49 protein-coding genes, 1 tRNA gene and 1 pseudogene (2 of these 51 cut by a window edge) are annotated in these 57,671 nt (G+C 56.4%); 16 read left to right on the forward strand and 35 right to left on the reverse strand.

All coding sequences use genetic code 11. The annotated features are described in order from the left end of the window. From G6R15_RS01975 to G6R15_RS02015, 9 genes are all read right to left on the reverse strand, one after another. Nucleotides 1–123: the 5' portion of an ABC transporter transmembrane domain-containing protein gene (locus tag G6R15_RS01975; RefSeq protein ID WP_164658110.1), read on the reverse strand. Its footprint begins 1,695 nt before the window's first position; only the first 123 of its 1,818 coding nucleotides appear in the window; its start codon is at nucleotides 121–123; its stop codon lies beyond the left edge, outside the window. Between the two features lie 350 nt (nucleotides 124–473). Further along, nucleotides 474–547 (reverse strand) — tRNA-Gly (locus G6R15_RS01980). A 446-nt stretch (nucleotides 548–993) separates the two neighbouring features. Beyond that, entirely contained in the window at nucleotides 994–2,037 is a 1,044-nt protein-coding gene (locus G6R15_RS01985; RefSeq protein WP_164658111.1) for a YheT family hydrolase, read from the reverse strand. Nucleotides 2,038–2,085: 48 nt separating this feature from the next. Next, nucleotides 2,086–2,757, reverse strand: coding sequence for a crotonase/enoyl-CoA hydratase family protein (locus G6R15_RS01990; RefSeq protein ID WP_164658112.1), 672 nt, complete (start codon nucleotides 2,755–2,757; stop codon nucleotides 2,086–2,088). 93 nt (nucleotides 2,758–2,850) lie between these two features. Then, entirely contained in the window at nucleotides 2,851–3,141 is a 291-nt protein-coding gene (locus tag G6R15_RS01995; RefSeq protein ID WP_121999159.1) for an SCP2 sterol-binding domain-containing protein, read from the reverse strand. A gap of 18 nt (nucleotides 3,142–3,159) precedes the next feature. After that, nucleotides 3,160–5,088, reverse strand: coding sequence for an acyl-CoA synthetase (locus tag G6R15_RS02000; RefSeq protein ID WP_164658113.1), 1,929 nt, complete (start codon nucleotides 5,086–5,088; stop codon nucleotides 3,160–3,162). A 126-nt stretch (nucleotides 5,089–5,214) separates the two neighbouring features. Continuing rightward, nucleotides 5,215–7,422 (reverse strand): 3-hydroxyacyl-CoA dehydrogenase NAD-binding domain-containing protein, encoded by a 2,208-nt coding sequence (locus G6R15_RS02005; protein ID WP_164658114.1) that lies wholly within the window; start codon nucleotides 7,420–7,422, stop codon nucleotides 5,215–5,217. Nucleotides 7,423–7,434: 12 nt separating this feature from the next. After that, complete coding sequence (locus G6R15_RS02010) at nucleotides 7,435–8,649, reverse strand: acetyl-CoA C-acetyltransferase (RefSeq protein WP_164658115.1); 1,215 nt, start codon at nucleotides 8,647–8,649, stop codon at nucleotides 7,435–7,437. Between the two features lie 34 nt (nucleotides 8,650–8,683). After that, nucleotides 8,684–10,462 (reverse strand): acyl-CoA dehydrogenase C-terminal domain-containing protein, encoded by a 1,779-nt coding sequence (locus G6R15_RS02015; protein WP_164658116.1) that lies wholly within the window; start codon nucleotides 10,460–10,462, stop codon nucleotides 8,684–8,686. Nucleotides 10,463–10,606: 144 nt separating this feature from the next. Between G6R15_RS02015 and G6R15_RS02020 the strand changes: the two genes are divergently transcribed. From G6R15_RS02020 to G6R15_RS02055, 8 genes are all read left to right on the forward strand, one after another. After that, nucleotides 10,607–11,605, forward strand: coding sequence for a phosphotransferase family protein (locus G6R15_RS02020; RefSeq protein WP_164658117.1), 999 nt, complete (start codon nucleotides 10,607–10,609; stop codon nucleotides 11,603–11,605). A 3-nt stretch (nucleotides 11,606–11,608) separates the two neighbouring features. Next, nucleotides 11,609–12,850 (forward strand): acyl-CoA dehydrogenase family protein, encoded by a 1,242-nt coding sequence (locus G6R15_RS02025; protein ID WP_164658118.1) that lies wholly within the window; start codon nucleotides 11,609–11,611, stop codon nucleotides 12,848–12,850. Then, on the forward strand, nucleotides 12,847–13,587 hold the full coding sequence (locus tag G6R15_RS02030; protein ID WP_108792595.1) for an SDR family NAD(P)-dependent oxidoreductase: 741 nt from the start codon (nucleotides 12,847–12,849) through the stop codon (nucleotides 13,585–13,587). Before G6R15_RS02025 ends, G6R15_RS02030 begins: the two co-directional genes overlap by 4 nt. Before the next feature lie 4 nt (nucleotides 13,588–13,591). Further along, nucleotides 13,592–15,346: an arylsulfatase gene (locus tag G6R15_RS02035; protein ID WP_164658119.1), complete on the forward strand. Its 1,755-nt coding sequence runs from the start codon at nucleotides 13,592–13,594 to the stop codon at nucleotides 15,344–15,346. Nucleotides 15,347–15,403: 57 nt separating this feature from the next. Continuing rightward, nucleotides 15,404–16,225: a type 1 glutamine amidotransferase domain-containing protein gene (locus G6R15_RS02040; RefSeq protein WP_164658120.1), complete on the forward strand. Its 822-nt coding sequence runs from the start codon at nucleotides 15,404–15,406 to the stop codon at nucleotides 16,223–16,225. Nucleotides 16,226–16,283: 58 nt separating this feature from the next. Beyond that, on the forward strand, nucleotides 16,284–17,330 hold the full coding sequence (locus tag G6R15_RS02045; RefSeq protein WP_164658121.1) for a hypothetical protein: 1,047 nt from the start codon (nucleotides 16,284–16,286) through the stop codon (nucleotides 17,328–17,330). 70 nt (nucleotides 17,331–17,400) lie between these two features. Further along, a complete protein-coding gene (locus G6R15_RS02050) occupies nucleotides 17,401–18,096 on the forward strand; it encodes a hypothetical protein (RefSeq protein ID WP_164658122.1) in 696 nt (231 codons plus the stop codon). Between the two features lie 61 nt (nucleotides 18,097–18,157). Then, a complete protein-coding gene (locus tag G6R15_RS02055; RefSeq protein ID WP_164658123.1) occupies nucleotides 18,158–19,243 on the forward strand; it encodes a DUF2855 family protein in 1,086 nt (361 codons plus the stop codon). A 51-nt stretch (nucleotides 19,244–19,294) separates the two neighbouring features. On the opposite strand, the gene G6R15_RS02060 is transcribed toward G6R15_RS02055, so the two are convergent. Together G6R15_RS02060 and G6R15_RS02065 are read right to left on the reverse strand one after the other, a co-directional pair. Next, nucleotides 19,295–20,455, reverse strand: a complete 1,161-nt coding sequence (locus tag G6R15_RS02060) for a glutathione S-transferase N-terminal domain-containing protein (protein WP_164658124.1) — start codon at nucleotides 20,453–20,455, stop codon at nucleotides 19,295–19,297. Between the two features lie 21 nt (nucleotides 20,456–20,476). Continuing rightward, entirely contained in the window at nucleotides 20,477–22,120 is a 1,644-nt protein-coding gene (locus G6R15_RS02065; RefSeq protein WP_164658125.1) for a sulfatase-like hydrolase/transferase, read from the reverse strand. A gap of 221 nt (nucleotides 22,121–22,341) precedes the next feature. On the opposite strand from G6R15_RS02065, the gene G6R15_RS02070 reads away from it, so the two are divergent. After that, nucleotides 22,342–23,139 carry a glutathione S-transferase C-terminal domain-containing protein gene (locus tag G6R15_RS02070; protein WP_164658126.1) on the forward strand — a complete coding sequence of 266 codons (798 nt, stop codon included), beginning with the start codon at nucleotides 22,342–22,344 and terminating at the stop codon, nucleotides 23,137–23,139. Here the strand turns inward: G6R15_RS02070 and G6R15_RS02075 are convergent. Further along, entirely contained in the window at nucleotides 23,136–24,023 is an 888-nt protein-coding gene (locus G6R15_RS02075; protein WP_164658127.1) for an SUMF1/EgtB/PvdO family nonheme iron enzyme, read from the reverse strand. The two genes, G6R15_RS02070 and G6R15_RS02075, sit on opposite strands and share 4 nt — an antisense overlap. Before the next feature lie 4 nt (nucleotides 24,024–24,027). Further along, on the reverse strand, nucleotides 24,028–24,633 hold the full coding sequence (locus tag G6R15_RS02080) for a TetR/AcrR family transcriptional regulator (RefSeq protein WP_108792605.1): 606 nt from the start codon (nucleotides 24,631–24,633) through the stop codon (nucleotides 24,028–24,030). Between the two features lie 230 nt (nucleotides 24,634–24,863). Between G6R15_RS02080 and G6R15_RS02085 the strand changes: the two genes are divergently transcribed. Genes G6R15_RS02085 through G6R15_RS02095 form a run of 3 tightly spaced genes read left to right on the forward strand, consistent with a single transcriptional unit; the run spans nucleotide 24,864 to nucleotide 27,269 of the window. After that, nucleotides 24,864–25,145 (forward strand): hypothetical protein, encoded by a 282-nt coding sequence (locus G6R15_RS02085; protein ID WP_164658128.1) that lies wholly within the window; start codon nucleotides 24,864–24,866, stop codon nucleotides 25,143–25,145. Nucleotides 25,146–25,191: 46 nt separating this feature from the next. Next, nucleotides 25,192–26,442, forward strand: coding sequence for a DsbA family protein (locus G6R15_RS02090; RefSeq protein ID WP_164658129.1), 1,251 nt, complete (start codon nucleotides 25,192–25,194; stop codon nucleotides 26,440–26,442). Between the two features lie 53 nt (nucleotides 26,443–26,495). Then, nucleotides 26,496–27,269 (forward strand): enoyl-CoA hydratase/isomerase family protein, encoded by a 774-nt coding sequence (locus G6R15_RS02095; RefSeq protein ID WP_255456149.1) that lies wholly within the window; start codon nucleotides 26,496–26,498, stop codon nucleotides 27,267–27,269. A 617-nt stretch (nucleotides 27,270–27,886) separates the two neighbouring features. On the opposite strand, the gene G6R15_RS02100 is transcribed toward G6R15_RS02095, so the two are convergent. From G6R15_RS02100 to G6R15_RS02205, 22 genes and pseudogenes are all read right to left on the reverse strand, one after another. Continuing rightward, nucleotides 27,887–28,252 (reverse strand): hypothetical protein, encoded by a 366-nt coding sequence (locus G6R15_RS02100; RefSeq protein ID WP_164658131.1) that lies wholly within the window; start codon nucleotides 28,250–28,252, stop codon nucleotides 27,887–27,889. Nucleotides 28,253–28,496: 244 nt separating this feature from the next. Continuing rightward, a complete protein-coding gene (locus G6R15_RS02105; RefSeq protein ID WP_164658132.1) occupies nucleotides 28,497–29,000 on the reverse strand; it encodes a DUF3124 domain-containing protein in 504 nt (167 codons plus the stop codon). A 78-nt stretch (nucleotides 29,001–29,078) separates the two neighbouring features. Further along, the gene (locus G6R15_RS02110) at nucleotides 29,079–30,503 is read right to left on the reverse strand and encodes a mechanosensitive ion channel family protein (RefSeq protein ID WP_164658133.1); all 1,425 of its coding nucleotides are present in this window, start codon (nucleotides 30,501–30,503) and stop codon (nucleotides 29,079–29,081) included. A 367-nt stretch (nucleotides 30,504–30,870) separates the two neighbouring features. Beyond that, nucleotides 30,871–31,992: a calcium:proton antiporter gene (locus G6R15_RS02115; protein ID WP_058271396.1), complete on the reverse strand. Its 1,122-nt coding sequence runs from the start codon at nucleotides 31,990–31,992 to the stop codon at nucleotides 30,871–30,873. Between the two features lie 9 nt (nucleotides 31,993–32,001). Then, nucleotides 32,002–33,285: an MFS transporter gene (locus G6R15_RS02120; RefSeq protein ID WP_205520455.1), complete on the reverse strand. Its 1,284-nt coding sequence runs from the start codon at nucleotides 33,283–33,285 to the stop codon at nucleotides 32,002–32,004. A 122-nt stretch (nucleotides 33,286–33,407) separates the two neighbouring features. Beyond that, nucleotides 33,408–35,216, reverse strand: a complete 1,809-nt coding sequence (locus tag G6R15_RS02125) for an alkyl sulfatase dimerization domain-containing protein (protein WP_164658135.1) — start codon at nucleotides 35,214–35,216, stop codon at nucleotides 33,408–33,410. A gap of 175 nt (nucleotides 35,217–35,391) precedes the next feature. Continuing rightward, the gene (locus tag G6R15_RS02130; protein WP_164658136.1) at nucleotides 35,392–36,936 is read right to left on the reverse strand and encodes a tannase/feruloyl esterase family alpha/beta hydrolase; all 1,545 of its coding nucleotides are present in this window, start codon (nucleotides 36,934–36,936) and stop codon (nucleotides 35,392–35,394) included. Nucleotides 36,937–37,483: 547 nt separating this feature from the next. Further along, nucleotides 37,484–38,455 (reverse strand): ornithine cyclodeaminase family protein, encoded by a 972-nt coding sequence (locus G6R15_RS02135; protein WP_164658137.1) that lies wholly within the window; start codon nucleotides 38,453–38,455, stop codon nucleotides 37,484–37,486. 231 nt (nucleotides 38,456–38,686) lie between these two features. Then, nucleotides 38,687–39,337 carry a hypothetical protein gene (locus G6R15_RS02140; RefSeq protein ID WP_164658138.1) on the reverse strand — a complete coding sequence of 217 codons (651 nt, stop codon included), beginning with the start codon at nucleotides 39,335–39,337 and terminating at the stop codon, nucleotides 38,687–38,689. Nucleotides 39,338–39,523: 186 nt separating this feature from the next. Beyond that, on the reverse strand, nucleotides 39,524–40,819 hold the full coding sequence (locus G6R15_RS02145) for a hypothetical protein (RefSeq protein ID WP_164658139.1): 1,296 nt from the start codon (nucleotides 40,817–40,819) through the stop codon (nucleotides 39,524–39,526). 930 nt (nucleotides 40,820–41,749) lie between these two features. Next, nucleotides 41,750–43,615: a hypothetical protein gene (locus tag G6R15_RS02150; protein WP_164658140.1), complete on the reverse strand. Its 1,866-nt coding sequence runs from the start codon at nucleotides 43,613–43,615 to the stop codon at nucleotides 41,750–41,752. Beyond that, nucleotides 43,615–43,830, reverse strand: a complete 216-nt coding sequence (locus G6R15_RS02155; RefSeq protein WP_164658141.1) for an AlpA family transcriptional regulator — start codon at nucleotides 43,828–43,830, stop codon at nucleotides 43,615–43,617. Before G6R15_RS02155 ends, G6R15_RS02150 begins: the two co-directional genes overlap by 1 nt. A 54-nt stretch (nucleotides 43,831–43,884) precedes the next feature. Further along, on the reverse strand, nucleotides 43,885–44,700 hold the full coding sequence (locus tag G6R15_RS02160; RefSeq protein WP_164658142.1) for a hypothetical protein: 816 nt from the start codon (nucleotides 44,698–44,700) through the stop codon (nucleotides 43,885–43,887). 190 nt (nucleotides 44,701–44,890) lie between these two features. Further along, the gene (locus G6R15_RS02165) at nucleotides 44,891–45,907 is read right to left on the reverse strand and encodes an LLM class flavin-dependent oxidoreductase (RefSeq protein WP_164658143.1); all 1,017 of its coding nucleotides are present in this window, start codon (nucleotides 45,905–45,907) and stop codon (nucleotides 44,891–44,893) included. Between the two features lie 63 nt (nucleotides 45,908–45,970). Then, nucleotides 45,971–46,402: a DUF3010 family protein gene (locus G6R15_RS02170; protein WP_164658144.1), complete on the reverse strand. Its 432-nt coding sequence runs from the start codon at nucleotides 46,400–46,402 to the stop codon at nucleotides 45,971–45,973. Between the two features lie 67 nt (nucleotides 46,403–46,469). Next, nucleotides 46,470–46,839: pseudogene (locus G6R15_RS02175) on the reverse strand (IS5/IS1182 family transposase); the annotation flags it as partial. A 447-nt stretch (nucleotides 46,840–47,286) separates the two neighbouring features. Beyond that, nucleotides 47,287–48,453, reverse strand: coding sequence for a M20 aminoacylase family protein (locus G6R15_RS02180; protein WP_164658145.1), 1,167 nt, complete (start codon nucleotides 48,451–48,453; stop codon nucleotides 47,287–47,289). Between the two features lie 91 nt (nucleotides 48,454–48,544). After that, complete coding sequence (locus G6R15_RS02185; RefSeq protein WP_164658146.1) at nucleotides 48,545–49,624, reverse strand: integrase family protein; 1,080 nt, start codon at nucleotides 49,622–49,624, stop codon at nucleotides 48,545–48,547. Between the two features lie 301 nt (nucleotides 49,625–49,925). Further along, nucleotides 49,926–50,774 carry a fumarylacetoacetate hydrolase family protein gene (locus G6R15_RS02190; RefSeq protein ID WP_164658147.1) on the reverse strand — a complete coding sequence of 283 codons (849 nt, stop codon included), beginning with the start codon at nucleotides 50,772–50,774 and terminating at the stop codon, nucleotides 49,926–49,928. 142 nt (nucleotides 50,775–50,916) lie between these two features. Further along, complete coding sequence (locus tag G6R15_RS02195; RefSeq protein ID WP_164658148.1) at nucleotides 50,917–51,765, reverse strand: MBL fold metallo-hydrolase; 849 nt, start codon at nucleotides 51,763–51,765, stop codon at nucleotides 50,917–50,919. After that, complete coding sequence (locus G6R15_RS02200) at nucleotides 51,765–53,204, reverse strand: sulfatase-like hydrolase/transferase (RefSeq protein WP_164658149.1); 1,440 nt, start codon at nucleotides 53,202–53,204, stop codon at nucleotides 51,765–51,767. The genes G6R15_RS02195 and G6R15_RS02200 overlap by 1 nt, the downstream gene beginning before the upstream one ends. Next, nucleotides 53,201–53,683 (reverse strand): MarR family winged helix-turn-helix transcriptional regulator, encoded by a 483-nt coding sequence (locus G6R15_RS02205; RefSeq protein ID WP_164658150.1) that lies wholly within the window; start codon nucleotides 53,681–53,683, stop codon nucleotides 53,201–53,203. The genes G6R15_RS02200 and G6R15_RS02205 overlap by 4 nt, the downstream gene beginning before the upstream one ends. 122 nt (nucleotides 53,684–53,805) lie before the next feature. On the opposite strand from G6R15_RS02205, the gene G6R15_RS02210 reads away from it, so the two are divergent. The 4 genes from G6R15_RS02210 to G6R15_RS02225 all read left to right on the forward strand — a co-directional run. Then, the gene (locus G6R15_RS02210; protein WP_164658151.1) at nucleotides 53,806–54,756 is read left to right on the forward strand and encodes a tripartite tricarboxylate transporter substrate binding protein; all 951 of its coding nucleotides are present in this window, start codon (nucleotides 53,806–53,808) and stop codon (nucleotides 54,754–54,756) included. 67 nt (nucleotides 54,757–54,823) lie between these two features. After that, on the forward strand, nucleotides 54,824–55,387 hold the full coding sequence (locus G6R15_RS02215; RefSeq protein ID WP_164658152.1) for a hypothetical protein: 564 nt from the start codon (nucleotides 54,824–54,826) through the stop codon (nucleotides 55,385–55,387). Then, on the forward strand, nucleotides 55,388–56,977 hold the full coding sequence (locus G6R15_RS02220) for a tripartite tricarboxylate transporter permease (RefSeq protein WP_164658153.1): 1,590 nt from the start codon (nucleotides 55,388–55,390) through the stop codon (nucleotides 56,975–56,977). Then, nucleotides 56,974–57,671, forward strand: the 5' portion of a protein-coding gene (locus tag G6R15_RS02225) for a phosphosulfolactate synthase (protein WP_164658154.1). The gene runs 115 nt beyond the window's last position; the window shows 698 of its 813 coding nt (coding positions 1–698); the start codon lies at nucleotides 56,974–56,976; its stop codon lies off the right edge, out of view. Before G6R15_RS02220 ends, G6R15_RS02225 begins: the two co-directional genes overlap by 4 nt.

Here is a 57,671-nt window from a genome sequence, read left to right on the forward strand (position 1 = left end):
GCCTTTATAGGGCAGCACAAAGGGCCACAGGGCCCGCAAAACGCCGACCTTCTTGGAACGTTCACGCTCTTCGCTTCCACCGGGTACGGCGGTGCTTGACGGTTGCGCTGGTTGTCTTGCCATGGTGGGCCTTTGGTTCTGAGTGATCCGCTGACTTGGCCCTAAAGCCAAGCATCGTTCCGTTTCATGGCGGGCAGCGGCGCGGGGGTCAAGCGATCAACGCCCCCAACACGCCCCACAGGACCCTTTGCCGCGTTGGTCTTACCTAGCAAACATAGGCGCCCTGTTCCCGCGTTTCATCGGGTAACGAGCACAAGGGATGAGCTGGGACATTCTTGGAGCGGGTAGCGGGAATCGAACCCGCACCTTAAGCTTGGAAGACACATGCGCAAAATCCGATAAATTACAATTTACCAATATCTTAACTGCGTAGGTAGGAGAGTTTTGCAGGTGATTTGTAGGAAATGAATTTCTGGAGCGGGCGGCGGGAATCGAACCCGCGTCATTAGCTTGGAAGGCTAAGGTCTTACCACTACACAACGCCCGCTCATCTTCACCCGGTACTATTTCATTGATTTTTCGGCGTCAAGGCATGAACAAAAATACTATCCTCATCCAGAAGATAAATGGCGCTTCCTGCCCAAAGCCACCATCTGTTCTTAGCGCAGAGAACAGCGGCTTCGAGCCCAAGGTGTACTTTGAATTCTCTCGCTGTGTGCACTCGCAGCGTCAGAAATGCCGCGCAAGCAAGACATTTGGTGCTGCCGCGCAGCGGAAAGAGCAGTCATTTTTGTAGACCGCAGCGTGGAAAAAACCTCGAATTTGCAGGTCGTGAGACAAAGGGTAAATTCGCTGCGGTTTTCAAAGGTCGGTTTTTCGAATCCGCGTTCCGGCCGTTCGTGGTCGACTTAGAGAAGGTTGGAAAAGCGACCATTATGAAGTCCACATCCTATGGATACTAATAAAAAACAAACCAATGTATCGAGGGTAAGTTCACCCGCCAATTTCGCCCAGCGTATGGGTCAGGACATCCAGGAAGAACGGGCGTGGCCGTCCACGGAAATGAAACCCCACATGGCCTCCATATGGGGTCAGGAATACGCGAAAATTCGAGCGGCCACTTTCGTTGATACGGTGGTAGGGATCGCTGGTGATCCAGGGATCGTTTTCGGCGTGAAGCATCACAACCGGAACCTCGATTTGCCCCAGCCGCAGGAACGGGGAGGCCCGCCGGTAATAGTCCGCGGCATTGGCAAACCCGTGTCGTGGCGCGGTGAAAAGCTCGTCGTATTCAAGCAATGAACGGGGGCGCGGCAGCGGGCTTTCATCGAGCAGCCTGCCAGACACACACAGTTTTCGTTCTAATCCCATCAGCGTGCCAAGCAATGCCTTTTGATAAATCAGGTTACGGCGCCGATTCATCCGGGAGGACGAGGCGATAAGGTCCAGCGGGGCCGATACTGTCATGGCGCCACGAATTCGCGGGTCATGATCGAGATCGGCCAACATATTCAGAAGGATTGTACCGCCCATTGAAAACCCGCACAGGAAGATGCCCTGTCCGGTCAGTCCATCGGGCAGGGTATCGAGAACGTCGATGATCTCGGCGGTGCCAGCGCACTGATAAGTGACCGAGCAGCTTGCCAAAGATGACCCCGCCCCGCGGTGGTTCAGCCGCAGAACCCGCTTGCCCAACTCTGCCAGATGCCGCGCGCTTTCCTTGATATAGATGCTATCTTCGCAACCGGCGACGCCATGCAGCAGGATCACCAGCGGACCGCCTTTTCCAGGATCATGCAGGATGCCCGTCATGATATCGCCCGAGCCATCGCGCAGGGGGAATTGCATCGGCGTCTCGATGCCCGGAATGGGCAAGTCGCGATAAGTGATACGGTGCGCCACGGTTTGCAAATCACCGCCCAGCCAGGGCGCACGTTCACGGCTGTGAAGGACCTGGATGCGGAGATCCTCCAGCCGTGCCTCGTCAAACATCAAAGGGCTGTCCTGCGAGGATTTGAATTCTACGTTCTTGATCATTTTTGTCACGCGCGGCCTGTTGATTGCCCGACCTCAACCGCATAGCCATCAAGTATCAAAACTCGCAAGGAAATTTCGCATTTGCTGCGTGGGCGCGGCCCGGACTGCTATCTTGTTCTTGCCGAACACTGCAGGCATCGTGGCAAGCCCCCGTGCCACCTCAAGCGCCCTTGCGCGGACCTCCTCCTGCGGCACCACCTCGTCGAGAATGCCTGCCTTGCAAGCCATTTCCGGGTCGAGTTCTTCCGACAGGATCGCCACCCGCGTCATGTAGGCAGGTGTGATCCTCGATTGCGCCAAAGCAATCAGAAACGGCCCCAAATCCATGCCAAGCCGACTCTCAGGCAAGCTAAACTTGAACTCCCCTGCCGTACAGATTCGAAAATCGCTGACCATCGGCAAAAAAGCACCCATGCCAATACCATGGCCCGAACAGGCCGCGACAATCGGCCGGGGAAATTCAAACAGCCGGAGAAGCATCTCGAACCCGCTGCGCACAAGCGAAAGTGTTGCCTCGGGCCCTTTCTGGAACTCTTTCAGATCGAACCCCGCCGAAAACGTGCCCGTGCGTCCCTCCAGCACGATGGCCTTGGCTTTATCGGCGCCGGCCCGGTCCAGGCAATTGTTCATTGCCGCAACAATGGCAGGGCCAACGACATTGCGTTTGCCATCGTCGATGACCAATATGGCAATGCCGTCTTCGAGACTATACGATATCATTTCACACATCTTCCTTCTGGTTCACGGCCGGGTCCGGTTCAGATCGAATGTACGGCCGCAATCCCGAGCGCAAAGTGTCCAGGACTGCCGAAACTATCCCAGGATAGTGCCCAGCTTCATCGCCAAGCCCATGTCGCCATCGATTGTGATTTTACCCATCATGAATGCCGAGGTGGAATCGATCGAGCCATCGAGGATGCCCTGAAAGGTTTCCGCGTCTGCGGTCACCGTCAGATCGGCCTCTTCATCCGAGGCCCGCGCCCCGGTGCCGTCGATCACCACGGCGCCTTCACCTTCGATGTTGAATTTCACGGTTTCGCTCATGCCCGAGGCTTTAGCCTTCGTATCCAATTCTTCGACAGCCTTCGCGATCATATCGCTCATGGTTCTTTCCTTTCAGATTTAGTTTGCAGTTTTCCAATCCCAGTGCGGGATGAAATCACCAAGAATATCATTGACTTGCTCATCCGACACCCCATCGCGCGTGCCCGACAGATAGGCGGTCATGCCTTTGTTTTTGACATCAATGACCTGCGCCACTTTCAGGCCCAACCCTGCATCGGCAAGCGCATGGTCGAACACATGGGTAATCGACTGCTTGCGTAGATCGGGCTTGAAAACCTTGTGAACCGCGGTCTTGGGCAGCTCGGGCAGGATGATGATACGTTTCGGCACGGCGGCCTGTTCCGGCACATGTTTCCGGGCGAAATCCATGATTTCGGCCTCGGTTGCCGTGCCACCAGGAGCCAGTTCAACATAGGCCACAGGCAATTCGCCCGCCAAGGCGTCGGGCTCGCCTATGGCACCGACAAACGTCACATCGGGATGATGCACCAAAGCTTCTTCGATTTCAGCCGGATCGATATTGTGGCCGCCGCGGATAATGAGATCCTTCTTACGCCCAGTGATCCACAGATAGTCATCCTCGTCGAGATACCCCAGATCGCCGGTCCGCAGATAGGTTTTGCCGTTCTCGACCGCATAAAGCCCCTTGTTCCGGCTATCCTCGGTATAGGTGTGCCCCTCAACGACGCCCGGCCCATAAATGCAGATCTCGCCGATTTCATTCGGTCCACAGTGTTTTTCGATGTTGCCATCATCGTCGCATTCGAAAATACGCGCCCCGGAATAGGGTGTCGGAATGCCAACCGACCCCACCTTGCGCGGACCATTGGGTGGGTTCGAGGTGACGAGACAGGTCGCCTCGGTCATTCCATAGCCCTCAAGGATCGACACGCCCAGTTTCTGCTCGAACTCCTCGAACAGCTTGGTCGGGAAAGGCGAGGAGCCGCTGCAAGCATATCGCAGCGAGGAAACATCGGCATTCACTGGGTAGTTGAGCAGCATCGCCGCAGCTGTGGGCACCGTCACGATGATCGAGATTTTCCAATGCTCAATCAGTTTCCAGAAATTCTCCCACACGCCATCGCCGCGATACCCCGCAGGCGTGGTCTGCACCATATGTGCGCCGGACATGATCGCGCCCATCCAGATCGGATAGACCGCCATAACATGGAAGAGCGGCAGCGGGCACAGTACCACGTCGTCAGGCGTGAACAGGTTTTCAGCATTGGCCCATCCATTGAACATAGCACCCGACATGCGGTGCTGTGCCAGTTTCGGCGTGCCTGTGGTGCCGCCGGTGTGGAACATCGCGCAGATCCGATCTTCGCTCGTCTCCTCGAATGTCAGCCGGTCGTTGGGCTGTTCGGCCAATGCCTTTTGGAAATCCAGCACCCGCGCCTTGCGCGGCACCGTCATCTTGGGGCGGATCATCGGCACGATCAGCTTTTTCAACCCGCTCAAATGCGGCAGCATGTCAATCTCGACGATGGTTTCGACATTGGGCGCAAGTGCGGCCGCCTGCGCCGCCTTTTCTGCCAGATCAACCTTGGGGAAGCTCTTGATCGTGACCAGAACCTTGGCGCCGCTTTCGCGCAGGATCGAAGCAATGATCTCGGGCTCCAGCAACGGGTTGATCGGATTGGCCTTGCCTGCGGTCATGGCGCCGGTCACGGTGATCACCGCCTCGTTGAGGCCCGGCAACAGATAGGCGACCGCGTCATCCTCGCCCACACCAAGCGAGCGGAACAGGTTCGCGGCCTGCGTCACCTTTTCAAGCATCTGCCGCCAGCTCAGCGTCTGCGCCTTGCTGCCCGGTTCCGAGAGCATCTGAAACGAACTTGCCGGCCGGTCAGGGTGCTTCTCGGCCGTAAGCTTCAAGAGCCCATAGACCGAGTTCGCTGGAAACCGGTCCTCGAGCGTAGTTTCGTTTTCCATCCGTTGGTAGTCGGCCAAAATCTCGGCCGCGGTTTCGAATTGTTGTCTCATTTTGTCCTCCCCAGGCACTTTTGTCATAAGCTGCGCCATTTCCCGCCAGAACAAGAAATGGCGCGACTTATGTCAATAGTTTTCTCTCCGATCGCCGAACCCCGGCGTGGAGTCACGGCTTCAAGCTCAGGCCGCCGCCTGCGATTGTGAACCGAAACGCGCGTAGAACCCGTCGCCCGCTGCCGCGATATCGCGCAGCAGCTTGGGCGGCTCGAACGTTGCCCCGTGTTTCGTGGCCAGCTCTTCGCCCAAACGCACTGCTTCGCCCGCGCCAACGATATCGAGATACGAGAATGGCCCGCCCGACCAGGGCATGAAGCCCCAGCCCAGTATGGCACCGACATCGCCCTCGCGAATGTCCAGAAGCACGTCATCTTCCAACGCGCGCACCGCCTCGAAACTCTGACTCAGCGCAAGGCGGTTCATTACCTCCTGCACATCGGGCTGATCCTCCGCCCTTGGGAACTTCTCGGCCAGACCAGGCCAAATTCCCCGCCTCTTACCCGCCTCGTCATAGTCGTAAAAGCCCGCCTTGGTCTTCTTGCCATAGCGCCCAGCCTCATAAAGGTATTCGACCACCTCTTCGGTGCCCGTGGACTGATAGGCATCCCCCATCGCCGCCCGCGTTGCCTTGCCGATCCGATAGGCCAGGTCAATCGCGGTCTCGTCCCCCAATTGCAGCGGCCCCAGCGGCATACCCATCTGCTTGGCCGCGTTTTCGATCAGCACCGGGTTCACCCCTTCGCACAGCATCCGCAGACCCTCGTGCATGTAAGGCACGATGCAGCGATTGGCATAGAAGAAGCGCGCATCGTTCACGACGATCGGCGTCTTGCGGATCTGACGCACGAAATCGAGCGCCTTGGCCACGGCCTCGTCCCCGGTGTCACGGCCCTTAATGATCTCGACCAGCGCCATTTTTTCGACGGGCGAGAAGAAGTGGATGCCGACAAAGCGGCCCGCATCGCGGCTCGCCTTGGCAAGATCGGTGATCGGCAGGGTCGAGGTGTTGGTGGCAAATATCGCACCCTCTCCCAGCTGCGCTTCGGCCAGTTTGGTCACATCTGCCTTCACGCCGACATCTTCGAACACCGCTTCGACCACCAGATCGCAGCCTTTGAGCGCGGCGTACTCGGTGGTTGCGGTGATCCGTTCCAACACTGCGGCTTTCTTTTTAGCCGTGCTGCGCCCACGGGCGATGGCCTTGTCCAGAATTGTCTCGGAATAGGCCTTGCCCTTGTCGACGGCCTCCTGGCTCTGGTCGATCAGCACGACCTCGATCCCGGCTTTGGCCGACACATGGGCAATCCCCGCGCCCATCAGGCCTGCGCCCAGAACCCCCAGCTTTTGCACCCGCATATCCGGCACACCAGCGGGGCGGTTCGCGCCTTTTTCCAGCGCCTGTTTGTTGATGAACAGCGATTTGATCATCGCTGCCGAGGACGGATCCATCATGACCGAGGTCATCCAGCGCGCCTCGATCTCAAGTGCTACGTCAAACGGCACCAGCGAGGCCTCGTACATCACCGCCAACAACGCCTTGGGGGCCGGGTAGGCGCCCTTGGTCTGGCCGTGCAGCATGGCCGCGGCGCCGACATAGTTCATCATCCCGGCAGGATGATAGGCATGCCCGCCGGGCAGCTTGAAACCCCTTTTGTCCCAGGGCTTGACGATATCGGCATCGCTCGCACCCCGCACCCAGTCCTTGGCGCGCGAAATCAGATCATCAGCAGGCACCACCTCATCAAGATAGCCCGCTTTTGCCGCCTTGTCGGCAGACAGCATCTTGCCCTGGCTCAGCAGTTGCAGGGCACTCACCAAGCCGACCTTATGCAGCATCCGAACGGTGCCACCGCCACCGGGGAAAATGCCCACAAGGATCTCGGGCAGGCCGAATTTCGGCCCTGGGCGATCCGACGCAAAGACCCGGTGACAGGCCAGCGCCACTTCGATACCAATCCCGGCGGCTGTGCCGGGCAAGGCGGCGGCGATGGGCTTGCCACCTTTCAGGGTTTTCGGGTCCATACCGCCGCGCTCGATCTTACGCAGGATGCGGTGGCCTTGCATCACGTTGTCGAAAATCCCCTGCGCGGGGTTTTCCCCCGCGCTGACACGCGCCGCGCTCAGTTCGTTCAGATCCATGCCCCCGGCAAAATCGGGCTTGGCCGAGGTGATCACCGCGCCCTTGATATTGTCGTCACCCAGCACCGTGTCGATATGCGCGTCAAGTTCGACAAACCCTTGCGACGACATCACGTTCATTGCCTTTTCGGCAACGTCCCAGGTGATGGTGGCGATGCCGTCTTCGTCTACGTTCAAATGAAATTCAGCCATGCATCCAGCTCCTTATACGCGTTCCAGAATGGTGGCCGATCCCATGCCGGCGGCCACGCACAGGGTTGCCAGACCGGTTTCCTTGTCGGCCCTCTCCATTTCGTCCAACAGATGCGAGATCAGCATGGCACCAGTCGCCCCAAGCGGATGGCCCATGGCGATGGCGCCGCCATTCACGTTGACCTTTTCTTGATCCACATCAAAGGCCTGCATGAAGCGCAGGACCACGGCGGCGAAGGCCTCGTTCACCTCAAAGAGGTCGATGTCGCCGATCTCCATACCGATTTCGCGCAGGATCTTTTCGGTCACTGGGACCGGGCCGGTCAGGTTGATGGTCGGGTCGGTGCCGATCTTGGCCATGGATTTGATACGGGCGCGCGGGGTCAGGCCGTTACGCTCGCCGAACTCTTTCGAGCCGATCAGCACTGCCGCCGAGCCGTCGACGATACCTGACGAATTGCCCGCGTGATGCACATGGTTGATTCGCTCCAGATGCGGGTATTTCAGCAAGGCCACGGCATCAAAGCCGGGCATCACCTCGCCCTGTTCCTTGAAGGCGGGTTTCAGCGCCCCGAGAGACTGCATGTCCGTGCCCCGGCGCAGATATTCATCATGATCTAGAATGGTCAGCCCATTGCGATCCTTCACCGGCGCTATGGAGCGCTCAAAACGGTTCTCGTCCCAGGCCTTTGCCGCGCGGCGCTGACTCTCCACCGCGTAGGCGTCACATTCGTCACGAGTAAATCCGTATTCGGTGGCGATGATATCGGCGGAGATCCCCTGAGGCACGAAATAGCTTTTCATCGCCAAGGTCGGGTCGGCCGCAATCGCGCCCCCGTCCGAACCCATTGGCACCCGGCCCATCATTTCAACCCCGCCCGAGATATAGGCAGACCCGACCCCGGCCTTGACCTGCGCCGCGCCCAGATTCACTGCCTCAAGCCCCGAAGCGCAAAAGCGGTTGATCGAAATGCCGGGAAGCTGTTCACCCAGATCCGAGTTCAACACCGCGCTTCGCGCAAGGCAGGCTCCCTGCTCACCCACTTGCGTGACATTACCCCAGATCACGTCCTCGACCTGAGTAGCATCAAGATCATTGCGATCTTTGATCGTGTTCAACATTTCGGAGGACAGGTCCAGCGCTGTGACTTGGTGCAGGCTGCCGTCCTTGCGCCCCTTGCCGCGCGGGCTGCGGATTGCGTCATAGATATAGGCGTCTTGGGTCATTCGTTGTCCCTTTCGTGAAATCTGTCGTGCCAGCTCAGAAAGCTGCGGCATCCGGCGCCATCACCGTTTCCGGCCCGGCCTGAATGCGTTTGAGATGCATGCGCGTCATCGGCAGATGTCGGTTGAAATAGTGACGAACGGTCAGGAGCTTTTGGGTGTAAAACGCTGCATCACCGGTTCCGGCCTCCAACGCGGCCTGCGCTGCCTCGGCGCTGAGCGCCAGCATGTAGCCCATGGTCAGATGCCCCATCAGATGCAGGAAATCGGTCGACCCGGCCAGCGCGGCATTCGGATCTTTCATACCGTTCTGCATCATGTATTGACCGGCGCTCTGGAAATCTCCCAGCCCTGCCATAAGTGGTTTTCCCACCATGTCGGTCAGAGCTTCATTCTGGATCAGACGGTCAGCCAGCCCCTTGATCATAACGCCATAGGCCATGGTGTGTTTGCCGCCATCGGCACCGAGTTTCCGACCGACGAGGTCGAGCGCCTGCACGCCGTTCGCGCCCTCGTAGATCTTGGCGATCCGCACGTCGCGCACGAACTGCGACATGCCCCATTCTTCGATGTATCCATGCCCGCCCAGAACCTGCTGTGCATCGGTGGCGGCCTCATATCCCTTGTCGCTGGAAAAGGCCTTGAACACGGGCGTCACAAGCGACAGCAGACCTTGCGCACCTGCATCATCGGTGCGCGACACCCGATCGGCCTGCATGGTGCACCAATAGGCAAAGACCCGGGCCCCTTCGATGAAGCTGCGCTGATCCATCAGGGTGCGCCGGATATCGGGGTGCACGATGATCGGGTCGGCTGGTCCATCGGGGTTCGCGGGTCCGGTAACGGCCCGCATCTGCAGACGTTCGCGGGCATAGGCCACCGCATTCTGATACGCCGCCTCGGCGATGCAATACCCCTGTGCGCCGGTGCCAATCCGCGCCTCGTTTACCAATGTGAACATCGCACTCATACCCTTGTTGGGTTGGCCCAGAAGATAGCCGGTGGCGCCTTCAAAGTTCATTTCACAAGTGGCATTGCCGTGGATGCCCATTTTGGTTTCCAACCGGCCTGCGCGCACGGCGTTGCGCTCACCAAGGCTATCATCGTCATTCACCAAGTATTTGGGCACGATGAACAGCGACACACCCTTGATCCCCTCGGGGCCGCCGGGAATTTTCGCCAGCACAAGGTGGATGATGTTGTCGCCCATCTCGTGATCACCTGCCGAGATGAAGATCTTGGTGCCGGTGATCTTGTAGCTGCCGTCGTCCTGAGGCTCGGCGCTGGTGCGCATCAGGCCCAGATCGGTGCCGCAATTGGGCTCGGTCAGGTTCATCGTACCGAACCACTCACAGTTCGCCATCTTGGGCAGATAGGTGTGCTTTTGCGCCTCTGTTCCGTGCGCAAAGATGGTGTTCCAGGCACCGTGCGTCAGCCCGCCATACATCACCATCGCGTGGTTCGCCGAGGAAAAGCATTCGCCCGCCGCCATGTGCATCAATTTGGGCAAGCCCTGCCCGCCATAATCCACATCAAGATCAAGCGATGTCCACCCGCCCTCGCGCAGAACATTGATTGCCTCGGGAAAACCGTTTGGCACCTGCACCTTGCCGTCCACAAGGCTGGTGCCCTCCTGATCGCCCACGCGATTCAAGGGGGCCAGCACGTTCGAAGCGATCTTGCCGGCCTCTTCGAGGACCGGACCCGTCAGGTCGGGGGTCAGGTCTTCGTAGCCCGGAATGTCTGCCTGTGAGACTTTCAGAACCTCGTGCAGAACGAAATCAATATCCCTTAGCGGTGCTGTGTAAGTCGGCATTCTTGCCCTTCCTCCATGACGAATCTCAATGTTTTGTCATATTGTGTGTAAATACTTCTTGAGATACATGGCAAGGCTCAATATGCTGACGGCCAATTAACGCGGCGGCAGTTTCAATGCCGATAGCAGAAAGGCAAACCGCCAATGGATGCAGAAACGGCCACCAAGGCCCTGAGGTTGGCAACAGGTAGCTGCGAGACGGTTTCAGCGGTCGCGCCCCTGTCTGGTGGTGTGTCGAACCTGACATACCTTCTGACGCTGTTTTCGGGCGCGCGACTGGTCATGCGCACGCCACCGCCCGGGCAGCGGTCGGGGAATGCCCATAACATGATCCGCGAGGCCCGTGTGCTCGAAGCGGTGCATCCGCTGTTCCCTGAAGCGCCCGCCATTGTCGGTTACAGCGAAGACCCCTCGGCCACCGGCGATCAGTTCATGATCATGGCCCAGATCGACGGGCGCATCCTGCCCCCCGGCAGCCCGTTCGAGGTAAGCCCCGATCAGGCCCGCACCCTGTGCGAAAACTTCGTCGACGGATTAGCGCGGCTGCACGAGGCCGACCTTACCGACGCCGTGCGCGCAGCGTTTGGCGACCCGCAGGGGTTTGTCGCGCGTCAGGTGGCCGGATGGTCGCGGCGATACGAAAAGATCGGGCTGGACAACCCGCGCAGCGCCCTGCGCGACTGGCTGTCTGCCAACATCCCGCCTGATCCGGACCGCGCCTCGATCCTGCACAATGACTACAAGTTCGACAATATGGTGCTGGACCGAGACGATCCGACCCGGATCATCGGCGTGCTCGACTGGGAACTCTCGGGCCTCGGAGATTCGTTCATGGATCTCGGCAATGCGCTAGCCTATTGGGTCGAGGCCGGCGATCCGCATGCACTGCAGCGCTTCAAGCGCGGCCCGACGGATCTGCCCGGCATGATGAGCCGCGACGAGATCATCGATGCCTATTGCACAGCGAGAGGATTCGACCGCCCCGCAAACATGAATTTCTATCAGTCGATGGGCCTCTTCCGTCTCGCCGTCATCGCATTGCAGGTGCACGTGCGCGTGGCCGGTGGTGTTGGCAAGCCAAGCCCTTTCCTTGATGCCGCGTTGGCTTTGCTGGATCGCGCCGAAGACTTCGCAGGAGTATAGACCATGGATTTTGCGCCTTCTGCAAAAGCACAGGATTTCGCACAACGCCTGACCGCCTTCATGGAAGAACATGTCTATCCGGCGGAACAGGTTTACCACGACCAGCACGTCCAGCTTGGTGACAGATGGGCCGTGCCGCCGATCATCGAAGAGCTCAAGGAAAAGGCCCGCTCGGCCGGGCTTTGGAATCTGTTCTTGCCCGATGAACGTTTCGGCGCAGGGTTGTCTGTTCTTGAATACGCTCCTTTGGCGGAAATCACGGGCCGCTGCCATATCGCACCGGAAGTGTTCAATTGCGCTGCCCCTGACAGCGGCAACATGGAAACGTTGTCGCTTTACGGCACGCCAGAACAGCAGGACCAATGGCTGCGGCCTTTACTGGATGGCAAGATTCGCTCGGCGTTCTTGATGACCGAGCCTCAGGTCGCATCGAGTGATGCCACGAATATCGAATGCCAAATCCGACGCGACGGTGACGAATACGTGATCAACGGACGCAAGTGGTGGTCTTCTGGTGCGGGCGATCCGCGCTGCGCGATCTTTATCGTTATGGGCAAGACCGACCTCGATGCCGCAGCTCACGCACAACAAAGCATGGTGCTTGTTCCCGCCGATACGCCCGGCGTGACGATCGAGCGTCACCTGCCTGTCTTTGGCTATGACGACGCGCCGCACGGACATATGGAAGTGTCCCTGAAAGATGTCCGCGTCCCGGCCACGAACATCCTTTTGGGCGACGGCCGCGGCTTTGAGATTGCTCAGGGCCGATTGGGACCAGGGCGCATTCACCACTGCATGCGTTCGATCGGGGCCGCCGAACGGGCGCTGGAAATGATGACCGAAAGGCTGCTTAGCCGCGAGGTTTTCGGCAAGGCCATCGGCATGCATTCGGTCTGGGAAGAGCGCGTCGCCAATGCACGGCTAGATATAGAAATGACCCGGCTCATCTGCCTGAAGGCGGCCAGGATGATGGGCACGGTTGGCAACAAGGCGGCGAAGGACGAGATCGCCATGATCAAGATCGCGGCGCCGTCGATGGCGCTTCGGGTGATCGACGACGCGATCCAGTCCTTCGGCGGCGCGGGCGTGTCTGATGATACGCCATTGGCCCAGATGTGGGCTGGCCAGCGCTCGTTGCGTCTGGCCGATGGCCCGGACGAAGTGCATCGCCGCGCGGTGGCGCGATCCGAATTCAAACGCGCCGCCGGGCGTTTGGGGATCAATATCAGGGAGATCAGGAAATGAGCGCAAAGAACGTTCTCGTAACAGGGGCATCGTCAGGATTGGGCGACCAGTTCTGCCGCACACTGGCGGCAAATGGCTATACCGTCATTGCAGCCGCCCGCCGCAAGGACCGACTGGAGAGCTTGTGCAATGACATCTCAGAAGCCGGCGGCGTGGCGCATCCTCTCGCGATGGATGTCTCGGATGTGGAAAACTTTGCCATCGCATTGGACGAAGCCGAAGCGATGGCCGGACCGATCACCTGCCTGATCAACAACGCCGGCACCTCGGTCAGCAAATTCGCCACCGACATGACGCCCGAGGATTTCGATGCCGTTATGGGGCTCAATCTTCGGGGCCCCTACTTCTTGTCTACCGAGCTGGCCCGACGCTGGATCGCGCGCAACACAGGCGGCCGGATCGTCAACATCGGCTCGCTTTCCGACAGTCGCGCGATGCCGGGCCACACGGTCTATGGCACGTCAAAGGCGGCGATTGCACGACTGACCCAGCAGATGGCGCGGGAATGGATCAACAAGGGCATCAACGTCAATGCGCTGGCGCCGGGATATATCCGCACCGAACTGAACGCGCCCTATTTCGACAGCCCAAATGGGCAAGCCGTCATCGCGCAATTCCCGCGCCGACGGGTGGGGGAACCAGCGGATCTGGACAAGGCCATCCTGTATCTGTGTGACCCCGACCAGCGTTTCCTGACTGGTCAGGTTCTGCATCTGGACGATGGACAAGGATTATAAACCGATGAAATTCACGCTCGCCGCAACCTTTGCAATCGCCGCTGCCATCCCTGCGATGGCGCAAGAGGCCGCCCGTCCAAACATCCTGCTGGTATTGTTGGACGACGCTGGTTTCATGGATTTCGGTGCCTATGGCGGCGATGCCGCCACCCCCAATATCGACGCGTTGGCCGATCGGGGCGCGATGTTTTCTAGGTTTTATATGTCGCCGCAATGCGGCCCGAGCCGGGCGATGCTGATGACCGGGCGCGACAATCACGAGGTCGGGTTAGGCTCGATCCCTGAAACCCTTTCCCCTGATATGCGCCAATACCCCGGCTATTCAATGCGTTGGGAAGACGGGTTGCCAACCATCGCCTCGCGCCTGAATGAAGAAGGATACCAGACCTTTATCTCGGGCAAGTGGGGCATCGGCGATATCGGGCAGAACCTGCCGCACCGTTTCGGCTTTGACCGCTCTTTCGTGATCGACGCCACCGGGGGCAGCAATTACGACCACACGCCTTATGTGCCACTTTATAATACCACAAATTGGTATGAGGATGGCAAACCGACTACCCTGCCTGAGGGGTTCTATTCGTCTGAGGGCATCGTCGACCGGATGATCAATTATCTCGACGAGGCCGACCCGCAAAAACCGTTCTTCAGCTTCCTGTCCTTCCAAGCAATCCACATACCGATCCAGGTCGCGCCGGAGTACCGCGACCGCTATGCAGGACGTTTTGATGAAGGCTGGGAGGCGATGCGCAAGCAGCGGCTGGAACGCGCTGTCGACTTGGGACTGGTGCCCGAGAGCACGGAATTGGCCCCCCTGCCCGCTTCGTCGCGCGACTGGAAGAATCTGAGCCCCGCGGACCAGAGCTATTGGGCGCGGTCTATGCAGGTCAATGCTGGGATGCTGGAGGCCGCGGATCACCATTTGGGCCGCCTGCTGGCGCATCTCGAGGCGCAAGGTCAGCTCGACAACACTCTTGTTATTGTGACCTCGGACAACGGACCGGAATCCAGTGGGATCGGCAATGCACCCGGCGCCGAAGGCGTGTTTCAGCGCTGGTGGATGCGGCAAACCGGGTGGAACCAGGACTTCGAAACACTGGGGGAGCGCAACACCATGACCTTTATCGGCGAGGAATGGGCCTCGGTTTCGGCCGCGCCTTTTGCGCTGTTCAAATTCACCGCGACCGAGGGCGGGTTGCGCGTGCCGCTTGTCATTGCGGGTCCGGACCTGCCTCAAACCGGCATTCTGGACGGCCGCGCCCATGTCACCGACCTGGTGCCAACCATGCTGGATATTGCCGGGCTGGACCCGGTAGCGCCCGACATTCGCGGCCGCAGCCTCTTGCCCATGCTCAGTGGTGCGCGCGCCGCGGTCTACGGCGACGACGAGGCGGTTGGGTTCGAGGTCAGTGGCAACGCGGCACTCTATCGTGGCAACTGGAAAATCTCGCGGATTCCGACACCGCTGGGTGATGGCAAATGGCATATGTATGACCTCGCGACCGATCCGGGCGAGACCACGGACCTTGCAAGCGCCCGTCCCGAGCTGTTTCAGGACATGCAGAACGAATATCTCAGCTATGCCGACGAGGTTGGCGTGGTGCCTGTGCCTGCGGACTACAACCCGTTCAAGCAGATCAAGAAAAACGTGGTCAGCAAAATGGCGCGCGAACACTGGCCTGGACTGCTTGTTGCCGGGCTGGTCTTGCTTACGATCCTGTTCTTTTCCTTCCGCTGGGTCGGGCGCCGGTTGCGCCCTTGATCGGCCCTTACCCTAGCATAATATGTCATACGAGCTGCCAACTTAAGGAGAACCCCAATGTCCTGGCTGAAAATCATCCTCATCGCAATTCCTGTTCTCACCATCGTGGTCTATTTCGGACTGCCGCGGGCGCTGAACATGATGGGCCTTCATCCGCACTACGATATCCCCGAATATGATCTGGCCGGCAAACGCGCCCTGATCATCGCCACCAGCCAGGACACGCTGGGCGACACTGGCAAGGAAACTGGCGTCTTCGGTTCGGAATTGACCGTGCCCTACTATGCCTTCCTTGATGCGGGCATGGAGGTCGACCTCGTCTCGATCAAGGGCGGTGAGATCCCGGTTGAGCCGCGCTCGATGGGCTGGCCTCTGGGCACAGAGGCCGATTTCCGGTTCAAGAAAGACACGGTTGCGATGGCCAAACTGACGAACTCGATCTCTGTCAAAGATGTCGACATCACCAAATATGACGCGATCTTCCTCGCCGGTGGTTGGGGGGCTGCTTACGACTTTGCTCAATCCGAGGATCTGGCAGCGCTCGTGACAGCGGCAAATGCGGGCGGCGACGTGATCGGTTCTGTCTGTCACGGCGCATTGGGGCTGGTGAATGCCAAGAACACCGATGGCACACCGCTGATTGAGGGACGCACCGTGACCGGTGTAACCGATACCCAGATCAATCAGCTGGGCATTTCGATAACCCCCAAACACCCTGAAACCGAACTGCGCGCCGCCAAGGCCAACTTCGAGGCCGACACAGCTTTCCGCGACATGTTCGCCAACCATGTCAGCGTTGATGGCCGCCTTGTGACGGGTCAGAACCAAAACAGCGGTGCCGAGGCCGCACACCGGATGATGGAATTGCTGTCCAAGTGAGAAAGACAGCCAATAGGCGGTCGGCGAGAGTGTCGGCTGCCTTTCAACCCTCCCTGAGATGCAATTCAACCAATTTACGAAAGAAACGTCCAATGACCGATTACAAACTCTATGGCGGGTCGATGTCGCCCTTCTCGATGAAAATGCGCGCCTACATGCGGTATCGTCGCATCCGTTTCAATGGATCACGGACGAACGCGCCAATACAGTCGCGCAAACCAAAGTCGAAACCTATATGGTCCCGGTTCTGGAAGATCCCGAAGGGGTATTTCGCAACGATTCCACCTTTATGATCGATCTGCTCGAAGAGCGGTTCCCCGACAGACGTGCCGAGCCGGAAGATGAGGCCGATGCCTTCCTTGCGTATCTTATCGAAGATTTCGCCGACGAATGGCTACTTTGGCCGTTCTTCATGATGCGTTGGCGGCATGAGGAGGATCGCAAGTTCAACAGCCAATGGATCGTTTACGAATATCTGAGAGGTGACACGACAACGCCGCAATTTGACGGTTTTGCCACCATGTGGGCGGCTCGCCAGACCAAGCTCGTGCGCGCGACATGCGGCGAGCAAGAGATGTTCCCGCTGCATGACGAAAGCCTTGATGCGCTGTTGAAGATCACGGAACGCGCCTTTACCTCTGGCATGTTTCTTTTTGGCACGCGACCGTCGCGCGCTGAATTCGCGCTTTATGGAATACTTTCACAACTCATTCTTGATCACACGCCTTCGGCGCACTTACGCCAGAACTTCAACTTCACCTATCGCTGGACGACTTTGATGGAAGACCTCAGCGGCCGCGAAGGTGCGTGGCAATCCTTGTCGGCAGATCCTGAACGTCTCAAGTCCTCTCCTGTGATTGATCTGCTCAGGCTGAGCGCAAAATACCACTTGCCGCTTTTGCGCGCGAACAGGCGCGCGATGGACGCAGGAGAGAAAATGCTCAGTTTCCCGATCGATGACAGCACCTTTACCCGACGGCCCGCAGAGCGGCATCAAGGTTGCCTACCTGCCCTGCAGGATCGCTACCAAAGCCTGTCCGACGACGCGAAGGCCAATTTGAACAGCGTGCTGACGGATACGGGATGCTTGGACTATCTGGCCTAGGCCCGACAGACCCTACAGGCCCGGCAGCGCAGCAAAGGCACCGAAAAGACTCTGATCTTGGAACAAATCAATGACAAAGCTTCCACCCCAACTCTCGATCGGCGTGCCTGCCGGTGCGATTGCGCCGGCGGCCATGGCGGTGGCTCCCTATTGGGCATGGCCCTGGATTGCTGCTGCGGCACTCTATGCTCTGTTTTTGAGCCACTATCAGAATTGGCGCGGCCCGCTGACACAGGCCGAAGTCGACGACGTCCTCAAGACCATCCAGCCCAAGAATGATCCTGACGGGTTTCGCGCCTTTCTCGAAACCGATGATGGCGGTGAGTTTTTCATGCTCAATCTCATGCTGTTTCCCGACGGCAAGATCGCGCATCCTGATACCGGCGCGCCGATCGAGCCGCGGACACTGGTGCAAAGCTACTCCCGACCATTTATCAAACAGCTGCTCCTGCGCGGCGGGCACCCTACACTTTTAATGATGCGTCATGGCGGGGATGTTGACAGTTGGGGGTCGACCGCCGAGAGCGGCGCACAATGGGGAGTGACCAACGTGATGCGCTATCGCAGTCGCCGCGATCTGGCAAATATGGCCGCCATGTCTGCCTTTGCGGGCATCCACCAGTTTAAGCGCGCAGCCATTCTCGAAAACATCAGCTACCCGAACAAGATGATGATGACGGGTTTTGCCGGTCCGCGGCTTTTCATGGCGACGGCGTTAATCCTGGCCGCAGCGCTCGGCAATCTCGTCATTCAGGCGCTAAGTTAGCGAGAGGCGATATCTCCCAAGTTAATGATTTCGGGTTCTGACACAGAATGAGGATTTTAGCATGACCACGATCACCGAGCTTTGGACCAACCGCACCGATTTGCGCGACACCAAAACCGTCACGCTCCCCGCCCCCGAACTGAAAGAGGGCGAAGTTCTGATGAAAATCGAGAAACTCGGCCTGACCGCTAACAACGTCAGCTATGCCGTGACCGGCGATAAGATCGGCTATTGGGGTTATTTCCCCGCTGATGAAAACTGGGGCAAGGTGCCTGCTTGGGGCTTTGCCCATGCCGTAGAGAGCAACTGCGCTGAAATTGAGCCAGGCGAACGGGTCTGGGGCTTCTTCCCGCTGGCCAGCCATGTGGTGCTACGCCCGAGCAAGGTGACCGACAGCCGCTTTTTTGACGCTGCCGATCACCGCAGTGCGCTGCCGCCGATGTATAACGCCTATATGCGCACGGGGCCGGAGCCTGAAATCCTGAACCAGTTTGAGGATGAGCGCTGCATCCTTTTCCCGCTCTTCGCGACCTCTTATATTCTGTATGACTTTCTGATCGACAATGATTTCTTTGGCGCGGATCAGGTGTTGATTGGCTCGGCATCCTCCAAAACCGGCTTTGGTCTGGCGCATCTTCTGTTCAACGACAAGACGGTGGGCAAACGTGTTGCTGGGCTCACGTCGCAGGGCAATGTCGCATTTTGCGAAAAGCTCGGATGTTTTGACGAGATCACTGTCTATGGCGCGGAAAACGCGTTGGACGCATCTGTCAAATCCGTTTTTATCGACATGTCTGGAGATGTGCCTTTGACCATACGCATGCACGCGCATTTCACCGACAATATTCTGGCCACATGGGTTGTCGGTGCCACCCATTGGGAGGACGGCGGCAAACCGCCCAGCGACCTGCCGGGCGCAAAACCCGCCTTCTTCTTTGCCCCCACCCATATGGGCAAGCGCGACAAGGAATGGGGCCCGGGCAAGTTCTGGCAAAAGGCTTTTACCGCCAGTATCGGCGTGACACAGGACACCGCGTCGACGCTGGACATCGTGGCGCAGAACGGTGTCGACAAGGTCGCCGCGTCCTGGCTTGCGCTTTTGGACAACAAAGTGCCCGGCAGCTCAGGGTTGATTGTCAGTATCTAGGATCAGGACCTAGCCCAGAGCATTTCGCCTCCATCCGGTGCCAGGCCTGTGTCACAGGTTTTCTTGTTCCGAAGGTGCCTCAATCGGCTCCCATATCTCAAGATGGTCTTGCCACCCGACACGACGTGACACCCGCAGGTCGAGGAATGGTGCAAGGCCGCAACGCTCAAACAGGGTGCGCACTGTCGCTTGCGCCGCCTCGGGGGCATCATCGAAGGCGTCTGTCATGCGTTGCGAAAGGAAATGCCGGTAGGCCTTGACCGGCCCCGGCATCTTGGCCCCGCGCAGTTCGAATTGCGTCATTGCGAAAACCCGGTGGCCTTCGATCACCTCGTTGGGTTGTTTCGCCAGCCACTTATCACAATAGGCATGATGGGCGGCGTATTCGGCGGCGTATCCTTCGGCCACGTACTTAAGCAAAGACAGAAATGTGTCCGGCGGGTTTTCAAGATTCACCATGCCTGTGCCCCACGCCAGCGAAACAGCGTCCTCGATATCCTCGAACGCGTTCATCCGTTCGGTCCAGTCAAAGACAAAAGGCGCGCGTTCCTGCATCAGAGCCAGCGGGAGCCGGTCGCGCCCAAGGTGAGCAAACATCGGGCCAAACAGCGCGTAATCCGCGATTGTCGGACGCCCACCTAAGAGGTAGGGCATCACAGCGAAATGCGCGTTCAGCCGGCCGAGAAAGTCCAGATAGGCCGCCTCGATCTCCGCCGCGTTCTTGGCGTTTGCCCCGATCATCGCAGTATATGTGCGTAAGAGACCCGACAGCTTCTCGAAACCTGCGTCACTTTCCGCTTCGTTTTTGCCCAACGGTAGGGCGTCGCGGAAAATATGCCGAACAAATGGCGTTTGCTCAGGTAAGTTCCAGCGATAGTGCATCGCTGGACGCATGAGGCCCTCGTTGCCGAACAGATCGAATAGGCGGGCGACGACATTCAGTGCTTGGTCTTTGGGATAGACCGAAAACCGGCTCTGTCCTGAGGCCTCAAAGTGGTCAATGATGCGCGCGCCATCCTGCAACAGCGTGCCATCAGGCAGTTCCACCACAGGTATGATACGCCGCCCAATTGCGGGGTAGATTACCTTTAGAGCCCGCTCTGACCCCGGCGCGCGTTCCGTGAACGCAATGCGCTGATGGCGCAGATAGGACCGCACTCTTGCAGAGTATAGCGACAGCTTGCCGCCATAAAAAACCACTTGGTCCGTCATGATTGTTCACCTTTCAGGCAGTTAATTCGGCCAGTAGACAAAGGCATCCCCCGCGACAAACTCGTCAGCCAGATGCTTGTCGATGGCTAGCGGGCCCGCAACGACCGACTGCGCCAGAGGTTGCGAACCCGCCCAATGCGCCTCGATCAGCGCGGTCAGTTCCGCCACCTTTTCCGGCTCTTCATCGATCAGGTTGGTTTGCTCGGTCGGGTCGTCATTCAGATTGAACAGCCAGCCTTGATCGAATCTCGGGTTGAGCTGCAATTTCCAGCCCCCCGCCTGCACCACGCGGTAGTCCGACGTCCCCCAATGGATCGCATCGTCGGGTCGTGTCAGCCGGTCCGACCCGGTCCAGAGCGGCGTCATGTCGTGCCCGTCGATATCGCGATCCACCGGCAGCGCCCCGCCCCCGGCGGACACCAGCGTCGGCATCAGGTCAAGATGCGTCACCGGCGCGTCGATTTTTGTACCCGGAGCGATCTTGCCTGGCCATGTCACCGACATCGGGATTTTTAGCCCGCCTTCGAAAAACGTATTTTTCCAACCGCGATAGGGCGCATTGACCCCGTCAACACCAATATAGTCCGCCGCGCCATTGTCGCTGGACAGAACCACGATCGTATTGTCGGCAATCCCTTCCGCCTCTAGCTTATCCATGATGCGACCCACCGAACGATCAAGCGAGTGCATCATCCCCGCATAGACCCGTTTGCGGTGGGGTTGGATATCGCCAACCGCTTCGTAATCCTCTTTCGTGGCTTGCAATGGCGTGTGCGCGCCCCAGTGCGCCAGATAAAGGAAAAACGGCCGACCCGCGTTGGCCTCAATGGCGCGCACGGCATGTTCAGTAAAATAGTCCGTCAGATAGCCCTTGGGCGCGAACCAGTCGCCACCACCCTGCATCACCGAATATTGCACCCGCGCCCACAAAAACTTGTCGAGGGACGAAAAGGGCAGCTTGGCATTGACCACGTTCGGGTCGTCGACCGGTAGGAAAAGCCCGCTGGCCATCATCAGATCTTCATCAAAGCCCTGGTCTTTGGGCCACATGCCTTCCGCCCGACCCAGATGCCATTTGCCGATATGCATCGTGTGATAGCCAGTATCGCGCAAGATCTCGGCCAAAGTGATCTCGGACCCTGGCAGGCCGCGCGCGTCAAAGGTCGGGTTGGCCGCGTCGGCCGCCTTGTCATAGATGTATTCAGGCCGCCCCATGGAGTCGTAGTTGCCGATCATGGCGATCATCCGGCCCATGCCATCGGGCGTGGGCGTCACGTCATAGCCGGTGCTGGATGCATCGCGCCCTGTCAGGATCGCTGCCCGCGATGGCGCACAGTTGGCGTGCCCGGCATAGGCATTGGTGAAAATCGCGCCCTTGGCTGCAAGCCGGGCAATATTGGGCGTCGGGGTGATACCCTCGCCAAAGCCGCTAAGGTCATTGATGCCAACATCATCCAGCAGGATGAACACGATGTTGGGTTTGTTGACGGGCAAGGATTCGGTTTTCTCGGGCCCTTTTTCCCAAGTGACTGGACGGTTGGGCCCCGTCTCAGGGAGATCCCGGTTGGCCACAACATAAAGCAGGATATCCATCCGCTTTGCATATCCAACAACACCCGCCACAAGTATCAGCGCCACCGCGCCGAGACTGATCTTTTTCCACATTGGCCTTGTCCTCCCTGACCGGGGCAATTTATTTTGTCATATCTAATGCCAGTTTATCGTGGAAGATGAAAAGCGCAAGCCCGGTGTCGTTGCGTAATTCCGCAGGGTAAGTGCATGGCACCCACTGCATCGCAGCGCGCGATCCGCATATGTTGACATATAGCATGTCGATATGCGCAAGGTCGAAATGTCTGAATCAGCGAAACCAATCGAACTTCTTGGTGCACCGGCCTCGCCGTATACACGCCAGTGATCCCGCCACCCGGTTCCTTCAGGACATTATCGAGGATTACGCCGACGAATGGCTGAGCAAGATGATGTTCCACTATCGTTGGGCGGTGCCGGAAAAAAATGCCGATCATGTCGCGCCGCTGCTGGTCTACTGGATGATGCCCCAGGCCACGGAAGGCCCCGCCAATGCCTTTGCAGCAAGTTTTGCCGCTCGCCAGATCGGGCGACTTGGCGTCGTGGGGTCGAAAGATACGACCGCCGCGATCATCGAAGCCAGCTACCTGCGTGTCCTCAAGCTTCTGGATAGCATCGTCGCGTCCCGACCGTTCCTGTTCGGCACCCGCCCCTCGGCCGCCGATTTCGCCATTCTCGGCCAGTTCACACAATTGCTGACGATCGAGCCGACCTCTGCCGCGATCGCCCGCGAAAACGCGCCGCGCCTGCGCGCCTGGATCGACCACCTGGAAGACGCTACCGGTTACGCCGCTGACGAAAACGGCTGGCTGTCTCGCGACGAGGTGGCCACCACCCTGCGACCGTTGTTCTGTGAGATCGGCAAAACCTATGCGCCCTTCTTGCAGGCCAATGCCACCGCCCATGCGGCGGGTGAAAAACAGGTCACGTTAGAGATCGACGGAGCACCCTGGACACAGGCCACGTTCCCCTATCAGGCCAAATGCCTACGGGTTTTGCGCGACAGCTTCGCCGCGCTTTCGACGCAAGACCAGACCGCAGTGCGCGATGCATTCGACGGCACCGGCTGCGAAGTGTTAACGACCCCCCCCTAACCCGGATCCTTCACAATGCGAAACCCGGTATGCGCGGTTGAAAAGTCGGGCTCAAGGCTTTCACGGGCCGCAGTGCGATAACGGCGGCAATAGTTCGAACCGCACAGATAAGACCCGCCTTTGATGGTGAACTGCGGACTACCGTCGCCAAACGGCGTTTCAGTCCACTCCCAGACATTGCCGATCATGTCATGGGCGCCGATCAGGTTGGCCCGGTAGCATCCCACCGGGGCGGTGCCCGCGAACCCATCCTCGGCCGTATTCAGCACAGGGAAAACGCCGTTCCAGGTATTGGCCCGGATCTCGCCATCGGGGCCGCGAAGACCAGATTCCGGATCGTCGGGGTCAAAGAGGCCAAGGCTCGCGGCATATTCCCACTCAATCTCATTGGGCAAACGCCCCTCGGCCCAGGCTGCATAGGCACGCGCATCCGTCAGGCTGACATGCACCACCGGGTGGCGGCCCAGCCCGGCAATATCCGACCCTGCCCCGGCTGGCGTGCGCCAGGTCGCGCCTTTGTCCAGCTTCCACCAGGACAGAAGGTCCGAAGGCGTCTCGGTCTCGATAAACCCCGCCGAACCGCCGTTTTGTTCGGCCTCGGTGACATAGCCAGTGGCGGCCACGAAAGCGGCGAACTGGTCATTCGTCACCTCGGTGACCGACAACGAGAACGGCGAGACATGCAGCTTGATCGGTCCGCCTTCTTCGGGATAGATCGCGTCGGCACCCTTGACGAACCCGCCGCCCGGCACCTGCACGAACCCGCCAATGCTATCGTCAGCCAGAACGCAGTGCCGTGATGGATCGTCACCGTGCGGCCACCAGATGGACGCAGCCGCCAAACCAAGAGCCATCAGGCCAGACACCGAAACCCGCCAACGCATCCCGCTATCCGGCGCTAGCGATCAAAGCTTCGACAGTGCGGCGCACAACCGCCTGCGCCGCATCAGCGGACAGCCCACGATCCATGCGCATGTTGATCCAGCAACCGACCCCCAACACTTCATTCAGAGAATTGAAACATGCCTCATCCGCGGTAATGTTCTCCGGCAACACCGCCCTCAGGGAAGCGCCCTCAAGTTCAAGAACCTGTTGGTATTCTTCTAGCAGGAATTTCGACTGGAAGCGGCACAACGATGCAGACAGGCGGACCGGCAGGATGTCTTCCCAGACCGCGACGCGGCGCGCGATATTCTCGTCCAGCTGACCCCGCCAGTCGGTTGCCGTGTAAGGCTGCAGGAACCGCGGCAGCAATTCTTTCTGCATATCGCCCGCGATTTCGCGCAGCAGGCTTTCCATGTCATCGATATGGCGAAACACCGTGCGCATGCTCAGGCCCGAATGCTCTGAGATGTCAATGGCCCGCGGGGCATAGTTTCCGGCACGGATCAGGGTGAGGATCGATGTCTTGATCTTGTCCCGGCTGCGCGCACTGCGCTGCTTGCGACCGTCTGTTTTTTCTTTTTTTGCAACGGGTTCTGCCTTAACTGCCACTGTTGCATTCCTTTCAGGTCAACCATTCCCAACACCCTATTTGAATGGCTTCCAAAATGCCAGCACTTAGAAAAACGATCGCGCCAGTCCGGTTGAGGGCTTTGATTGTAACGCCCTTAAGCATTTTATTGACATATATAATGACATTACTTTAGGCATTTCGCAAGAGACGGAAGGTCGCCGAAAGACCAATACTTAACGGCGCGCTTCACATCGACAGGAGGTTACCGATGAAAACAGTCACAATCTTCGCATTCGCGTTAGCAATCAGCGCAACAGGCGCACAGGCCGGATGGAACGAGGCCGATGCCTGCGCTGCCGGGCTATCCGGCGACAGCAAGTTGATCTACAACAGGGTCAAACCGAAAATCGTGGTTGGCGACAAGTCAGGCAACAAAGCGCGGATCAAATCAACCGTCAAGGACATGGTGTCCAAAGACGAAGTTGCCTTTTTCGGGGTCAGGGGCAAAGCCAAACAGGCCGTGGCGTGCCTGCAAAAGGTGGATTCCTGAATCCTGGAAACCATGCGCCGGGTCGGACCTGGAAAGATAGGTATTCATGTCCTTTGACAGCCTGATCAAATCTCGCATCATTGCCCATATCACGGGCGAACCACGGCAATTGCGAAAGCGGGCCGCTTTCGAGCGGCAGCGCCTACGCCGAGGTGCAGCGCATGTCGTCGACTATTTCCATGACGTCTCTGATCCATACTCTCATCTGACAGCACAGGTCCTGCGCCGGTTTCAGGATCGTTATGAGATCGAGCTTCGCCCCCACCTGATCTCCGCGCCGCCAGACTGGGCCGCACCGGACCGGGCGGCGCTGAAAGACTATGCACGGCTGGATGCCGCGCGGCTGGCCGCAAAGGCAGGGCTTGCCCTTCCCGCCACGCCGATCCCGCCAACAACCGAAAGGCTGGACCATGCCCGCGCCCTTGTGGCCGCTGCCTTGCCTCGGCCCGATTTCGCTCAGACCGCGATCGCCGTCGGCAACGCCCTGTGGCAGGGCGAGGCTTTGCCGGACGCCCCTGTGAGCAAACCGGCCACAGAGATGGCACAAGGCGACGCGCGGCTGGAACAGCTGGGGCACTATCTTGGTGCAACCTTCCACTATGGCGGCGAATGGTACTGGGGCATTGACCGGCTGCATTACCTGGAAGCCCGATTGCGCGGGCGAGGCGTGGCCAAACCGGACGCGCTAGCAGATCCAATATACGCCCCACCCGCACCCGATGCGACGTCCCCTGCCCCGCCGGGCACGGTGATCGAACTTTTCACCTCTTTTCGCAGCCCCTATTCCTATCTCGCCTTTGACCGTGCCCGCGAATTTGCCCGGGCCCGTGGCGCCGAACTCCGCTTCCGCCCGGTCCTGCCAATGGTCATGCGCGGCTTGGCCGTACCTCAGGCAAAACAGTTCTACATCCTGCATGACGTCGCCCGCGAAGCCCGACGGCTGGGTATCCCGTTTGGCCATGTCTGTGACCCGCTTGGAAAGGCGGTCGAGCGCGGCTATGCGCTGATCGGATACGCACGCGAGGCCGGGCGACTGGACGATTATGCATCAAGCTTTCTGCGTGGCGTCTGGGCCGACGGGATCGACGCCAAAACAAACCGCGGCCTTGCCCGGATTGTCGAACGGGCCGGGCTGGATTGGGACAAGGCAAAACCACACCTTCAAAGCGACACCTGGCGCGCGGAAGTCGAAGAAAACCGCCGCGCCCTGACCGCACTGGGCCTTTGGGGCGTGCCCAGTTTCCGCTGCAGCGATACCGTATTTTGGGGCCAGGACAGGCTTTGGCTGCTTGCTTGAAGCCGGCACTGTCCCGCAAGGAAAACGACTAGGAAACGACATTGAGCGCTGTATTGCTTAACATAAAAAACCATGTCGCCACATTGTCCAACAATGATGCGCCCTATAACCGCATGACCCTTGAATACATGGACGAGCTTGAGCGTCTGGTCCCGGAACTGGGCGCTGACAACTCTGTTCGCGCGCTTGTGTTTACATCAGAGGGCGAAGACCACTTTTCGGTTGGTATGAATCTGAAGCAGATTCCCGAGGGTATCGAACGCAAGGGATCATTGGAAGCGGTTTTGGACCAACGCCTGCGGGTCCTTGATCTCATCGAGAACTTGGGCAAACCCAGCATAGCAACATTGTTTGGTTATTGTTTGGGGGGCGGGCTTGAACTACCGCTGGCCTGTCATTTCCGGCTCGCAGCAGATGAAGGCGCTCAGATCGGCTTGCCGGAGATGGACCTCGGTACGGTCCCCGCTTGGGGCGGCTCGGCCCGTCTGCCGAGGGTGGTAGGCCGCGATGTTGCGCTCGATATGATCCTTCGGGGACGAAAGATTTCCGGAGAAGAAGCCCTGAAGTTTGGGTTGGTCATGGAAACGTGCCCGGTCACCGAGATCAAGGCACGGGCGCAGACACTGGGTGAGGAACTGGCAAAGCAGCCGCGTCTTGCCGTAAAAGGCGTACTCGACACCATCGTTGGCTTAGAGGCGAAAAGCTTGCGGCAGTCAATTCTTGATGAACGGGCAGCGGTGCTGCTCACGCGTGATACGGCAGATTCCCAAGAGGGTATGCTGGCGTTTCTCGAAAAACGGGAGCCTGTCTTTAACAAGGATGACTGACTTGTCCGCGTCTCGCCCATTCACGCGCTATGCGGCGAAAGTGTTGTTTGGATGAGGCCGTCGAAACCGACCGGCAACGGTCGCTTCTGCGCCTTGGGCTACGTTGCGGCGTAGAGCTCGCTGCATATGCAAAGCAATGCTGCGCGAGCAGTAGCTGCGCCTGCACAAGTCCGGAAAGTCCGCATTGTGTGAATTCGTTCTGCGTGCGGCGAAAGTCTGAAGAGCGGGACAATGCCGCCTTTTGCTGACGCGGCTAATGCTTGCGCAGAAAGCGTTCGCGGGTGCAGCGGGAATTTTTCGGAGATGCAGCGAGTTTCACGAAACCGGCCGTTCACTCGTGTGGATTTCACAGGATTTCAAACTGCCCTTTCGCTGCGCGCTGTTTCAAGAATCCAGAGGCGGACTTTACCGACATTCGTTTTTCTGACTTTGCTGACGCAGCATGGCCACGCGTTTGCGGTATGTCTGTCGCTGCCTTGCAGCCCACGTCGCTAATGCTGTCATTCAATCTGGCTCCATGACGTCAAATCCAAACCGCATTTTCGCTGCAGAGTGTCATAACTATCAAGACGCGGGACTTTGCGGATTTGTTCTTTCGCTCACTTGGTTCTTTAGTTTTACATCGCCACAGCACACCGAAACCTGTCCTTACCGACGATCGAAAGTGAAAAATCCGGCGGCTCGGGAAGATAGACTTTCAAAACATCGCCTGCTTGCAATATTCTGAAGTCTCCACTGGGAACTTCCAACTTCATCTGCCCAGCAAGGCAGAAAACTATTCTCGGGCAATCAAGCACCCGATCTCTATCTGTATATCCTGGTGGAAACTCTACGAACGTCAGGCCCTTACAGTCGAAAGTATTGCTTATCGATGTTCGTCGTCTGTCCCAGCCGTGGTCACCGAAAGACACTTCTACCGTTTCTTCAGAGATCACGGTCTCTTCCGAAGGGTTTACTTTCAAAGTGATCAGTATTTGTGCCATTTCGTGCCTCTGGTTATCGTCGACGCAACAGTAGTGTCGGTTTCATTTGAAGTCACTATGCAGCCTAAAGTGTTAGGGGCTTATGTTACGATATCAGAGTAGTTCAGAAGGTAGCTGGCAGTTTTGTGAAGAGTGAGACTCTGGCTGACCTCACAAAGAGCCTCAGACGGCCTAAATTTGGTTGCCCTAAGCCAATCTTGCTTTGCGTGAAGCATCCTTCGACGCCAAACTTCCCAATTCAATATTATCTTTGAGACAGCACACGTGCTTTGGAGATGAAAGAAATGCCGTGGGTGCCGTTTCCGCCGACGATAAGGGCTTCAACGATTGGTTGAAGAACCGCGTCTTCTGCTTCCCATTTCACCACGAAATTTCCACCATGGGCGTTTTGTGTCGACCCGAGTGGCACCAAAACTCTCATAGACTGAAATGACTCAAGCACTTTTTCACCGTTAAGATGGCGTTTTACCAAACCGCCATCTGTATCGAGATACTCGATTTCCAAGACAGCAATACTCAGTTCCGGGTCAACATTGTGTATATACAGGGTGGATGCCAGCGGTTCACTCGATCCTTCATGAGTGAGAACCTCAGAATATCCGGGGACAAAAAGAGTTTGAGCATTCAACCGGGCAAAAGGTTCTGCTTCCTGGGCAAGTACCCCTGTAACTGGGAAAACCAGAGCGATTGAGCATATTGCGGCCAATAAATTGGCTTTGAGGAGATGTCGTACGGTCTGGTGTTTCATATCGTTATGACGGTGGAAGCGAAGGGCATCAGAACACTCCGGGTTTTCATTACTTGTCTCCTGACTCAATATCTATGTTCAGTACGAGGTTTTATCGTCTGGCGGCGACTTGTCGACAATATGAACCTGCTTTTGCGGTAGCGGTGTGGACACACCTTCGGCATCAAATGCCTTCTTTCCTTTGTCGATAAGGTCCCAGTAGACGGACCAATAATCGGCGGTTGCCACCCAAGGTCGGCAGTTCAGGTTCACGGAAGACTCGTCGATTGCGGCCATGAAAACTGACGGTGCGGGGGTTTCCAGAACTTTTTCATGGGTGGTGCAGAGGTCCATCAGAATAGCCTTGGCCTTATCGACGTCATCCTCATACCCAATTCGGAACACCATATCGACCCGGCGTGTTTTAGCTGCGTTCACATTGGTTATCACGTCCCCCCAAATCGTCGAGTTCGGGACAATAATGAACTTGTTATCAAAGGTCCGTATGGTTGTTGAAATGATGCTCATACCATAGACTTCGCCAGAAATTCCGGACATTTCAACGAAATCTCCAAAATCAAATGGCTTGAACACCATGATCATCAAACCGGCGGCCAGATTCCCCAAAGTTTCTTGCATTGCAAACGCAACGACAATCGACAGACCGCCGAACACTGTCAAAATGGGTCCGAGGTAAAATCCCAGCCCAGAGAGAAGAAACATCAGTCCCACGACAAATGTTCCCCAGTAAACAATCCTGGGAACAAAACTTTTCAATGCCTCAGATAACTCGCGCTGCCGATCCAAGGCCTTCTTGCTCATTCGGGCCAATACGCGGGCAGCCAACCTTATGGCCCATATCGAAAACACTACTATCCCGATTTTCTTAATGAAATCAAGGCCACCGCTTGTGGAAAACGTCCAACGGACAGCGCTCTCAACCAGTGCCCAATTGTCCGTTACGTAAATGAGTTCGGACGTCAAAGCAGTAAGGTAATCGCGGTAGGGCTTGGTTTCCTCAACTGACCCTCCTTTCTTTGTCCACGCCTGCAAGGCTGAGGAATAGTTCCGTTGAATGCGGCTTCTGTCGTCATCGAGCTCAACGAGATTTCTTCGCGCTATTTGCGTTTCGGCGGTGTCCAAGTTCTTGAGCGAACGTTGCAGATCGACGGTTCTCTGAACGTTTTCCTGAAGTATTATTTGCCAACCTTCTGTGACCTGTGAAATTTGCGTGGCGGTCAACGGCGTTAACATTTTCCTCAGATCAGCATTGCTGACATCTGGATCGGTCGCAGCTTCAACGTAAGATTGATTTCGATCACCCTCCGGCGCATTAGGCTCTTCACTCGCGCTTGGTGTCGAGGAATTTTGCGTTTGCGACGCGACCGGGACCGGCATGGCGATCAACACCACGGACAGCAGCACTGCAAAAACATGTACGGCAACAGATGCATCTTCCGTTCCCGTTGGTATGGTTCTACTTCTCACTGATGGAGGGTGTTGGAAGAAGCCGACTGTAGCCATTGCGATGGTCCCTCATTTCTGCGCTGGCTGAAACCAGTACCTTTTCGGCTTTATTGCTTCAAGTGCCGGTAAACAGACATACTCTTGCGATCCGCAATTTAACTTGTCGCAGCGGGGAACAGCCGGAGTTGCTCTTTCCTACAGCGTTCCGGTCCGGACAATTTCCAGAATTCACTTTCACTGCGGCGAAATCAGCGCAACTTTGGTGCCACAACCGCGCTTGGGAACCCCAATTTGTGAGGCTCAAACATCTGGCTGGTTTGTTGTGTACAGGGTAAACCCTTTCAGGTTAATCCACAGGGGAAAGCAGCGAGTTCATCCCATTGGCGGAAGTGCTTTGGGTATGCTGTGTAGTGGGCTCTGTGCTTTAAGTGTCAAAAATCAAAACCACGAAAGTAAAAAAGGCTGCCAAGTGTACTACCCCTTGCAGTGAATTGGTTCGGGTCCCCACAAAGGTAACAATGCTAATCGCGAGAGTAAGAGCGAGCAGTACAATTTCGGCTGGTTCCAGGCCGAGTTCAATCGGAAGGCCAAACATCGTTGATGCGACAAGTACCGCCGGGACTGTTAAGCCGATAGTCGCGACGGCTGAACCCAAGCAGATATTCACGGCGCGTTGTAACTGGTTGGCCCGTGCGGAATCCAGAGCAGCCAGCGCCTCGGGCGTGAGGATCATTGCAGCCACCAGGAACCCTCCAAGCGCGACAGGCGCACCGAGTTCTGCGATCTTAAAGTCTACGTATACAGCCAGCATCTTGGACAGCAATACGATCGGGAGCATTGCCAGTAGAAGGCCAGCCACATGATAGCCAATACTTTTGGTTTCCAGATTATGAATGGACGAACCTGCAGTTGTCGGAATCTCATCTGCCGGCTGGCGAAATATTTCCGGTTTCCCGAGCGTTTGGTATGCCAGAAAGATGCAGTAGAGCACCAAGGACATTACGACTTGAAACCCTGCTTGTAAGGGCGACAACCCTCCGCCCTCGGCTGAAGTCGTAAAGCTGGGAAGAACGAGACTCGTCAACGCAATCGGCAGCAGAACGACTAGATAGGCGTTGGCACCCGACAAGTTGAAAACCTGAAGCCCGTGCCGGAGACCGCCGATCAACAAGCTGAGGCCAACGAGGCCGTTCATAACGATCATCAGAACAGAGAACATCGTGTCCCGCGCCAAGGTCGGGTTGTTGTCGCCGTTTAGCATGACGGCGGTAATAAGGGCGACCTCGATCCCGATGACTGAAAGCGTCAGAATTAGCGTACCAAAGGGCTCGCCGAAAATGATCGCCAGGCATTCGGCATGATGAACAACTCGAAAGACAGTACCGAGCATAATCGCGAAAATCACGCCGAGCATAATCCAAGAAGCGCCCGAACCGATAATATCAGGCTTTAAGGCGTCTCCGATCAAAGACATCGCAGCAAAAGTCAGCCAGATGAGCCCGGTTGGCCATTCGGCTCGAAGTGTGTTGTCGCCTCCATGAGCCATCGATTTTTCCTATCTCTTTAATTCCGGTGTCAGCTCGACGCTGTTTGTTTGTGCGACTTTATGGTGAGTTTTCTCAGCACTCGCTGCAGCATCCTTTCGTATCAGCCTGAGACCGGCAAATCCAGCGTAGCTGATCGTAATCAATACAAGAAACCAGAATAGCGAGATGTCGCCAAAAATTCCCGAAACCGCACCAGCCAAGAGAGGCCCAACAATGGCACCCACGGTGCTCACAAAAAGCATCGTAACGGAAGCAGACGCAACAAAAACAGGTGGCGTGCGATCCATCGCGTGAGCTGCGAGCAACGAATACAAGGTTAGCAGAGATCCCCCTAAAAGAAGAAAAGCGGCCAGTTGCAATACTTGCCAACCGGGCCCGGCTGCTAGGATGTAGGCGGTCTCATCGCCAGATCCGAGAACCGCAACGCTCGCCAGCAGGAAAGCCGCAAGAACGCTGCTCATCATAATGACCAAGCGACGATCAATTCGGTCAGACAGGTTCCCCAATGGATACATGAACACGATCCGCCCAAGGTAGAGAACCCCGATTGCAAGGCCGATATCTCTTGTTTCGATGCCCAGAACTGCTGCGTGATAGGGCGCCACACTTAAGAGTGTTGTGGCGACCATACCCACCACGAACGCACCAACCCATGCTGTTGGCGAGTCCTGGAACATTGCTTTTATTCGGACATTTGCATTGGACTTCAGGGCTGGAGGATCCGTTTGGGCCGCGGAAAGAACAACGATGGCAAGGCAATACAGCATGGAAATGAGAACAAAAGCTTCGTCTAGGTCGCCCGGCAGCAATTGTATCAAGAACTGACTGGCCACTGACATCGTGCCAAGCACAATCGCGTATATCGCGAGCAACCTGCCACGACTTTCTTTGTCGGCTGACTCGCTAATCCAAGCATCTCCGATGGCGAATAATCCCGCCGTCGCAACTCCGATCGCAAAACGGACGACCAAAAGGAACGGTACAGAGTCGCTTACGGAAAAGGCCAGTGCTGAGGCCGTGCAAATCCCGGCTCCAGCCGCGAATGATCTAACATGGCCGATCGCGCTGAGCCAGCCAGCGATATAGAAACACCCGACAAGAAATCCTAGTGAATAGAACGCCGGTGCGAGCGCGGCTACCTCTTGCGACACACCGGTTTCGGCAAAATACAATGCAACAAGAGTCGCAGACGCGGCCGTTACGATCTGAACGGAGGCCATTCCAATGAAGAGCGACCTCAGTGTCAGAAGTTTTGCGTTAAAGCTAGTTGGATCTTGTTTTTTAACTGCCACAACTTTCGGTCCAGCTCATTATTTTTACTTGTAGTTTTTCGTACGCGGCGGCAACTGCCATACCGTCTGGGTCAAGCCCATTGGCCGAAGAAACAAATTGAGAACTCGCCAGAAGTCGACGATTAAAGGTTCATGTGCTCCGGTTCAGGCTGGCGCGTCGGGATGCGGTCAAAGGAGTTGACGATCGCTTCCATCGTGGATTGCTCACCCGTGACAACTGCATCGCCGGAAGCGATCGCGTCTGCCAGCGAGATTTCCCGAAGAGCGATGCGAGCCCAGATCCTGCGGTCCAGCTCGACCTCTACATCGACTGTTGTCGGCGCAGCCTCAGTAACTTCAACGACACCGCGTCGAACGTGCACGCCCCACGACCGCCCCACATCGGTGAACGTAAACTTGGCGATGGCTTCAACGTTTGCGCTGTTCACCGGGTCGACGTTGAATTGTAACAGCTTGAGATAGGTGCCAGGCGGCGTATTCATGACCAAATCGACACCAGGAGGGGAGAAAAAGCCAATCTCCGGCGGTTGCTTCCAATCGAGTTTACCTTCGAGGTGGAGAGCATGGGTCAGGAAAAAGTTTCGGGCCTGAATGCCGGCTTGGGCGGCTTGCCCCATGGCTCGCAGCGCGTCTGCCTTGAGTTGGAGAGCGTCTGTGTTTATTGGATCAGCCGCCAGAACAAAGCTTAGAAGCTTCGCAGTCAGGTTGTACTTTCTTTCTTCGAAGGCGGCCCGCGCCCGATCGATGATAACATCGACGCCACCGAATCCTTCGATCATCACGCTACCGAGTTCGGCATCTGTCGGAGGATGCAGATCGGCGGTGTCCTCGGCAAACCAGCCAACGATACCTCTGTAAACACCGCGAATATTGTACTCGTGCTCGACATACCCCGGGAACAACCAAGAATGATTGGCGAGGTGCTCGGGTACTTGAATGGCCTCGACCATTTGGTCCGGTGTCATTCCACGATTTATGGCTCTGACCGACTGATTGTAGATATAGGAATAGTAGTCGCGATGCGCCGTCATGACTTCGTAGGCCTCGTCGCCAATCAGCGGCACGCCGTGGCAGCCGACCAAGACACCGGGGCGAATGGCGCGCATTTTGTCGATCGATGCAATCATGTCGTCCGGAGCGCGGTAAAAATCGCCGCGTAGCGTATACATGGAAAATGCCATAGGAACGACGTTTGTGTTGTGCAACACGAGGTCCAAATCCGGAAAATGCACGATCACGCTATCCCGGGTATCACCAACCGCGTGATGGAAGACGACACGTAATCCATCGATCAAGAATTCCTCGCCGTCGGCAACAGGGTACGTCACCGGAAGGTGACCATTCTCCTGAAGTTCGGGATCGTCGAATGTCGGTTCGGCCGGACCAACATAAGCATCTGGTCCGTCGTGCGGCAAATAGAAGCCAAGCTGAAGGCTTGCCCTGCGAAACTGCATCGGCCCAAGCTCACCGGCTGTTAGCTGCAGGTTTGCGTCAACGTCGGGGTGCCCATAAATGGGCAGGTCAACGCCGCTGTCTTCTACGTAGGCGCGAGCGCCCGCAGTGTAGTGATGATGCGAATAGATGATTGCAACAATCGGAAGCTGTGTCTTTGTCCGCAGGAGTGCAAGGATATCGCGACCCATGCCAATGTTATTGCCAGCATCGAAAGCAATCAGCCCTGTTTTTCCTTGTACGAAAGTGAAATTCCCGAGCATATAGCCGACGATCGACCACACCCCCTCCTGCGGCTCAAATATTGTCGCTTCGGTGGGTTGGGACACTAGCCAGTCTATGTAGTCACCATTCGCAATCCCCCCGTTCGGCATCTCCGCTTTGGTGTCGTCGAAACTGCCTCGGTAGGAGAGCGGTCTTAGTTCAGAGTCTTCAACCGATGAGTCGGTGCTCTGAGCGCGCGCTGTTCTGGCGTTCATCGTTGCGAGCGGCGCCGCCGCGAGAGAAGCTCCAAGCGCTGGCACATTTTGAAGAAAGTTTCGTCTTGTAGTCATAGTTCTTTACCCCGGATTTGCGATTGTGGCAGTGTGCTGCAGATATGATGTCGTTCGTTTCACCGCGGAGTTCGCGTGGGCAGAATTTCCCTGATTACTGCTACGGCACTTCGCAACGGAAACTTTCTGGGCTGTTGGGATCACCGCTTCCATCGTAGGTCACGACTGACGGGTGTGCGCAGATGATGCGCCCACCTCGACCGTCCGGCTGTCGCGTCCTCGGGTCCACGAAGGGAGCATCCAGTTGATCGGGAGCAACGCCTGTGTCCAACCACTCTTCCAAAGCTGCAATGTAGTTTGTGCCATCCGGTCCTGGTCCACCACTACAATGGGTAACACCTGGGCGAACGAACAAGCGCACGTCATCACGGGCTGTCGGATCTAGAGCCAGAACACTTTCATAGTAGTTTATTGTTCCGTAGGCGGTCAGTGATCCGTCCATCCAACCATTGTCGAGGATGAGCTTTCCACCATTGGCCCTGAATTTGGAAAGGTCAGGATTGTCGGCATCCACCGAAGAACTGAGACGTTCGGCGTGATGAGCGTAGTCTGAGAAATCATAACCCTCATAAGTCCAATCAGGATCGTTGTAGAAGAAGTACTTCATCATCTGCGTCGCAAATCCCCAAGTGGCATTCGGGATCGGGGGTTCTTCAAACGCGCTTTGTTCAGAGCCAGGGTGAAAGTCCATCTCTGCGCCTTCGACATAGCCTCCGGAGATCCAAATCAACCAACCAAGCGGATTGCCGGGCAATTCCACACCCATCGGCGTTCCCGGCCACGAGATGCCACCGAACTCGGCTTCGCTGTGAATGGCTTTCGCTGCTGCAACCTGTTCCGGGCTGAGGCATTGATTGGTTTCGCCTTCGCCGCAGGTCAGCGACGCGACATCAAAGTCACACTGCCTCGGGTCATTCAGAATTCCATCCTTGAGTCCGTCCAGAGCGTCACAATGTTCCATGATCCCGCCACCCAGAATGGCAAGCGCGTCGGCATCAATCACGGGCGTCGTGATCTGGTTTGGATCTGGATACATGATTTGAGCATCGTGGGTCCAACGACCAGCCATTTCCTTTGTCCAGGAGTAAGCGGGGGCTCCAGCATAGATCCCGTCGAACACATCGGGGGATCGCTGTGCTACCATCATTGCCTGGCCACCACCACGGGAACAACCAAGGAAAATGTTTCGCTGGCTTTCAGTCCCATAGAAGTCGGCAATAATCGCCTTTGATGTGACGGCGGTCCTGTGAACGGCCTGAAACCCAAAAGAGACCTGACGCTCTAGGTTGTTCAACGCCCAAGATGCGACAATGTTGCTGCCCTTGTGCCCGGTATCGGTCGAGACCGTCGCCCACCCATCCGTAACGACGTTAAAGGCGTCGTTTGCCATGTTGTCGAAGTTGCCAGCGAATCCGCCGCTGCCACCCATGATGAACTTTCCGTTCCACTCATCCGGCAGCAGCAGTTCAAATTCGGTTTCTGTTCCTATTCTGCCGATGACGCGGCAGTAAGCAGCAGGTTCAGATACAGCTTCGGCCGAAATAACGCTCATATCGGGAAAGCTGGGAATGCCCGCAACATTGCATTCACCCGTGCTTGCGACTGACGCAGTCGCTGAGGCAGCAAGCGCGGTAGTTACGGCCATTAGTCTCATTTTGTGCGCACCAAAACCGGCAGCAATGGACTGTACCTTCATTTTGAGCTCTTCCTCATGATCTCAGACTTGTCTGATGCCAGTGTAATGATTGAAGACTGTAAATGTCGAGTAGCCACACCTTTGGCTTAGAGTTTGCCAGATGCTGTCTCTTTTTGTTTGCTAACAACGGTAGGTCTTTGGCTCACAAGTGTTTTTTTGTCGCGGTGCGAGCCGATTGTGATTTCGGCAACCTTGCCAGATGGACAAGCTTCAATGGCAATAGCCGAAGTTCAAAGCAACCACCAATACTGCGCCGCTGCTAACGGCGAGATTGTCCCGCATAGCAGAAATTGACGTCCCAAATCTTGCTGCGCTGTGGATGAACGGCCGCTTTCCTCTTTGCGGCGCTGTTTACAGTTTTAGTGTTCGTATTGCTGCATAAGCGAGCGTCAGCGGAGGAGCACTTCGGCTTTGGGCTCAATCCGAACCACCGCTGCGGCGCGATCGTAGGTCCGGTGTGAATTGGCGAACGGCAAACGCCGTCCGCCAACTCCATTCATATGTCGATTTTCTCGGCGCTCTTTCCAACGCCAGCGGCCTCAGCCCGCTGAACGGCCAATACTGCTGCAGCATAATCCCCAAGTGCTATCCCTCGGAACGCAAAAGCAGTCGGCGCTCCAAGACTGCCCTCGGCAACATCCCCGGAGACCAACCCGGTCAAATCGGTGGTTATTTGCTCGTAAGGAAGCATTGGTTTTTCGCTTTCAGATTCCTGCTTCAAGTCATCCACAATCACAGTCTTGAAGGCCTCCAGACTTGCCGGAAGCCAGGGGATACAAGCATCGGTTATTGCGGCAAACGCGCTTGGTTTTAACCAATTTGCATCCAGAAAGGGCTTAATCGAATAGTCCAAATTCACTGATGAAACGACAAGATCGGCACCCCGCAAAGTGTCTTCTGCAGTCGCGCTGCCTTCAGCTTCATATCCCATTTCCCGCGCCTTGTTACACAGCTTGTCGATGTTCGCCTGTCCACGGCCCAGCACACGAATCCGCTTCAAGGGGAACAACTCCGAAAATGCGGCAAGGTGTGAGTGTGCCTGCACGCCGCTTCCCACAAAGACCAAAGTCTCGGAATCTGGATCAGCTAACCGACGAGCTGCGACAGCCGACAATGCAGCAGTACGTATCGCGGTGATCCAATTCGCCCCGACGATAGCACGGAGAAGGCCAGTTTCGGCATCCAGTACCATGATGGCACCGTTGATAGCCGGAAGGCCCCGTTCGGGGTTTTCGGGACAGACGCTGACCTGCTTCACCACGATGAAGCCATCATCCCCAACCGCCAGCGTTGACATCATGTATCGGCCACGACCCGGCAGGATAGCTGTTTTGGGTGAAGTGTGAAGCAGCCCTTGGGCCTTTGCGATCAGCGCTTCCTCGATGGCATCGGCAACTTCAGACGGAGCGATGTTCAACGCCTTAAGCATTTCGTCTGACAAAAAGATGAAATCTTCGCCTTTGTGCATCAAAACGTCATTCCCCTATTATCTTAGTTTGGCACATCAGATACGGTACTGAAGCATTTCCAAACCTCGCATCAATGTTCCATAGGCAGCGCCCGCAAGACACCCCAAAAGAAGCGTTCATTGGCTATGCAATTCTGGTTTGCGGTTTCAAGCTGTTCTACTGCTCAATGAAATCCACAAGAAAAGCTAGCCTGGCAACCAGCCATACTTTCTTAGGTCAGGCATTCCTGACTATTCCCCCGACCACCAATCCAAGAAACCCTCCATCCTCTTCCCTGCCGCGATGACAAGTTGCTCTGTGTATCCAGAGAGGTCGATTTCAGGTAGTTCGTCGACGTACTCGGCCGCCGCATCCCAGGCTTTCCCTGGCGCCGAAAGCATCCCTCCCCAAATGTCTTCAATACTTGGTAAGCCTTCTGCCTCTGGGATCAGTTCGCTGCACTCGAATTCTTCCATGGCCTTCTTTTGAGCTTCTTCAGGGTTGTCCGGATCAGAGATCACACCTTCTAGCCCCGCCATGTCCCTCGCCGTGTCACACGCATCCTGGACTTCCAACGCAAGGCCGCCAGCGATCACCGCAACACCGATCAGTGGAATCGCTTCTCCAAAGGCAGTTGCTGTGTTCCTTGCTGCTCCTTTCGCCATTCTTTGAGTCACTCGGCTTGAGGTTCGCCTCACCGCCTTCTGTGCTGCTTTTCGTCTCGTCAGCTTCTCGCCGACCTCTCTGGCCGCAACCGTACTGAGACCCACTGCAGATGCGGCACCAGAAACCGCCGAATACACACCGCTTATGGTCACGGTGGCAATGTTCAACGCGATCGAAGCAACAAGCAGCAAAGCAAACACGGACTTTGCCGAAAATCGAAGAGTGCGGATAATCATCAGAAGCCTTCCTGGGTCGGGCAATAAAATTGGAATTAGTAGGCGTGCGTCACCAAGGAACCGACCATTTTCTCATCCAAAAAAGTTTCCGGTTTCCCAATCCCACGCTTGTGGTTCGAAGGAAACCGTCAAGCCAAGTTCATATCCCAAGCATCAACCGGGCTTTTTTCTCGGGGCGGGCCTTGATCAATTTCGAACCAGCGGCTGCAAAACTGGCCAAGGGCGTTCCGGTGGGTCACCGAGCGGGTCATATAGCTCGTCTTCGACTGGAAAGAGCGGACAACCTTCGAACCGCGCCTTCCCTACGTCAACTTTTGTAAATTGATCCAGTTCTTCGACACGCGAACGAGCCCAGATCAGCATCCGCTCAAGTTCTGTTCCTGTCGATGGATGGCCTTCAGACTGGATCAACGTTAACCAATGCCGAATCTCTGAAGCCTCGTTGTGGTAGGCCAGCAGCTTCCGGAGATACTTGATCCGGTTTGCTTCTCGTTCTCGGCGGGCGTCAGCGAGTTGATGCCGTCGTTCAAGTGCTAGCCGTTCTTCTTCCAGCTTCTTCTGATCTTCTCGGCGAGCAACCCTAGCTAAGAATATTGCGTCAATTCCCGCTACAATCTTGGGGACGAACCTCTCGACACGTTGAATTTTTCCGTCACCCCAAGTTTTGCGAGGATCTTCCCTGTACCCATCGACTGAGAGCACAAGTTCTCCCGTACAGACGGAATCGTATTCGGGCCATGGTTTCTTGAAGGTAATACCAAGCCTCTCTGCCATACCTTTGTCCCATTTTAGTCGGAAATTGGCGTATGCCACCCGTTCATCCTCTAGCTCCTTTGGCGATGGCAAATGCTTCTGGCGTTTCACGCGTTCTACTATGGTGTACGAGAGCCGTTCATCGCCTTTGGAAACATACAATTTCTCACCATCTGTATGCGGTAGAAGGCCGACCAATTCCATGGTGTGTGAAAGACGATCAAGTATGTAGACCACTCTTTCGATGCTACGAAAGTTAACCTCGATCCCGCAGTGTGAAACATCCTTAGCCCGAAATCCCATCGATACGTCTGGATGGATTTCTCTCAAGACACTTACGACGGATTTGATGGAGTGATGAGGCCTCCTAACTGCCTGTCGTTCAGGATCGAGAAAGAGTTCAGCGGTTATCGTCAGTGTATTTTCGATTAAAGACCGACCGCCACCTTGTGCCGCCCTGGAATGCAGGGAATGTCGAATATGTTTGGGGATGCGCACAATGTTTAGTGAACTGTCGCCAACTTCAGGCAACCGCGGCTTAGCCATTTCCTGCCCAGCCGAAACCTTTGCCCAATACCCCCTTGGTGGGGTAGGAATGAAATGCTTGGCGCAGATCTTTGCGAGGCCTCGGTCAGACAGCCCAAACTCGCTGGCCAGCGTCCTCAAAGGGGTCGACCAAGCCTTTTCAAAGAGTTCAGCCCTGCTGATTTCTGTACTGCGGTCAAACATAAATTCCCTCATGCGTTGGCGGTTTGGTTTGGTTGTCCAAAAGATTCCTCTATGAGTGGGCACATAAACAGCTTATTGGAATGCTATGACGAAAATTTTGGAACACTGAAAAACCAGATCGGCTCCCCAAACTCAGGGAAAAATGATTTCAACAGCTCGGCCTTAAGACCCAATTCCAAGCCATTTCAAATCGGCCTCACATCAGCCAAATAAATCCTTTCAACATTATGTTTTTAAGTAATTAAATTTGAAAACTTTGTGCGCAGCACAAACCAATTGTTAGATCGATGCCTTAGGCAGTGCGAAGCAATGTCCATCGTGAAAATCGCGATCTACGGGAAAAAAAATCTGCGCGTGCGAGGAGAGACGGGTTTGGCTCATCGTCAACTTGAGGGATTTGCCCCCCCTCCCCACCCACAACCATTTCCAATTTGCAAGCGTCAGGCCATTGGCCAAACAACTTAGCATTTTTTGGCACCTTCTCTTAGATTTTGGGTTCAAGGCAACTTTCGCCATTTTGTTAACCTTGAGCCCAAAAGCCAACATCGTCATCAAACCTGGCGCTTAGCATTAAGCTTTCCAAACCAACTTGGATCAGTGAGGGATGGTTCCGGCGGCATATAAGGGAATAGCTATAAAAGCTTGGACACAGTGTGTAGCGTCCACGGGGCTGGATCATGCCCCGTTCTGGCTACAGCCGCGACACCGTTGGGACATTCATCTGTCCCACTTAAGCCGCTGGCAAACTTGGTGTTTTCACCTTTGCAACACCCAACAGATCGTCAGAGTAAAGACATTGGGTAATCTCCTTCGTTGGATTTGTATGTGGATGTGCTGCGCGGTGCGTCGCAGATGTCCCAGGTCGTGATTTTCATTTTCTCTCAGAAACTTACCTGGGACATCTTCTGTCACCGCTGGACGGCACTACGCTTAACCGGCCTCCTCTAACCCAAGGCACGCGAATGGGACCAGGACGACGCGATGTTGCTCATTTGGAGAAAACCTGATGGCGCTTTTGGGGCGTTCAACACCGTCGAGTTTTTGTAGTGCCGAGGCATGGGCTCCGTTGCGCCACTTCGTATCAGCATACAGTTTGGCTGTAGGTGTGGATTTTCCGGTCCGCAGCGCTAAGTATCGCCCGACGCCATAGAGATAGATCCCATGGCGTCTGAGAGCCCCTTCGGCGTCGTCCACGCCATACAACGGTTCCTCGCTCACCGCCGAGATAATCAACTCGCGGATTGTCCTTTTGATCCCGTGGTCTAACGACAGCGATGCGCTCAGCAACTGGTCCAGCACGTCGCGTCCTTCTGATCCCTCGTCGGCCTCAGCAGAGTCGTTGATCAATGCTTCCATAGGAGCTTGCAAGTCATCCAACCGGAGACGGTCAATTTCCCCATCAAATAGAGCCAAGTCGAACCCAGCCAATGTGGTCGCGGCCGTAGCTGCTTGGCGTGCGTCGGCCCCAATACTCTGAGCTTTGGCAGCAATGACCCCATGAGTTTTGTCCCACCGCTCGCTTTGATGGAGCATTCTGCCACGAAACCTCGCAGACAGATCCTTGCACACCGAAAACAATCGTCCCAGATCTCTGGCCGCCGCCATAGGATCGTTACAGCGCGGTAGCGGTCGCAACTCCATTACCGCAAACCTGGACCTGTCTTGCGGTTCCAGGTGAATATGATTGATCGACGTGACATAGGCCGATCCAAGCATCCGAAAGGACACTGGCGAATGATCCGAACCGCCGCGAGATATGCGCCCACCGCCGCCGCCGGACATCCGGCGGAACAATGCCAGCATGTTGTCCTGCCGCGAAGAATTGCGCGGATTATCGTCCGGCTCAAACTCGTCGATAAGCAGCGGTCGCGCCTGGTTGTTGCGTGACTGTCGAAGCCCAGCTTCGGTCGCATCATTAACAACGTCGCCAGAGAGATCGCCCAGCAGACAAGCTGCCAGTTCGATCAACTTGGACTTACCGCTTCCACGGCTGCCGTGGACATATAGATGCGACCTCCATTCCGGGAAGCCACCAAGGCTAGCGGCCGCAACCCACCCGAACCAAATTATTGGGTCTACTTCTCTCTGCCAGCCCCAAAGGCGCTCAATTTCATGCCAGACATTCTTCAGGCCATCAAAAGGCAATGAAGCAAAGTCCGGCTTCACAATCGGCCTGGCCCCAACTGTGATGTGTTTTGGGTAATGGGTAGCAACCGGAAAAAACTGGCCACCTGGAAGGGCAAGCTGATCTCCGCAATGCGCGACTGCACAGTCGCCTTCGTCCCGCCACACACCGATTGAACGCAAATCGGCGCTGCTCGGGTCAAACACACCTTTGGCGTTACACCTTTCTATGATCCACAAACCGGCTTGTTTATGGCACCACCCGTTGTCCCTGATCGGGAATTCTGAGTGACACCATTTGTCGACTTCTGGGCCACTGCCTGCAAACAAAGAACGCACGCCTCGCCCAGCCTCCAGCGCCTCAGCCGTCATTCTTCTGAGTTGGCCGCAGGGCGGTATGAAATAATATTGGCCGCCATTGTGACCCAGTGGAACAATTGGTTGCGGCGCGTCAGCGACCGTTACCTCGACCCTTTGGGTCTCGGGTTGACCAAGTAGATCACGGCTTTCATGTGCAACAAGCAAGGGCTGCACTTCAACCACATCACTTGGGAGAATAGGCTCTGCTTCTTCAATAACTTTGCGTATCGGGTCCATGTGAACTTTGAATTCATGATCCATTTCTGGATTGAACCCCGTGCCGATATGGTTCTTCGATTTTTCCTGCGCCATTACCGAAGGCTCCTGGTTGCCACATGTTGACCACAGGATTTCGAGTCCATCCAAGCGTCGAGATCCGCCCGCCGATACCGCACGGCACGCAAACCGACTTTCAGATAGCTGGGTCCGACTTGTAGCCCAGTGCCCATTCTCAGTTTGGCCAGGTAGCTTTCGCTGAGACCCAGGTATTCAGCCGCCTCTCCGGCTGTGAGGTCCACATTGTCCATATTCGTGCTCCTTCATGAATGTCCTGAAACGACCATGAAGGAGCGCTAGAATTATCACATCGGTAGCAAATCCAAACCTTCTCTGTTGTTATCCACGAAGCTGTACCAGCCACTAAACGCCCCTTCCGGGGTGGTGGTGATCTCGAACAGGTCGAATAGGTCTTCCAGCAATTTGTGGAAAGGACTTGTGGGATTGAGAGATTTGGGAACATTTATTGTACCCGGTCGACTTCTGCAGATTGCTGCTGCCGCTTCAACCAATCGCCAAGCTTCGATTGCTCGCTTTTTGTATTGAATGCCTTCGGGCAATTCCAAGGACGTCTTTTCGATGGCGGGAAGAAGGTGCTCGAAACTTTTACTCAACAACTCAAGCGACCTCGATGCGACTTTCGGAGGAAAATCATTTTCTTCAACCGAATATTCTTCGTGATATTTGCTTGGAACGTATTTGCCTCGCACTACTTTCAGAGGCAAAGTAGCGTTCATCTCCATTTCCATCTGAAGCACCCAGTGGATTGAATTGAACGTTTCAGCCAGTTTTCGAATTTGGTGACTAATTTTCGCTAACTTCTTTCGTTCCTCTTCGCGGCACCATACTTCAGCCAGTCCAACTTCGTACACAGCCAGAAAATAGCTCGTCATACTAGAGAATTTGTGCGGGCCGAACTTTGAAAAATGCAGCTCAATAATGTTCGTCACATCGTTGTGCATTCGCCGGGCTTCTTCGGTGTCCCAATCCCAGCTTCTCCGTTCGTGGATTTTCTTCTTCCGAAAGTGGTCCCGCACGCTCAACTCCTGCCTGAAATCCTCCATCCCAGCTTCACCTTTTATGCGATCTGAGGCAATTTCCAACCGCTGATCGTACGTCACCGCCTTTCCATGCCACGACAGAAACCGCAAACATGCGCAAGTCGAGCGCGGCGGATAGGAGCCTAACTTAGCTGAAATTCGTCATGCGATAACCCCGGCACTACAACGGATCTTCGTTCCAACGCCATTTCTCGGCTTTGCCACATGTTTTGAACTGTTAATGAAACTAGTTGCTTGCCAGGCATTTTTTTCACGAGCGCCTAGTTGGCCTTGATGACTTCACGATGTCGCTCAGCGCCTCTGCGGCTATTTTAAAAGATCTTAACCTGGCGGCGTGATCGTGGATCATCCCGGTCACCATCAATTCCTCGGGCTGGTATCGCTCAATCAAACGCGCAAGTTCAATCTGAACCGTTTCAGGGCTGCCGGTTGCCGAACAGGAAAGAGCTTGTTCCACCTGCGTGAGGACTGGCGCTGAAATCTCCGCTGACAGATCCTCGACCGGGAGGGGAAGTTTGCCCGGACGCCCTGTCCGTAAACGAGCGAAGGCAAGCAACTGAGATGATCGCAGATACCGTGCTTCATCATCAGTCCCCGCTGCACAGACCCCGGCGGCCAGCATGAAGTACGGTTTCGCAAGCCACTTAGATGGCTGGAACGTCGATCTGTAGGTCGCGATCGCGTCCTCAAGCATTGCGGGCGCGAAATGCGAGGCAAACGCGTAAGGCAACCCGAGATAGGCGGCGAGCTGCGCGCCATAAAGGCTGGAACCGAGTATCCAAACCGGAACATGGGTCCCTTGTCCGGGGACTGCCCGAATTCGCGCCTCGTCTGAAGCGTCTTCAAGATACCCCAAGAGTTCCACTACGTCCTGCGGAAAGTTGTCGTTGGCTTCCATGTGCCGTCTGAGGGCCTGCGCTGTCGCCCCGTCGGTGCCCGGAGCACGGCCAAGTCCAAGATCAATTCGCTCCGGATAAAGTGTGGCAAGCGTGCCGAACTGTTCGGCAACTACCAGAGGCGCATGGTTTGGCAGCATGATACCCCCGGCACCAACACGGAGGGTCTTGGTGGCCGACGCGACGGCTCCTATCACGACCGCCGTTGCTGCACTGGCGATGCCCGGCATATTGTGGTGCTCGGCCAGCCAGTAACGATGATAGCCGCTTGCCTCCGCGTGGCACGCCAAGTCGATTGTATTTCTTAGGGCGTCAGCGACGGTTCCGCCTTCCGGGATCGGTGACAAATCAAGTAAAGAAAAATGATGCAACTTTGGCTCCTTGCTTCTTGAGCACCTACGCGTGTTTGAGCGGGCTAATCGCCACCAGCTCGCTTAACTATTGGCCAAGTCCTTAGACAAGGCATAAGCGCCTGAAAGATAAGCGTTCTTCAAATAGACAGGCAGATTCTCTGGGTACTCTTCAACTTTCTTCTTGGCAAAATGAGAAAGCGCCGCCGGACTGACGAAACTGGTTTGGCATCCTTCTACGAGCTGGATCAGAGTTTCGATTTTGAAGGAAACGGCTCCACCAGCCATTCGACCCTTCTTGGCTCGCGTTTTGATCACAAAGGTATCAATTTCGTTTTCGCGGGAAAACTCATGGAGCGCCGCCAGGAATGATCGCAGATCGGCTTCAGACGTGTCATCTTCGAGCTCTATTCTCGTGGTCTTCGGCCGAAGCATCTCAATGTTGTCTTCATCATTTAGGTGGACAACAACAAGCCGAACCTCCTTTGCCGATATCTCACATCCGCATACATTCATGAGAATTTTCCTTCGTGCGATAAATCCACGTTAAAGTCTCTTCTGACCTGAAAACCCAGATCTTAGGTCATGTTGACAAACGGCGGAGCCATAGGCGGATTGAGGTGATGTCGATGAAGCCCAGATAGCTCTTGGCGGTTTTGTCGAAGCGGGTTGCGACGCGGCGGGCATTTTTCAGCTTGTTGAAGCAACGTTGGACCATGTTTCGTAGCCGGTAAAGCGTTTGATTAACGCCGACGCCCATCTTGCGGGTCTTACGCATTGGAATTTGCGTTAGAATATCGCGTCGCTCCATGGTTATCAGCGTCATCGCCACGATCCGCGAGCAGTACTTTGGGCTCGGGCAGATTGGTCTCCATGACCAAATCGAAGCCGAGATAATCCGACGTTTGGCCCGGCGTGATCCCCGTTCGTATTGGCAGGCCAGGACGGCCCACAAACCCAGTGGCAAGAAAGACATGCTGATTGCACCAATGACAATCCAGCTTTGGGGCCAAGCGCCTGTCGCAGGAGATTACTTCGGGACAACGCCCCCCCTAGAAGAAAGGCCACCATTGTCAGGGCCACAATCGACAATTCGTCAAACCATTGAGAAACAGCGTCGGGCACCAATCTGAAACCAGAATTTCCCGCCGCGATGCCAAGCAACAAAAGTAATGTGACCCTTGGCAAACGAGTGACGCGACCGAGCTCATCGGTGACCAACCCAGCCAGGAAAAGTACGCCAAGCGCTACGAGAAATCCGACAAGCTCCACAAGACGCAGTTCAACACCTGCCAATGGACGTTACTTTGATCGGTATCATGCCTCTGTGAATAAGTCAGGACGGGCATAGATGACGTTTTTGTCCAAAAACTGGAGACGTCCTGGCGCAACCGGGCACCTTATCCCAGCGGCATGCGCCGTTCTGCCATTTCCGCGTACCAGCTACAGCCCACCGGGATTAGCTCATCGTTGAACTCATAGGCCGGATTGTGAAGGTCGGCACTGTCGCCATTGCCGATGAAGAGATATGCGCCAGGGCGTACGGCCAGCATTTCGGAGAAGTCTTCGCCCGGCATGACTGGATCGAAGTCGCGGATTACATCGCCGGAGATCACCTTCGCAACCTCTGCAGCGCACGCGGCAGCCTCTGGGTCATTTACGGTGGGTGGCACGCGCGGGTTGTAGTCCAGATGGGCGTTGGCACCGTGGGCTTGCGCCGTCAGTTCGGCAATCTCGCGCAGACGCTTTTGAACCATCTCATGTACCCCAGGGTCAAAGTAGCGCACAGTGCCGCGCAATTTAATCTCATCCGGGATGACATTGTAGGTATTGCTGTCGCTGCGCAGCCCGCAGGTGGACACAACCACGGACTTCAGTGGGTCGATATTCCGCGCTGCAATGGTTTGCAGAGCCACGACCACATGGGCAACAGCCACGGTTGTATCCACAGCCTTGTGAGGCAGAGCTGCATGCCCGCCTTGGCCTTTGATAGTGAGTTCAAAAAACGCCGTGGCGGCCATCTGCGGACCATCTCGCACGGCAAACTGACCTGCCGGTATCCCCGGCCAGTTGTGCATTCCATATACCTCCTGAATGTCCCAGCGGGTCATCAGCCCATCCTCCAGCATTGCGCGAGCGCCACCGCTGCCTTCCTCGGCAGGCTGAAAGATCAGAACCACAGAGCCGTCGAAATTGCGGGTTTCAGCCAGATATTTCGCCGCGCCCAAGAGCATCGCTGAATGGCCATCATGGCCGCAGGCATGCATAACACCGGGATGGGTCGAAGCGTGGGGTAGACCAGTGGCTTCGGGAATGGGCAGCGCGTCCATATCCGCGCGGAACCCGATCACTTTGCCCGACCCCCGCGCACGTCCATGAATCACGCCAACAACTCCGGTCCGACCGAAGCCCGTGACCACCTCGTCACAGCCGAAACCGGTAAGCAATTCGGCAACCTTGGCCCCGGTGCGGTGTTCCTCGAACCGCAGCTCAGGGTGGGCATGAATGTCCCGCCGCCATTCAGTGATCTCAGAGAGCAGTTCGGCAAAGCGGTTTCGGGCGGGCATGAGTTGCTCCTCTCTTTGTCGGTCGCTCAGATTATGAAGACCGGTCTCCGCGCCCGCAACAGGATATGCCAACTCCGCCAGTTAAGATGTTTCATTGAGCCCAGATCCGAGCCGAAATCTCGTTGCACACGATCTCCATCGACGGCCTAAGCGCATCGAGCGAGGGCCTTGCATATCTCTGCCCGGTGATCGACAGCGGTGTGTGATTGAGTAACCGACCGACGATCTCCTCCAGCACGCCTGCCTCCATCGCGACGGTGGCAAAGGTCCGTCGATGGGCGTGTGGGCTCCACTTCAGCTTTTCTGGCCCGGTAACATAGCCCTTGGCGGATTTGGGTGACGGGAAGACCCAGGTACGGCTCAGCGCCCGCATCGGGGCCAGGATTTCGTGGTGTACTTGGACAATTGGCAGATCGAAGCTCCGGCCATTCTTCGTTACCGGCAAGTGAATGCGATCTTCCTCGATCTGCTTCCATTGCAAAGTGAGTGCCTCGGTTTTTCGAAGACCCGTGAATAGAAGAAGCTCGTAGAACACCTTGTGGATCTGATTCTGAAGGCCGTCCACGTCCTGTCGCCATTCCTGAAGATCTTCGATAATCCTGCCGTCAGGTTTTTCTTCATACCATTCGATGGCTAGCGTTGGGCATTCCGGCAGATCATAGGTTCGCTTGGCATGATTGTAGATGGACCTGAAATGCCGAAGTGTATGATTGGCCCCTGAAGGTGTTCTGGCCATCTCCTGATGTCGCCGGACCACCATGGCCTTAGTGATCTCATCCAAAGGCAAACGCATCCAATCCTTGAGGTGTTTGTCCAGCGCGAGACGCGTTGAGTGTTTGTAGTCTTCGGAGCGCAGCTTGGGCCGCGCCAGGTAGACCTCCGTGGCAGCCTCCAACGTCGGAGCCCCGATCTGAGCCACCTTTCCTGCCCCGCGCCCCATTTCCAACGCTAGACCCATTGCCGTTTGCCTGGCGGCTTGCGACGAGATCATCGGAAACCGCCCGATCAGAATGCGTTTGGTCTGCCCGCCTATATCCTTCTGGAAGTACCAGGTCTTGGAACGCTTTCCGACAAAGAGCACCAGTCCCTTGATCTCGGCATCCCAATACTTGTCAGTACCGGTTTTCGACTGGGGCAGTTTCTTCGCAATGGTTTCGGAGAGCTTGGGCATATCTTTGTCGGCTTTTTGTCGGTTTTTGACTGAATAATGATGAAACTCAGTGCATCAGGATGGCATATAAAAGTCAACAAATAGAATGACTAAGAATGAAAGAGAAGTTCTGGGAAACTCAAATCATGAGTTTGGAAGGCTCTTATGATACCATTTCACCATACCCGCCAAGAATTTTTGTTTGGTAAAACAGCCGGTCTGGGAGGTAAATAGCGATCCGGGCAGAACCGGTCATTACTCTGCAAAAACATCGCCAGCGAATTGAAGTTACTCGGAAAATTTCAGAGCAACTTCCACATAGCTAGTCGTCGGCGCGAACCAGCTGGCGTTGCTGACCTAGGCCGTCGATCCCTAGCTCCATGACATCGCCAGCTTTCAAGTACACTGGATCGGGTCTGAACCCCATGCCAACACCCGGCGGTGTCCCGGTTGAAATGACATCCCCTGGATGCAGGGTGAACAACTGACTGAGGTGCGAGATAATTTGCGCTACGTTAAAGATCATCTTCGCAGTGTTCCCGGTCTGCATCCGCTGACCGTTGACGTCCAGATACATCGACAGGGCATGCGGGTCCGGCACTTCATCGCGTGTCACAAGCCAAGGGCCGGTAGGTCCAAAGGTGTCGCAGGATTTGCCCTTGGTCCATTGCCCTGTCAGATCGAACTGAAAATGCCGCTCAGTGACGTCATTGACGATGCAATAACCCGCCACGTGGTTCAGCGCTTCGCCTTCGCTGACATACTTTGCCTTGGTCCCGATCACGACGCCCAGTTCGATTTCCCAATCGGTCTTGGTTGACCTGCGCGGCATCACCACATCATCATTGGGCCCGACGATGGCCGAATTGGCCTTCATGAACAGAATCGGATGTTCGGGGATGGGCAATCCAGCCTCAGCAGCATGATCTGAATAGTTCAACCCGATGCACAGGTATTTGCCGATGGAACCGACACAAGGACCCAGGCGTGGACTACCGTCGACCACGGCCAGACTATCGGGATCAATGGCGCGCAACTGCTCTAATCCAGTATCCGACAAGGCGACACCCGAGATGTCACCCACGTGAGCAGACAGATCGCGAATAGTGCCATCATCGGCCAGCAATCCGGGCTTTTCGGCTCCGGCCCCTCCATAGCGCAAAAGTTTCATGATGTTTGCTCCCCTCATCCCGATCTTAGCACGGCCGCATAATCACCGCTCAGAATGCGAGGTCAATGACTGTCCAAAAGGCGGAGGCAAAACACCGACCGCGAGTCGAGGGGAGATAGGAGTGCGCGGTCGATCTGGTCGATCAGATCTCGAAAACGTCGAGATCTTCGACAATCTTTGCCGGGCCTGCAAAATGCTCCTTCAGCTCGTCATTGGCGCTGGAGTGCCCGTCTTCGCTGTCCATATGAATACGGAAGTGGGTGATCAGAAGCTCTTTGACACCGGCAGATTGCGCCATCTTGGCGATATGTTCTGGGGTGGGCGAGAATTCGGCGATCGCTGGATGGATATCATCGGTCGATAAGCGATAGCACCAGTGGATCAGCAAATCTGCGTCCGCCGTCAGTTCAGACAGCGCATCACAGATGCCGGCATCGCCGGAGTAGACGAACTTCTTGCCGCCCGCCTCGACCGAAAAGGCCATGCAGTCGAATGCAGGTTGGGCGTGGGGCACTTCGCAACTTTTCAGCTCCCACCCATGTCCCTGATAAGAAAAACCTGGCTTGATCTCGGTTACCTCAGGCGCAGGCCAGGCGCGCGGCAGAGTGCCACCGCGAGCGACCCAGACCTGTTGGCTGGGAGCCAATTCAGTGCGGGCGTATAGGTCGGGTGACAGCACGCCATCGCGACCAAAATAGCCTTCTGTCATGCGTGCAATCGGGCTCGGACCCCAAACCTTGAGCGGCGGCGCGCCCTCGTCCCAGGCGGCATGCACCAGGCGGGCGTAATCCATCATGTGGTCGGTGTGCAGATGGGTAAAAAACAGATGCGTTATATCTTTCGGCAAGCGTCCCGACCGCACGAGGTTGTCGAAAACCCCGCCACCGCAGTCGAACAGGATCTTGTCGTCACCGATTTCCAGCAGGTAACCGGTCGAAGCACGGCGGGCGTAAGCTTCGGGAGAGCCCGAGCCAAGAATGGTCAGTTTCATCAGTTTGCTTCCATCTTTGGGGGTGGCGTCGCACCGGGCGCGCCAAGTTTCAGGGCAGCCTCTCGGCCCCCGTATCTGGCGATCAGGGCAGCCTGATCGTCGAAGGCTTGTTGATTGACCGCATCCGGGTCGCAAATCGTGCGCAAAGCGGTTTCCATCCTGATCAGAGTTTCGGAATGGGCCGGGTCGTCCGCCAGGTTGTTGAGCTCTTCTGGGTCAGTCTTCAGGTCAAACAGCTCGGGCGAAAAGCCTATGTAGTGGTGATACTTCCATCGCCCAATTCGCAGCAAGAATGCACCCGACACGGCGCCTGCTGCATGGTACTCCGAAAAGACAGGACGCTCTGGCTTGGGTTCTTCAGACACGATTTTGTAAAGCGAACGCACTCCATCCGATGCCTCGAGCGGCGCATCGAAGTGGTCCGCGATGGTGGCGGAAACATCCAGCAAGCTCACCGGTGTATCGCAGATACCTTGCCCCACGCCTGGACCCGCCATGATCATCGGGATGGCGGCACTTTCCTGATAGAGGTTGGATTTCCCCCACAGACCCCGCGCGCCCACGTTGTCACCATGATCCGAGGTGTAGATGACCGTGGTGTCGCCTTTAAAGCCCGCCTGTTTCAGACCCGCCATGATCTGACCAACGTTATGATCCAACCAACTGCACAGCCCGTAGTAGGACGCTATTGCGGTCAGGCGCTCGCTCTCGTCCTTGAACTTTGCCTCGCTGTCCATGAACGCGTTTTGCTTTTCCACCCAAGGGTGGCGCACATATCCGCCGCGCGGGTTCAACTTTGGACCGGGCAGTTGGTCGTGCGGATAAAGATCATAGAATTCTTGCGGAACCACCAAAGGAAAATGCGGTGCCACCAGCCCGACATAGAGGCACCATGGGCGGTCATCGCTACTGGCTGCACGGTCCTGCAACCATTCAACCGTGCGCGTTGTCACGGCTGCATCATATTCGGTGTATCTGCTGGTCCCGGGTCCGATGTCGTCACCCAACATCCGGCCCTTGCCCATGATCCGTTCATCTTCCTTTCGGATCGAGGCCCAGACCATACCAACGCCGCCGGCCACCATCATCGGGATGTGTTCGGTATCAAAACCGGCCGCATCCTCTTCGGCGCGGTAATGCAGCTTGCCGATACTTTCGACCGGGACATCCTTGCCTTGTAGGGCATGCCCCCACCCAGGGATCGAGCCATCATAGGGCGTGGCATTGTCCCACAGGCGTGTTTCATGAGCATATCGCCCTGTAGCAAAGCTCGCTCGGGCGGGCACACAGATGGGCGATGGCGTATACGCGTTAGTGAACCTTGTTCCCCGCGCCGCCAAAGCGTCCAGATGCGGTGTTTTTGCAACCGGATGGCCCTCACACCCCAGAGCACGAGCCTGATGCTCATCCGACATGATCACCAGCAGATTGCCTGTCATGACTGGCTCTCGTCTTCAATCTGCTCCATTGCCAGCTCCAGCTTATCCATCGCTGTGAACATCACTTGGCGCTCAGAGGCGGTCAGGCTTCCCAGCAGTGCATTCTGACGCGCGCGCATGGCGGGACGTGCCTGCTGGAATATGGCGAAACCGTTGTCGGTGAACTCTACTGTGTGGCTGCGTTGATCCGATTCGCTGCCCTCGACCGAAATCAGCCCCTCGCGCAGCATGCCTTTGACCGTGCGGCTCACCTGCCCTTTATCAAAGTCCGTGCGCTTGACGATCTGCGCCGGGGTGATCTTGCCGTGGCTTTCAATCATCACAAATATTCGCCACTGCGACAGCGAAATACCCGCTGTTTCCTTAAGGATTCTAGCAGCTTGCGCATTGAGCTTGGCGTGAACCCGGCTCAGGCGAAACGTCACCATCTGCTGCAATGGAATGTCAAATTCGGTGTCCGTCACCTGATCCGCTGACATGCGAAACCTCCCTTGTCTTACCGTAACCGTGGCATCGTTTAGTTGATCCGTCAACTTTTTTGTTGACCAGTCAACCTTTTTTGACGCAGGCTTATGAAAACAACACGTTCAGGGAGGAACACATGAAACGCACACTGAAAGCGGCCATCGCCGCCATCGGCCTTGCCGTATCTGCAACCGCTGGCATGGCAGCGGACTGGACCCCACCCGGCCCCATCAAACTGATGATCGCGTTTCGCGCGGGGGGCGGCGCAGACACACAAGCCCGCCTGATCGCCGAAGCGCTGGAAGAAAAGATGGGATGGAAATTCATCCCCGAACAGGTCACCGGCAAGGGTGGCCTGAACATGGCCAACACGCTGAAAGGCCAGCCCAACGACGGCACCGCCATCGGCTTGGCCGTGACGGAAACCTTTGGCTACAACATGGCCGCCGCAAATGCAGGCATGTCGCCCGAGGATTTCACCGGTCTGACCACCACTGCAGGCTTCCAGATGGGCATCGTTGCCCCGTCAGGCAAAGGCTGGTCCAGCTTTGAAGACATGATCGCTGCAGCCAAGGGCGGCCAGGACATCCGCTTTGGCGTCATGAGCCCCAAACTGGCCGATCTGGCCTATCTGCTCGGCAAGGCGCAAGGCGTCGATTTCAACATCGTGCAGGTCAAGGGCGGCAAGGCCGTGATGAACGGCGTGACCGCTGGCGACCTGGACGTAGGTTTCATGGCCGGCATCCAGGCCAAGGGCGTCGCTTCGGGCGATCTGGTCAACCTGGCCTCGGGCCTGTCGCAGCCGCTGGTACAGACACCCGACGCACCGACGATGGCCGACCTTGGGGTCGACTTTGACTCGGACGGCTATTTTGTCTTTGTGGGCCCTGCTGGCATGCCCGACGACGCGCGCAAAGCCCTGTCCGAGGCCATCGCTGCTGTGGTGAGCGACGAAAGCTCGAAGGCGGGTGGTCTGGTGAAGAAGGCCTTTGGCGGTTCGGCCACCATTATGGGGAACGATCTGACCCAATTGATGTCTGACGACTACAGCAACGCCGGCACCCTGATGGACGCGGCATCAGAATAACTCCCCCCAAACTCGCGCGGGACTTGGCCCTAGGCAGTCCCGCCTTTTTCTGACTAAGGGGACAGCCATGCGCCATTCCAACGGCAACCTGATCCTGGGTGCGGCAACCATCGCCTTTGCCATTTTGGTTATCTTTATCTGGATCCCGCTCGACACCCAAACCGGCCTGATCGAAAAGGTGCGCAGACAAGTCACCATCGGTGATGCCCTGGCCCCTACGATTGCTGCCAGCTTCCTGGCCATTGGTGGCCTCATGCTGGTGCTGTTCGAGCGTAACGCCGACGATCAACCCAAGGTTTCGCCGCAGGATGTGCTTTTTGGCCTGGCTCTGATCGCTTCGATCATCATCTCGATTCTGGTGATGCGCTACGCCGGGCCTGCAACGGTTGGGCTATGGAACCTGCTCAGCGGAAGCGAGGCCGAGTACCGATTGCTACGCGATACGGCGCCCTGGAAATACATCGGCTTCCTACTGGGTGGCACGGTGATGATCACGATGCTGGTATCGCTAGTCGAGGGGCGGCTTCGGGTCAAAACACTGATGATCGCCTTTATCTCGGTCAGCGTCATGGCCGCAATCTACGACTTGCCGTTCGACGACCTGCTGCTACCCCCCAACGGAGACGTATGAATGGGAACGCTGGACTATATCTGGTTGGGGATTCTGGCTGTCTTTCAGGGGCCAGAGCTGTTTTCGATATTTGGCCTGCCGATCTCTGTAACCCTAGTGATGATCCTGTTCGGGTTTTTAACCGGGATTGCGGTTGGCGCCACGCCAGGGCTGGCTGGGCCAATCGCCATGGCCATCGCGCTGCCCATTCTGATCTCGATCTTTGGCTACACGCCCGACGCCCTGTTGCCTGTCATGGGGTTCCTGATCGGCGTGATGAAAGGGGCGACAATTGGTGGGGCAGTTCCGGCCATCCTGTTCAACACGCCTGGCACGCCGGATGCCTACATGACCACGCTCGATGGCTATCCGATGACCCAGAAAGGACAAGCCCGCAAGGCCTTGCGCGTGGCGCATTTTGCCTCTGCCTCGGGTGATACATTCTCGGACATTGTGCTGATCATCTGCGCGCCTTTTCTGGCCCTGCTGGTCGAGGCTTATCTGGATTTCCCCGAAAAAACCGCCCTGCTGATCCTGTCGCTCAGCTTTATTGGTGCAGTGATCGGCGGTTCGCCCGCCAAGGGAGTGCTGTCCACCGGGCTTGGCCTGTTGGCCGTCTACATCGGCACCGGAGAGGATTTCTATCCACGCATGTCGATGGGAAGCGACCAACTGAACCAGGGTTTTCCGATTGCCACCTCGGTTCTTGGAGTTCTGATTATCGGCGCGGTGTTCAAGGAAATGACCGATCTGTGGCACCAACGACGCAGCAGTGGCACCCGCCCTAGTTTCCAAGACGAGGGCAACCAGAGGCTGTCTCGCGCCGAGATTGGTCGATTACTGCCTTTCGTCGGACGCTCGGCCCTGATCGGAACCGCGATTGGCGCCTTGCCCGGCATCGGATCGACCCTGGCGGCGACCTTGGGCTACACGGTGGGCCGCGCCCGTCATGCCCGCACCAAAGCCGAGGGCGCACCTGACTTTGGTGACGGCGCGCCCGAAGGGATTGCCGCGACCGAGGCCGCAAACTCATCCGTGTCCGGCGCCAATCTGATCCCGGTGCTCAGCTTGGGCATTCCAGGTAACGCGGCGGCCGTGTTTCTGATCCTTGCAGCTGAAAGCATCGGCGGTTTCAACCCGGGCCCATCGGTCTTTCGCTTTACCCAAGATGTAGTGAACCCAGAACTGGTCATCGCATTTGGCCTGTTCACGGCGATGTTCATCGCCAATGCTCTGAACTGGACCATTGGGGGGCTGTTCATGCGCTCAACGGGGATCATGGTGCGCATTCCCAAGCACATCCTGTTGCCAACCGTTCTGCTTCTGACCCTGACCGCGATCTATGTGCAGGAAGCCCGGATCGAAGCGATTTGGTTCGCGCTTGGATTCGGCGCCCTAGGCTACGTGATGCGCCTGCTGGCGATATCGCCCCTGCCCTTCGTGATCGCGTTTATCCTAGGCGGCAAACTTGAAGAAAGTGCGCGTCAGGCTTTTGCCGCCACGGGCGGGGACGCCTGGTTCCTGTTCGGCTCGCCCATTTCCATCCTTTTCATCGCAGCTTCGGTCGCGATCATCCTCTTTTCCGCGCGCAGAAAGAAGCAAGAACTATGACGCACCTTGCCTTTGACCAAATCCCAGTCCCTGACCGTGCCACCAAACCGCGACGCACGGGCGTCACGATGATGATTGATTGGGGCATTCCCTTGGCAAGCCAAACTGACATCATCACCAGCCAGGGGCATCTGGTGGACAAGGCCAAGATAGCTGGCGGCATTCCACGGTTCATGCCACGCGCGCTGTTGATGCAGAAACTGGCGGCCTACAAAGCAGCTGATATTTCGACCGCCAACGGTGGGCTTTTCACTGAATTGGCACTGGCACAAGGTACGTTTGACGCGTTGCTGCGCGAGATGGCCGAGGTTGGTTTCGCCTCTGTCGAAGTGTCAGAAAACCTTCAACCGCTGAGCACGATGGACAAAACCAATGCAGTGCGTCACGCCAAGCAAAGCTATGGTCTGGATGTGTTGGGTGAAGTTGGACGCAAAGAAGGTGAGATGACTGATGATGAGATCATGGAAGACGTCGAAACCTATCTGAATGCCGGCGTCTCTTCGGTCTATTTAGAGGCCAACGAGCTGTTTGATGGGGACAGCGCGCGTGAAGGGTTGATCCGCCGACTGGCTGACAATTTCCCGCCAGAGGTGTTGATTTTTGAACTGCCTGTGGACGTTATTCCTGGCATCACAAAGTCGATCAAACACAAAACCGCTTCGCAGATGGTGGCGACGTTGGGCACCGATGTGAA

It is taken from the genome of Tropicibacter sp. Alg240-R139 (genome assembly GCF_900537075.1).
Classification (GTDB): Bacteria; Pseudomonadota; Alphaproteobacteria; order Rhodobacterales; family Rhodobacteraceae; genus Falsiruegeria.

What these genes read in the sequence shown, in the direction of transcription:
- G6R15_RS01985 (WP_164658111.1), bottom strand. Translation starts at nt 2,037, where the DNA reads ATGATCAAGAACGTAGAATTCAAATCCTCGCAGGACAGCCCTTTGATG.
- G6R15_RS01990 (WP_164658112.1), bottom strand. Translation starts at nt 2,757, where the DNA reads ATGATATCGTATAGTCTCGAAGACGGCATTGCCATATTGGTCATCGAC.
- G6R15_RS01995 (WP_121999159.1), bottom strand. Translation starts at nt 3,141, where the DNA reads ATGAGCGATATGATCGCGAAGGCTGTCGAAGAATTGGATACGAAGGCT.
- G6R15_RS02000 (WP_164658113.1), bottom strand. Translation starts at nt 5,088, where the DNA reads ATGAGACAACAATTCGAAACCGCGGCCGAGATTTTGGCCGACTACCAA.
- G6R15_RS02005 (WP_164658114.1), bottom strand. Translation starts at nt 7,422, where the DNA reads ATGGCTGAATTTCATTTGAACGTAGACGAAGACGGCATCGCCACCATC.
- G6R15_RS02010 (WP_164658115.1), bottom strand. Translation starts at nt 8,649, where the DNA reads ATGACCCAAGACGCCTATATCTATGACGCAATCCGCAGCCCGCGCGGC.
- G6R15_RS02015 (WP_164658116.1), bottom strand. Translation starts at nt 10,462, where the DNA reads ATGCCGACTTACACAGCACCGCTAAGGGATATTGATTTCGTTCTGCAC.
- G6R15_RS02020 (WP_164658117.1), top strand. Translation starts at nt 10,607, where the DNA reads ATGGATGCAGAAACGGCCACCAAGGCCCTGAGGTTGGCAACAGGTAGC.
- G6R15_RS02025 (WP_164658118.1), top strand. Translation starts at nt 11,609, where the DNA reads ATGGATTTTGCGCCTTCTGCAAAAGCACAGGATTTCGCACAACGCCTG.
- G6R15_RS02030 (WP_108792595.1), top strand. Translation starts at nt 12,847, where the DNA reads ATGAGCGCAAAGAACGTTCTCGTAACAGGGGCATCGTCAGGATTGGGC.
- G6R15_RS02035 (WP_164658119.1), top strand. Translation starts at nt 13,592, where the DNA reads ATGAAATTCACGCTCGCCGCAACCTTTGCAATCGCCGCTGCCATCCCT.
- G6R15_RS02040 (WP_164658120.1), top strand. Translation starts at nt 15,404, where the DNA reads ATGTCCTGGCTGAAAATCATCCTCATCGCAATTCCTGTTCTCACCATC.
- G6R15_RS02045 (WP_164658121.1), top strand. Translation starts at nt 16,284, where the DNA reads ATGCAATTCAACCAATTTACGAAAGAAACGTCCAATGACCGATTACAA.
- G6R15_RS02050 (WP_164658122.1), top strand. Translation starts at nt 17,401, where the DNA reads ATGACAAAGCTTCCACCCCAACTCTCGATCGGCGTGCCTGCCGGTGCG.
- G6R15_RS02055 (WP_164658123.1), top strand. Translation starts at nt 18,158, where the DNA reads ATGACCACGATCACCGAGCTTTGGACCAACCGCACCGATTTGCGCGAC.
- G6R15_RS02060 (WP_164658124.1), bottom strand. Translation starts at nt 20,455, where the DNA reads ATGACGGACCAAGTGGTTTTTTATGGCGGCAAGCTGTCGCTATACTCT.
- G6R15_RS02065 (WP_164658125.1), bottom strand. Translation starts at nt 22,120, where the DNA reads ATGTGGAAAAAGATCAGTCTCGGCGCGGTGGCGCTGATACTTGTGGCG.
- G6R15_RS02075 (WP_164658127.1), bottom strand. Translation starts at nt 24,023, where the DNA reads ATGCGTTGGCGGGTTTCGGTGTCTGGCCTGATGGCTCTTGGTTTGGCG.
- G6R15_RS02085 (WP_164658128.1), top strand. Translation starts at nt 24,864, where the DNA reads ATGAAAACAGTCACAATCTTCGCATTCGCGTTAGCAATCAGCGCAACA.
- G6R15_RS02090 (WP_164658129.1), top strand. Translation starts at nt 25,192, where the DNA reads ATGTCCTTTGACAGCCTGATCAAATCTCGCATCATTGCCCATATCACG.
- G6R15_RS02100 (WP_164658131.1), bottom strand. Translation starts at nt 28,252, where the DNA reads ATGGCACAAATACTGATCACTTTGAAAGTAAACCCTTCGGAAGAGACC.
- G6R15_RS02105 (WP_164658132.1), bottom strand. Translation starts at nt 29,000, where the DNA reads ATGAAACACCAGACCGTACGACATCTCCTCAAAGCCAATTTATTGGCC.
- G6R15_RS02110 (WP_164658133.1), bottom strand. Translation starts at nt 30,503, where the DNA reads ATGGCTACAGTCGGCTTCTTCCAACACCCTCCATCAGTGAGAAGTAGA.
- G6R15_RS02115 (WP_058271396.1), bottom strand. Translation starts at nt 31,992, where the DNA reads ATGGCTCATGGAGGCGACAACACACTTCGAGCCGAATGGCCAACCGGG.
- G6R15_RS02125 (WP_164658135.1), bottom strand. Translation starts at nt 35,216, where the DNA reads ATGAACGCCAGAACAGCGCGCGCTCAGAGCACCGACTCATCGGTTGAA.
- G6R15_RS02130 (WP_164658136.1), bottom strand. Translation starts at nt 36,936, where the DNA reads ATGGCCGTAACTACCGCGCTTGCTGCCTCAGCGACTGCGTCAGTCGCA.
- G6R15_RS02135 (WP_164658137.1), bottom strand. Translation starts at nt 38,455, where the DNA reads ATGCACAAAGGCGAAGATTTCATCTTTTTGTCAGACGAAATGCTTAAG.
- G6R15_RS02140 (WP_164658138.1), bottom strand. Translation starts at nt 39,337, where the DNA reads ATGATTATCCGCACTCTTCGATTTTCGGCAAAGTCCGTGTTTGCTTTG.
- G6R15_RS02145 (WP_164658139.1), bottom strand. Translation starts at nt 40,819, where the DNA reads ATGTTTGACCGCAGTACAGAAATCAGCAGGGCTGAACTCTTTGAAAAG.
- G6R15_RS02150 (WP_164658140.1), bottom strand. Translation starts at nt 43,615, where the DNA reads ATGGCGCAGGAAAAATCGAAGAACCATATCGGCACGGGGTTCAATCCA.
- G6R15_RS02155 (WP_164658141.1), bottom strand. Translation starts at nt 43,830, where the DNA reads ATGGACAATGTGGACCTCACAGCCGGAGAGGCGGCTGAATACCTGGGT.
- G6R15_RS02170 (WP_164658144.1), bottom strand. Translation starts at nt 46,402, where the DNA reads ATGAATGTATGCGGATGTGAGATATCGGCAAAGGAGGTTCGGCTTGTT.
- G6R15_RS02180 (WP_164658145.1), bottom strand. Translation starts at nt 48,453, where the DNA reads ATGCCCGCCCGAAACCGCTTTGCCGAACTGCTCTCTGAGATCACTGAA.
- G6R15_RS02185 (WP_164658146.1), bottom strand. Translation starts at nt 49,624, where the DNA reads ATGCCCAAGCTCTCCGAAACCATTGCGAAGAAACTGCCCCAGTCGAAA.
- G6R15_RS02190 (WP_164658147.1), bottom strand. Translation starts at nt 50,774, where the DNA reads ATGAAACTTTTGCGCTATGGAGGGGCCGGAGCCGAAAAGCCCGGATTG.
- G6R15_RS02195 (WP_164658148.1), bottom strand. Translation starts at nt 51,765, where the DNA reads ATGAAACTGACCATTCTTGGCTCGGGCTCTCCCGAAGCTTACGCCCGC.
- G6R15_RS02200 (WP_164658149.1), bottom strand. Translation starts at nt 53,204, where the DNA reads ATGACAGGCAATCTGCTGGTGATCATGTCGGATGAGCATCAGGCTCGT.
- G6R15_RS02205 (WP_164658150.1), bottom strand. Translation starts at nt 53,683, where the DNA reads ATGTCAGCGGATCAGGTGACGGACACCGAATTTGACATTCCATTGCAG.
- G6R15_RS02210 (WP_164658151.1), top strand. Translation starts at nt 53,806, where the DNA reads ATGAAACGCACACTGAAAGCGGCCATCGCCGCCATCGGCCTTGCCGTA.
- G6R15_RS02215 (WP_164658152.1), top strand. Translation starts at nt 54,824, where the DNA reads ATGCGCCATTCCAACGGCAACCTGATCCTGGGTGCGGCAACCATCGCC.
- G6R15_RS02220 (WP_164658153.1), top strand. Translation starts at nt 55,388, where the DNA reads ATGGGAACGCTGGACTATATCTGGTTGGGGATTCTGGCTGTCTTTCAG.